38 protein-coding genes and 2 pseudogenes (1 of these 40 running past the window's edge) are annotated in these 57671 nt (G+C 63.9%); 18 read left to right on the top strand and 22 right to left on the bottom strand.

Annotated elements, in window-relative coordinates; genetic code table 11:
* Window positions 1-592, bottom strand: partial view of a nitrilase family protein gene (locus J2805_RS18700; protein ID WP_309978913.1) — the 5' portion only. 305 nt of this gene lie to the left of the window's left edge; only the first 592 of its 897 coding nucleotides appear in the window; its start codon is at window positions 590-592; its stop codon lies beyond the left edge, outside the window.
* A complete protein-coding gene (locus tag J2805_RS18695; protein WP_309978911.1) occupies window positions 589-1683 on the bottom strand; it encodes an asparaginase in 1095 nt (364 codons plus the stop codon). The genes J2805_RS18700 and J2805_RS18695 overlap by 4 nt, the downstream gene beginning before the upstream one ends.
* A gap of 74 nt (window positions 1684-1757) precedes the next feature.
* Here J2805_RS18695 and J2805_RS18690 point away from each other — a divergent pair, with 74 nt between their 5' ends.
* Window positions 1758-2858 carry a LacI family DNA-binding transcriptional regulator gene (locus J2805_RS18690; protein WP_309978909.1) on the top strand — a complete coding sequence of 367 codons (1101 nt, stop codon included), beginning with the start codon at window positions 1758-1760 and terminating at the stop codon, window positions 2856-2858.
* A gap of 148 nt (window positions 2859-3006) precedes the next feature.
* Here J2805_RS18690 and J2805_RS18685 read toward each other — a convergent pair whose 3' ends face one another.
* Complete coding sequence (locus J2805_RS18685) at window positions 3007-3504, bottom strand: recombinase family protein (RefSeq protein ID WP_309978907.1); 498 nt, start codon at window positions 3502-3504, stop codon at window positions 3007-3009.
* Window positions 3505-3911: 407 nt separating this feature from the next.
* On the opposite strand from J2805_RS18685, the gene J2805_RS18680 reads away from it, so the two are divergent.
* Window positions 3912-4115, top strand: a complete 204-nt coding sequence (locus tag J2805_RS18680; RefSeq protein WP_309978904.1) for a hypothetical protein — start codon at window positions 3912-3914, stop codon at window positions 4113-4115.
* A gap of 111 nt (window positions 4116-4226) precedes the next feature.
* Here J2805_RS18680 and J2805_RS18675 read toward each other — a convergent pair whose 3' ends face one another.
* Window positions 4227-5183, bottom strand: coding sequence for a hypothetical protein (locus tag J2805_RS18675; RefSeq protein ID WP_309978902.1), 957 nt, complete (start codon window positions 5181-5183; stop codon window positions 4227-4229).
* A gap of 898 nt (window positions 5184-6081) precedes the next feature.
* Between J2805_RS18675 and J2805_RS18670 the strand changes: the two genes are divergently transcribed.
* The 5 genes from J2805_RS18670 (at window position 6082) to J2805_RS18650 (ending at window position 8096) form a co-directional block, all read left to right on the top strand.
* Window positions 6082-6363 carry a glutaredoxin family protein gene (locus J2805_RS18670; protein WP_309978900.1) on the top strand — a complete coding sequence of 94 codons (282 nt, stop codon included), beginning with the start codon at window positions 6082-6084 and terminating at the stop codon, window positions 6361-6363.
* A 338-nt stretch (window positions 6364-6701) separates the two neighbouring features.
* Window positions 6702-7253 carry a single-stranded DNA-binding protein gene (locus tag J2805_RS18665; RefSeq protein ID WP_309978898.1) on the top strand — a complete coding sequence of 184 codons (552 nt, stop codon included), beginning with the start codon at window positions 6702-6704 and terminating at the stop codon, window positions 7251-7253.
* Window positions 7254-7351: 98 nt separating this feature from the next.
* Window positions 7352-7543 carry a hypothetical protein gene (locus tag J2805_RS18660; RefSeq protein ID WP_309978896.1) on the top strand — a complete coding sequence of 64 codons (192 nt, stop codon included), beginning with the start codon at window positions 7352-7354 and terminating at the stop codon, window positions 7541-7543.
* On the top strand, window positions 7533-7796 hold the full coding sequence (locus J2805_RS18655; protein WP_309978894.1) for a ParB family protein: 264 nt from the start codon (window positions 7533-7535) through the stop codon (window positions 7794-7796). Before J2805_RS18660 ends, J2805_RS18655 begins: the two co-directional genes overlap by 11 nt.
* A 9-nt stretch (window positions 7797-7805) precedes the next feature.
* Window positions 7806-8096 carry a helix-turn-helix domain-containing protein gene (locus tag J2805_RS18650; RefSeq protein WP_309978892.1) on the top strand — a complete coding sequence of 97 codons (291 nt, stop codon included), beginning with the start codon at window positions 7806-7808 and terminating at the stop codon, window positions 8094-8096.
* Between the two features lie 248 nt (window positions 8097-8344).
* Here the strand turns inward: J2805_RS18650 and J2805_RS18645 are convergent, their stop codons facing one another.
* On the bottom strand, window positions 8345-9349 hold the full coding sequence (locus tag J2805_RS18645; protein WP_309978890.1) for a basic helix-loop-helix domain-containing protein: 1005 nt from the start codon (window positions 9347-9349) through the stop codon (window positions 8345-8347).
* A gap of 388 nt (window positions 9350-9737) precedes the next feature.
* Here J2805_RS18645 and J2805_RS18640 point away from each other — a divergent pair, with 388 nt between their 5' ends.
* Complete coding sequence (locus J2805_RS18640) at window positions 9738-13979, top strand: HEAT repeat domain-containing protein (protein WP_309978888.1); 4242 nt, start codon at window positions 9738-9740, stop codon at window positions 13977-13979.
* A complete protein-coding gene (locus J2805_RS18635; protein ID WP_309978887.1) occupies window positions 13976-14434 on the top strand; it encodes a hypothetical protein in 459 nt (152 codons plus the stop codon). The genes J2805_RS18640 and J2805_RS18635 overlap by 4 nt, the downstream gene beginning before the upstream one ends.
* A 629-nt stretch (window positions 14435-15063) precedes the next feature.
* On the opposite strand, the gene J2805_RS18630 is transcribed toward J2805_RS18635, so the two are convergent.
* Window positions 15064-15333 carry a hypothetical protein gene (locus tag J2805_RS18630; protein WP_396134432.1) on the bottom strand — a complete coding sequence of 90 codons (270 nt, stop codon included), beginning with the start codon at window positions 15331-15333 and terminating at the stop codon, window positions 15064-15066.
* Here J2805_RS18630 and mobC point away from each other — a divergent pair.
* Together mobC and J2805_RS18620 are read left to right on the top strand one after the other, a co-directional pair.
* Window positions 15311-15382 (top strand): plasmid mobilization relaxosome protein MobC, encoded by a 72-nt coding sequence (gene mobC / locus J2805_RS23965; protein ID WP_396134429.1) that lies wholly within the window; start codon window positions 15311-15313, stop codon window positions 15380-15382. The genes J2805_RS18630 and mobC overlap by 23 nt on opposite strands.
* Window positions 15383-15594: 212 nt before the next feature.
* A complete protein-coding gene (locus tag J2805_RS18620; RefSeq protein WP_309978883.1) occupies window positions 15595-15855 on the top strand; it encodes a hypothetical protein in 261 nt (86 codons plus the stop codon).
* Window positions 15856-15928: 73 nt separating this feature from the next.
* Here J2805_RS18620 and J2805_RS18615 read toward each other — a convergent pair whose 3' ends face one another.
* On the bottom strand, window positions 15929-16339 hold the full coding sequence (locus tag J2805_RS18615; protein ID WP_309978881.1) for a hypothetical protein: 411 nt from the start codon (window positions 16337-16339) through the stop codon (window positions 15929-15931).
* 496 nt (window positions 16340-16835) lie between these two features.
* Between J2805_RS18615 and mobF the strand changes: the two genes are divergently transcribed.
* Window positions 16836-21440 (top strand): MobF family relaxase, encoded by a 4605-nt coding sequence (gene mobF / locus J2805_RS18610; protein ID WP_309978879.1) that lies wholly within the window; start codon window positions 16836-16838, stop codon window positions 21438-21440.
* A gap of 73 nt (window positions 21441-21513) precedes the next feature.
* Here mobF and J2805_RS18605 read toward each other — a convergent pair whose 3' ends face one another.
* The 3 genes from J2805_RS18605 to J2805_RS18595 form a co-directional block, all read right to left on the bottom strand.
* The gene (locus J2805_RS18605; RefSeq protein WP_309978878.1) at window positions 21514-22182 is read right to left on the bottom strand and encodes a DUF4190 domain-containing protein; all 669 of its coding nucleotides are present in this window, start codon (window positions 22180-22182) and stop codon (window positions 21514-21516) included.
* 361 nt (window positions 22183-22543) lie between these two features.
* On the bottom strand, window positions 22544-22870 hold the full coding sequence (locus J2805_RS18600) for a hypothetical protein (protein WP_309978876.1): 327 nt from the start codon (window positions 22868-22870) through the stop codon (window positions 22544-22546).
* Between the two features lie 221 nt (window positions 22871-23091).
* Window positions 23092-23457: a hypothetical protein gene (locus J2805_RS18595; RefSeq protein ID WP_309978874.1), complete on the bottom strand. Its 366-nt coding sequence runs from the start codon at window positions 23455-23457 to the stop codon at window positions 23092-23094.
* 278 nt (window positions 23458-23735) lie between these two features.
* Between J2805_RS18595 and J2805_RS18590 the strand changes: the two genes are divergently transcribed.
* From J2805_RS18590 to J2805_RS18580, 3 genes are all read left to right on the top strand, one after another.
* Window positions 23736-24395, top strand: a complete 660-nt coding sequence (locus J2805_RS18590; protein ID WP_309978873.1) for a LuxR C-terminal-related transcriptional regulator — start codon at window positions 23736-23738, stop codon at window positions 24393-24395.
* Between the two features lie 265 nt (window positions 24396-24660).
* Window positions 24661-25710 (top strand): sensor histidine kinase, encoded by a 1050-nt coding sequence (locus tag J2805_RS18585; RefSeq protein WP_309978871.1) that lies wholly within the window; start codon window positions 24661-24663, stop codon window positions 25708-25710.
* Entirely contained in the window at window positions 25703-26713 is a 1011-nt protein-coding gene (locus J2805_RS18580; protein ID WP_309978870.1) for a hypothetical protein, read from the top strand. The genes J2805_RS18585 and J2805_RS18580 overlap by 8 nt, the downstream gene beginning before the upstream one ends.
* A 382-nt stretch (window positions 26714-27095) precedes the next feature.
* On the opposite strand, the gene J2805_RS18575 is transcribed toward J2805_RS18580, so the two are convergent.
* The 10 genes and pseudogenes from J2805_RS18575 to J2805_RS18530 form a co-directional block, all read right to left on the bottom strand.
* Complete coding sequence (locus J2805_RS18575; RefSeq protein WP_309978869.1) at window positions 27096-27809, bottom strand: hypothetical protein; 714 nt, start codon at window positions 27807-27809, stop codon at window positions 27096-27098.
* Between the two features lie 449 nt (window positions 27810-28258).
* Window positions 28259-37531: a Tc toxin subunit A-related protein gene (locus tag J2805_RS18570; RefSeq protein ID WP_309978867.1), complete on the bottom strand. Its 9273-nt coding sequence runs from the start codon at window positions 37529-37531 to the stop codon at window positions 28259-28261.
* A gap of 57 nt (window positions 37532-37588) precedes the next feature.
* Entirely contained in the window at window positions 37589-44935 is a 7347-nt protein-coding gene (locus J2805_RS18565) for a SpvB/TcaC N-terminal domain-containing protein (protein ID WP_309978865.1), read from the bottom strand.
* A gap of 804 nt (window positions 44936-45739) precedes the next feature.
* Window positions 45740-45931: a GNAT family N-acetyltransferase gene (locus J2805_RS18560; RefSeq protein ID WP_309978864.1), complete on the bottom strand. Its 192-nt coding sequence runs from the start codon at window positions 45929-45931 to the stop codon at window positions 45740-45742.
* 92 nt (window positions 45932-46023) lie between these two features.
* Window positions 46024-46446: a GNAT family N-acetyltransferase gene (locus J2805_RS18555; RefSeq protein WP_309978862.1), complete on the bottom strand. Its 423-nt coding sequence runs from the start codon at window positions 46444-46446 to the stop codon at window positions 46024-46026.
* A gap of 358 nt (window positions 46447-46804) precedes the next feature.
* Window positions 46805-47569 (bottom strand): SLOG cluster 4 domain-containing protein, encoded by a 765-nt coding sequence (locus tag J2805_RS18550; RefSeq protein WP_309978861.1) that lies wholly within the window; start codon window positions 47567-47569, stop codon window positions 46805-46807.
* A 571-nt stretch (window positions 47570-48140) separates the two neighbouring features.
* Window positions 48141-48623 (bottom strand): annotated as a pseudogene (locus J2805_RS18545) (recombinase family protein); the annotation flags it as partial.
* Window positions 48616-48960, bottom strand: coding sequence for a hypothetical protein (locus J2805_RS18540; protein ID WP_309978859.1), 345 nt, complete (start codon window positions 48958-48960; stop codon window positions 48616-48618). The pseudogene J2805_RS18545 and the gene J2805_RS18540, both read right to left, overlap by 8 nt.
* Window positions 48961-49171: 211 nt before the next feature.
* Entirely contained in the window at window positions 49172-50335 is a 1164-nt protein-coding gene (locus J2805_RS18535) for a Fic family protein (RefSeq protein ID WP_309978858.1), read from the bottom strand.
* A gap of 320 nt (window positions 50336-50655) precedes the next feature.
* Window positions 50656-50838: pseudogene (locus J2805_RS18530) on the bottom strand (recombinase family protein); the annotation flags it as partial.
* Window positions 50839-51157: 319 nt separating this feature from the next.
* Here J2805_RS18530 and J2805_RS23960 point away from each other — a divergent pair.
* Window positions 51158-51451 (top strand): helix-turn-helix domain-containing protein, encoded by a 294-nt coding sequence (locus J2805_RS23960; RefSeq protein WP_396134427.1) that lies wholly within the window; start codon window positions 51158-51160, stop codon window positions 51449-51451.
* Complete coding sequence (locus J2805_RS18525; protein ID WP_309978856.1) at window positions 51451-52125, top strand: hypothetical protein; 675 nt, start codon at window positions 51451-51453, stop codon at window positions 52123-52125. The genes J2805_RS23960 and J2805_RS18525 overlap by 1 nt, the downstream gene beginning before the upstream one ends.
* Here J2805_RS18525 and J2805_RS18520 read toward each other — a convergent pair.
* Both J2805_RS18520 and J2805_RS18515 read right to left on the bottom strand, forming a co-directional pair.
* Complete coding sequence (locus J2805_RS18520; protein ID WP_309978855.1) at window positions 52100-53260, bottom strand: hypothetical protein; 1161 nt, start codon at window positions 53258-53260, stop codon at window positions 52100-52102. The two genes, J2805_RS18525 and J2805_RS18520, sit on opposite strands and share 26 nt — an antisense overlap.
* Complete coding sequence (locus J2805_RS18515; protein WP_309978854.1) at window positions 53257-54300, bottom strand: ImmA/IrrE family metallo-endopeptidase; 1044 nt, start codon at window positions 54298-54300, stop codon at window positions 53257-53259. Before J2805_RS18515 ends, J2805_RS18520 begins: the two co-directional genes overlap by 4 nt.
* A 313-nt stretch (window positions 54301-54613) precedes the next feature.
* Between J2805_RS18515 and J2805_RS18510 the strand changes: the two genes are divergently transcribed.
* Window positions 54614-57121, top strand: a complete 2508-nt coding sequence (locus J2805_RS18510) for a helicase C-terminal domain-containing protein (RefSeq protein WP_309978852.1) — start codon at window positions 54614-54616, stop codon at window positions 57119-57121.
* Window positions 57122-57671 lie beyond the last annotated feature (550 nt).

Raw genomic sequence — 57671 nt, 5'->3', positions numbered from 1 at the left:
TGCAGTTTCCGGCGGCGTCGAAGAGCGGCGGCGGCGTCCATACCCAGTTGTTGACGCTGCAGATGATGTCGGCCCCCTGCGCGGCCAAGATGCGGGGAACCTCGGGGAACCAGATGTCCCAGCACACCAGAAGTCCGATGCGGCCGATCTTTGTTTCAAAGACGGGGTATCCGGAGTCGCCCGCAGTGAAGATCAGCTTTTCCCTGTCCCAAAGGTGGGTTTTACGGTATTTACCGATGAATCCATCGGGCCCGATCAGTACGGCTGTGTCGTAGAGGTAGACGCCGTCGAGTTCAGCGAGGCCTGCCACGATGTACAGGTTCCGCTCGCTAGCCAGGGAGGCCCACGTCGTCGTGGACTCTCCTTCCGGGACGCTTTCTGCGTGAGCGTAGGCCTCTTCCCTCGTTTCGAAGGAGTAGCCGGTGTTGGCGAGTTCAGGCAGCACGATCAGGTTTGCTCCGGCGTCTGCAGCTTCGCCGATGAGGCGGAGGGTTTCGGCCAGGTTGGCCTTCTTGTTTTCAATGCCGACCTGAGGGTCGAACTGTACTGCGGCCGCCCGGATGGGGCTCATGGGGAGGGGACGGGTGTTCATGAGAGTTCCTTAGCTGGGTAGGGAGATGCGGATTGATTTGCTTCCGCCCGATGTGGATCGGGCCGGAAGGAGTTGAAAATCTGGTCTTTGTTTGCCCCGCAGGCCAGCAGGGAAGCCAGCTGGATACGGGCTTGGCTGGGGCGAAGATAGCCGGCGGAGATAGCGCCGGCCGCCATAAGGTCATGCCCGCCGCCGCCGCCGCCGTAGACGGGGCGGACGGGACCGGCATTGACCCTCGTGGAAAGGATCACGTGGATACCGTCCGTGACATGTCTTGCCACTGCGGCAACGATTTCGGGATTGGCGTTTCCCATGCCTGTTGCTTCCAGGACGAGGCCGCGTGCCCCCGCCGCCGCATAGGCATCGAGGGCCGTGGCGCTGACGTCCGGGTAGAGCGTCACAATGTCCACCTGGATGTCGGTGAAATCAGCGATCGGGAATCCGAGAGGGGCACTACGGACGGGGCGTGAGTGGAGCACGAGTTCCCCGCGTTCCAAGTGACCAAGTGGGCCGAAGTCAGGATCGCTGAAGGCTGCAAGGGCGGTGGTATGAGTTTTTCTCGCCCCGCGGGCCGAATGAACGACCCCGTCGAACATGATGAGAACTCCCAGCTCAGCGGCAGCCGGCGAGGCGGCCAAGGCGATGGCGTCGCCCAGATTGCTTGGGCCGTCGCTACCCGGCGTATCGGCACTGCGTTGAGCACCCGTAAACACCACCGGGCTGGGGTCGGAGTGGAATAGCTCAATGAGGAAGGCTGTTTCCTCCAGCGTGTCTGTGCCATGTGCCACCACAACCCCCTGGATTTGCGGCTCCAACAGGGCTTCGTTCACTGCCCACCTAACCTGGTCCATCCTGCTCAGAGTCATGGCGTAACTGTTCACGGAGAACAGATCCCTGACTTCGGCGGTGACACCGGCTGGGATGGTCACCGAAGCCAGTAGATCGGCCCCTGGAACAGCGGCTACTTGTGCACCGAAGGCGTCTGCACGGCTCGCAATTGTGCCTCCCGTGGTGATGACTGCGATCTTTTTCAAAACTGCCCTAACGATTGGCCCTAACGTTTTCTCAAGTGTGAGCGTAATGTGGATCACATGTCAAGAGGGAGTGCAGAAAGGCTGAATGTGTCCCTGTCCGCCGCGCGTGAAGGCCCGATAAGGTGGCTAACATGACCCTGAGAGATCAACCCCTGCCCCATGCCGACGACTCCGGCCGTCCAACGCTGCGCACTATCGCGGAAATCGCGGGCGTCCATGTCACGACGGTCTCGCGGGTACTCTCACCGTCAAAAACTCCGGGCGTAAGGGCCGCATCCGAAGCAACGTCTTCAAGGATCCGAGAGGTCGCCCGGGAAGTTGGCTATGCCCCGAATCCCCATGCCACGGGGCTGCGCACAAGCCGCAGCAGCCTCATCGGCGTCCTTGTACCTCGACTCACCGACTTGGTTCTGGCCACGATCTACCAGGGCATCGAGGAAGCGGCACGGGAGCACGGCTACAACGTCTTCGTCGCCAACAGCGGAGACGATCCCGTTGAGCGCATCGATCGTGCAGAGATGCTGATTGCCCGACGGGTTGACGGACTCATTCTGGGAGACAGCCCAATGACCGACACGCTGGCGGAGTCTTTGGTCGACCGCAAAATTCCGTTCGTCCTCGTCAGCCGCCGCTCAGGCATTCACCCGTCGGTGACCTGCGACGATTTCCTGGGAGGCCAGCTGGCGGCCCGCCACCTGCTGTCCCTTGGGCATACCAGTCCAGCAGTGATCGCCGGTGAATCCTATGCCAGCACCGGCCTCGATCGGACTGCAGGCTTCCTTCAAACTTACGCCGACGCCGGATTTCCCCTCCAAGAAGACCGGGTGTTGATTTCAGGCTTCGATGTAGAGGCAGGCCACCAGGCCGCCACGAAGCTATTACAGCTCCGACCGAGGCCCACAGCACTCTTCGCCGTCAACGACTTTGCGGCAATAGGTGCCTTCAGCGCCCTACGCGAAGAAGGGCTGCAAGCCGGCGAGGACGTGGCAATCATAGGATTCAACGATGTCTCCATCGCCGGATCCCTCCCCATACCCCTCACCACGGTTCGATCGCCAATGAGTGAAATGGGAAAGCAAGCCCTGGAGCTGATTCTTGCCCGCATTGACGGTCGAGAAATCAGCTCACGCACTCTGGAGCCGCAGCTTATTGTCAGAGAGTCCACCGTGCCGCAAATATCCAGGCACCCATCGATTCTCACTAATCGGTCGTCCACGACACCGCTGGCATGAGGCCGCGATCTGAATCGCACCCGCCCGTCCGGTATCCGGAAGCCGCGGCTCTCGCGGGGCGTTGCAATCCGTCAAGGCAAAGCCGAGGGCGGCAGCTTCTACTGCGACTCTATTCCGAGGACCAGACACGGGGCGGCTAGTGTCAGTTTCAGAAGTCGTCTGCACCAAAGGCCGAGCTATGGGGCTGCATCTGCTTTAGGGGTCGTGGCCGGTACCCAGCGGTACAGTATGGGCACCGATACCCCGAGGCTGGCGGCAACTTCCTTGGGCGGCGCTCCATGGTTGAGGAGCTCCGTGCTGAGCGGAACTTGGCCTCAGTCATTACACGTTTACGTCCGCCGGCCCGGCTCTGTTCGCGGGCTGCCTGTACGCCTGCCTGGGTGCGTTCGACCATGAGTTCGCGTTCCATCTGCGCCAGGGAGGCCATCACGTTGAAGAAGAAGCGTCCGGAGGCGGTGGTGGTGTCGATCGAGTCGGTGAGACTGACAAAACCAATGCAGCGCTTGTTCAGGCCTCCGGCGAAATCCAGGAGGTCCTTCACGCTACGGCCTAGACGGTCCAACTTCCACACAATGAGAGTGTCTCCCTCAAGGAGTGCTTCCAGCGCTTTGGTAAGACCGGGGCGGCCGGCCTTGGTGCCGCTCATTGTGTCTTCAAAGATGCGATCGCATCCTGCACCTTTTTTAGGGCAGCCACTGCAGATCAAGGTTCTGGTCGCGCGTGGACACTCTGGCATAGCCGATACGGTGTGCAGCCATAGGGTTTTCTCTTCTCAAAACTCGATTCGGACCCCTACCTCGACTCTGCAGTTTTGAGAACTATTTATGAGAACCACGGCCTGTGGCCGGCGTTGTCGTCACGACGGCGGTCTTCCGCCGAGGGACGTCACCTTGCGGCACCCCGTTGCACGAACAACAATTCTCAAATGCACCTCTTCTCGAAATCCTTCGTTTCCAAGAATGGATTCAGATGTCACAGCAGATGGTCCTGTGAAACGACCGCCGCGGTAAGGCCGCCGCAACCGGGGCATCCGATCGTGCCGGTCTAGCGTTCATGGTCACGATCAGCAACGATGTGGGCTGTGCCGACGAGGTTCGCACCACGCTGATCGACCGTGTAAAGCTCGAGAACGACATCGAGGACACAGCGACACCGAGGATATCCGTGGCCGTCATCGCGGGCGCGGACCATGGCGCGCACCCTCGCGAGGTAATCCGGCAAACTCCAAGGCGCCCGGCGGTCCCCGCAGACCGGTAGCGGTTGCAGAGCGCGGACGGTCAAAGGAGGACCAAGCCGTTAACCTGTATGTGGTCGGAATGGGTCGCGCCGAACGGTTTGGCTCGGGTCGATACTAATCGGTAGATCGAACTACCAAATGTCGTCCTCGAGCTCCTCGTTGGCAGGCAGACTAGAGGTGGGGCCATCGGGGCCAATGTGAAGTTCAATCCGTTCGCGGAGTTCTGCAGCATCCTCTTTTGGATCCCAATGGACGAGGCGAATGCGTGGATCTTTGCTGTGTGTCTCTTGCCACGTCACGTTCTCCAGGGGATTGAGCGCCACCACCACGAGGAAGTCTGCTTTCAAATCCCCCATGTGGTCAGTTACTCGGTCTAGATCCGTTTTGGTTTCCATGCCGAGATCTTCAGCCTTACGAGTGGTCGCGTTTACGACGACCCAGTGACGATGGATGCGTACCAAGGCATGAGCCTTGCATCGTGATTTCCACAGATACTGTTCAGCCGGCTCGACGACGATGTCCTCCGTCTTCCAAGCCGTGCGCAGCGCCACCAATGTTTCGAGGAGATAGACGTAGGCCCGGAAGTGGGCCTTTAGCTTGGGGTCTCCGGAGATCCAAGAAGCTTCCGCGAAGGTATGTACTTCTCTCAGCTGAGCTCTTAGCTCCCCAAGTGTTGCCTTGGAGAGAGGGATCGCAGTACCGCGGATGTAGGTATGTCTGATTCCGTCAACAGCCCCACGTTGAAACTCACCACCAGCTGTTGCCTCTAGAGCCCGAAGGAGGGAGGTCGCCAATCCGTTATGGAGCCGTTCCTGCTTGGGATCCTTTGGGACGATTCGGTCGGTAACCCACTCAAACTGTTCCCACCACGCCTCTGCTGCCTCCTTAATGCGGTTAGCCTGTGCTTCTTCCTTCGTATGATTCAAGCCCCTGGCGAAGGACCTGGCTGCAATGATCGCTGCTAGTAGGGCCGCAGTACCGGCGGCTGCGGGGCTTGTGATGAAGCGCTGCAAGAAAGCTTCCCACTCAGCTCCTGTTTTCCAACCCACGACAGATCGGTAAACCTCTTCACCATAGGAAAATGCCACGCAAACGATCCCCGCCAGGAAGGCGAGCCAGACGATAACGCGAACGGTAGATCGTGCACCGCTTGGGACCTTCCTCCACCCGGACCGGGCTAAGAGAAGCGGAGAGAGGGGTACATCGAGCCACCTGATCCGATCAGGTGGCTCGACAATTGGACCGAGCGCGGTTGATCCCGTTTCAGTAGGCAAAGTCGATGTAAGCGACTGAGCTCGAGGAGAAGCTGCGGGAGGCTCGTCACTATCGTCAGTAGGGCTAGACGCACTCATTCGAGAAGTATATGAGGGGGCTGCCCCGGATTCTGTGAGTCTGGGGGTTTAGCGTTGTCAGGCGGCATGCCAGGCATTCGGGTAAGCTGCATCGTCGCCAGCGGCTCATCTGCCTCGCTCACGACCACGAGTGAGTCGTTGAAGGGGTCCGTAACGATTGCAGTCGGGTCGTCCTCCGGGCCGCCGGTCTGCACTAGTCGGACCTCGGAGCCTTTGAGGATCGCCGCCACCACGTCCGCTTTGTGTGTTGTGTACGCGCCCCAATCTTTGGTACGGGCCGCTGCTTCGCGGGCTTGACGCTCAGATAGCGCTCCCTTGCTTTGACGTGTCGTTGGTGCTGGAAAAGTTGGCTATTGCGCCGATATGGCTAGGGTTCAGGGCGCAATGGGCTCCGCTTTCGAACACAGAACACCCCGTGCAGAGGACTTCTGACATTCGGTGCAGACGACTTCTGAAACTGACAGCCAACGCCACTCTGCTGACGGGCAGGCCACGAATTAGGCACAAATATTTAACGAAAACCCCTAGAATTAGCGGCTGAACGCCTATTCATTCAGTTGAATGATTGGTAGAATGGAGGTAGCAAGTCAGCCAGACGAACGAAACTAATCGAGATACGAAACCAGGTGCTGAAATGACTTCCACCACCGAGTACACGGTCTACACCAAGCCGGACTGCCCCCAGTGCGATAAGACCAAGGCGTACTTCGACTCCAAGGGCATCAGCTACACCGCCGTGGACATCACCGAAGTGCCGGTCGCGCTGGAATACATCACCGAAGAGCTCGGCTACTCCCAGGCGCCCGTGGTGCAGAACAATGCCGATGACCAGGACCACTGGTCCGGCCTCCGCCGCGACAAACTCGTCCAGGCCGTCATGAACCACACCCCCACCCGAATTGAGGCAGCATCATGACCGCTACCGCCATCCTTACCCGGCACGACGTGCCCCGCCCGGTTCGGCCAGGATCCCGAGCTCCGGGCCATCGCCTACATCCTGCACCGGCTTGAGAACCCTGCCGAAGGACCGGAAGCCCGCTTCTACGCAGCCTCGTCCCTTCTGTCGGGGGACACCCCCGAGGAGGGGGAGTACTTCATGGAAAACCGTGTACTGCTCAAGGAGATCCACACCGACCAGCTGTCCCAGCGGCTTGAGGCACTCGAATACCTCGAAGACTGACAGCGCCCACGGGCCCCACCGCACGCAACGCTTTGCCGCACCGAACGAAACCAGTAGAGAAGGAACGAACCCCAATGTCAGGCGAAACCAGCGTCACCGTAATCGGCAACCTCACCAATGATCCCGAACTGCGTTTCACCCCGGGCGGTTCCGCGGTAGCGAACTTCACCATCGCCTCCACGCCCAGGACGTTCGATCGTCAGAAGAATGAATGGGTGGACGGCGAAACCCTGTTCCTGCCCGCCAGCGTCTGGCGGGACGCCGCGGAGCACGTCGCGGAATCCCTCACCAAGGGCATGCGCGTCATTGCCTCCGGGTTGCTGAAGTCCCGGACATACGAGACGAAGGCGGGGGAGAAGCGGACCGTGATCGAACTCGAAGTCGAAGAGATCGGCATGTCCATGCGATTCCAGAACGTGGCGGTCAGCCGCGCCCCCAAAGTCCGCCAGGAGAACAGCACGGACAACAGCAGGGACGACAGCAGGGACGACGGGGATGACACCTACCGGCCCATTAGTGAACCGGCCCCGCAGTTCGCCGAAGATGACCCGTGGTTCGGGAAAGAGGCCAACCCGAAGGGGCGGATCAACCGACCCGGGCCCAACGGCGAACCGGCATACTGGTGAGCTGTCTCGCCCAGCGGACGCGCTGACGCTGGCAGATGAGTGGGACGATCCATTGACGCCCCGTACCGGGTATTCCCTTCAATGTAAAGGCTGAGACTATGACTGAAGTCAGCGACCCTGACGCCCTGGCCGAATCCGAGATCGACGAGGCCGTTGCTTTCGCCGACGCCGCACAGTACCTCGCCGGCGGCCGCGCCGATGAACGTTCCCGTGAACTGGCCCGCGAGGTACTGCGGGGAGGCCTGACACACCGGCAAGCTGTGGAGGAATACCTTGCGGATGCCATCTAGAAAGATCGCGGCCTTCACTCCCTACTTCACCGAGGACGAGGCCGGACAGGTCCGCGCAGCGTTCCTTGCCGCCGGCCACTTGGAAGGCGACGCGAGCGTGTCGGACTTCATCGTCCGCGCCACCCTGCACGAAGTGAAACGCCTGCAGCGCAAACACAACCAGGGCAGAAAATGGGACCCCGCCCCGCCGGGTTCACTACGGCGCGGGCAACGCACCATGGACGAACTGCAACACCGGAAGGAGGGCGATTGAGAATTGAGAATGCCGAAATGGACAGAGGACATGAACAAGATGCCGGCGGCCGACACGACACCGGCGATCCCCAGGATGCTGACTCTGGAACAGGTCCAGGAGATCCTGAACGTTAAGGCCTCGCTCGTGTACTCGCTGGTCCGCAGTGGCGAGTTGCCTGCCGGGCAATTTGGTGGACGCGGCATCTGGCGCGTACGGGAGAGTGATTTGACGGCGTACATCGATGCAGCCTTCGCAAGGACCGCTGAGCGCATTGCCTCGGGTCAGATCCCGGAAGACGACGTCGCCGCGGAAGACTGACCAGCAGCTGCATAAAATCACGAAGGCCAGCACCCCGAAAAGGTGCCGGCCTTCGCTGCGTCCAGGTGTCCGGAACTCCCTGTTGTCCATGGCTGAAGCCACGGCGCAGTTGGTGAGCTCCGGGCGCCAAGGTGCACTGTCGATTGTGTGCAGCCGGTCAGCCGGGCCCAGCCGGTCCTGCTGCGTCTAACGTCGCCGTAAGTTCCTTGTCTTCACTGGGCTGGGAGAAGGAAAACGAGCTCAAGAGGTCAGGCGCACCCGGGAAGGGATTCGACTGCGTCCCGTGTTAGTGAAATGAGGGTGTCGGCCGTGGCGCTGTCTATGCCCTTGTTCCGCTGCGCTTCAACCTGCTTGATGAACAGGTCAAACTCTTTGGTGGCCTTCTGGAGGCTGGCTGGGGTAAGGGTATTCAAATACCCGCTCGCCTTGTCCAGGGTGTTGGCTAGTGGAGTCCTCACACCTGGGCTGAGCGTCAGTCCGCTGAGGTAGTCACGCAGAGCATCGACAGGGGCCTGGACGTTGTAGGGGCTGAGCTGGAACGGCACGGACTCTGGTGGGAACAGGAAGACACGCCCGCTGAGGACCAGGTTGAACTGAATGTAATCCGCCGCGTCGGCAAAGGCCACCGATGTCGGCAGGCTGGCGTCACTGAACATGGTTCCGTCATTGTCGACCAGGAGAAAGCGAAAACTCTCAACGTCCCGCCCGAACAGTTGCTTGCCGGCGATGGAATCGCCATAGGCAAACACGTTGTAGGAATCCTCGAGCAACGTGTTTGAGGAGTTGTTAAAAACATCGATTCCTGTGCCAGACCCGGACGTTGCCGTGCATTGATCGCCGACTTCAATGATCAGCCTTTCCAGCGGCACGTAACTGGCATGAACTTCCGATTCGGCCACAGGGGCAAGAGTGGGGCTGAAGCGGTAGATGATGCTCACCGGGGTGTCCGGACTACCGCCAACGACGGTGGTGTCGACTGTGGTGGTGAGCTGGAAGGCGATCAGCGGCGGATCGGCTACCGGTGCCGGCACGGCTTGCGCTGGAACGCTGAGCCCAGCGAAGGCCAGGACGGTGGTGAGCGCGAAAATCGATGCTGCGGATGCGTGTCTGCGGGCCATGATTTGTCTCCGATGGATGAGAAGCTCGAATCGGGATTGTGCACAACCAGTAACGGGAGACCTGTGCGGTGAAAAACGGGCAATTGCCCTGACCGCGGCGGAGCCGCTCAGCTTCAAAGGCCGGACGTCCGGCATGTCAGCACAGACTATTGAGAGACCGGCGCCCGAACAAGAGCAGGAGAGGGACTGAGCTGGGTTACTCAGTCCCAGCGCTTCAAAGTCAATGACCGGCACAGCCACCGCTCGTCCAGGTCGGCGCTAGACCACTGGTGCAAGCAGAGTCCGCGCGTGGTGTCTATCAGAGCTCGCGGGATGTCGTTGACGTTTGGTGCGCGGAAGAGCAGACTGTGGGCTTATTGCATTGAAGCCAGGGAGAGCCTCGATGATACGCAGACTTCAGGGTTCGCGCCCAGGTTGTATTCATGAGCAAGGTAGCTTAAGCAGTCCTTCTTCTCCAGGCTCCTGCCATGGAACGAGTGCCGGCGTTCGCTACTCAGCATCGCTGCCCATCTAGGAATTCACGTTGGCGCTCGAAGATGATCTGGAACTGCTGTCCGCGAATAGTTACGCGGACCGTGAGGCAGCGGCGTCGCGGCTGGCCGGGCATGAGCTTGGGGTCGATACCCTCATCGACCTCGCCCGAGGGAACTACCCTGTGACCTCCGACCATCGATATATCGCGGGTCTCCGGAACGAAACCGCCCTCAATGCGCTGGGTCGGGCAGCAAACGCCTTCCCGCACCGGCGAGTTGAAATTGCTGGCGTCCTTGAGACGTTACTCCGGGACCCCGACCGCGAGACCGCGCAGGCCTCAGCTGCGACGTCGCTCGTTCAAGTCGACCCGGAGCGAGCGGCCACCGTACTAAGCGAGCTTGCTGAAGCAAGCGGCGACGAGGGCGCCCTAGGCGTGGCAGCAGGACTTCAGTTGCTGATAACAGAACAGCCGAACTCATGGCACGCTCTGCGTAGTCCTCTCACGAAGTTACTCCACAGCGTGGATCCGCCTACAAGAAACACAGCAGCCGAAACCCTGGCGCAGCTCGATGATGAGAGTGCATTTCAGGCCTTGCTCGATGCTGTAGAGGGTTCTCGTGATCCGGACTTTTGGATTTTGAGCAGGCTGGCCAAATCGCCGCGCGCCAATGCGCGGAGGAACAAGGTGAATCAAGTTCTGAATCGCATCGTCGACTCAAATACTCCCAGCAGCGCAGATGCGGCTGCCTTGATGACTGAGTCGCGTGAGGGCCGCGAGCTTCTCCGCGCAAGGCTAGAAGTGCCTGGAGTTGACCGAAACGTAGTCCGTGCCCTCGCGAGTTCCAAGGACGTCGCATCGGTCCCGCTCCTTCTGAAGAAGCTTGATACGAGCGACGTCGAAGACCGAAGGACTTTGGTTTACGCGCTTGGGCAGCTAGGTGAACCGTCAGCAGTGAAACCCCTCTCAACGCTTTTGAGCGAGTCCGAGCTCGGCCGTGCCGTCGCGTATGCCCTTGGGGAGATTGGTGACGCGGCTGCCGTCGGACCGCTCTCCGAACATCTGAGCGAACCCCAACTCGCCGATGCCGTCGCGGGTGCCCTTCGCCGTCTTGGTCAGGCGGGAGTCGAAGTCCTTGCAGACAGGTTCGAAGACAGTGACCGTTTTGTCCGACGTGCCGTCTTAGGTGCGCTTCTCGAAGACAGAAGGCTAGTAGTTCGTGTGTTGACCACGGCTCGCTCGAACGGAACGGTCGAGCAAAAGAGCCGGCTGGCATCCGTTCTCGGGTTCCTAGATGTACCGTCTGCGAGGACTACTTTGGTTGCGCTGCTGCACGACGAAGCTGCAGAGGTACGCCTTGCCGCTGTCGACGCGTTCGCGGCGATGACGCCGGCGCCGCCTCGTGCACTTACTGAGTTGCTGCAGGATCCGGTTCCCGCCATTCGCTTGAGCGCAGTTCGCGCGGTCGCGGTGAATGCGAGAACGGGTTTCCGCCAGATGGTCGCGCTCTTGTCCGATCCCGAAGTCGAAGTACGTCTCGCTGCTGTTCAGCGGCTTGCCGAAGTGAGTCGCCCCTCAACCCTCCCCGCACTTCGGACACGGCTGACGGATCCAGACGGTCGAGTTCGTGCGGCGGTGGTGCGTTCGCTAGCGATAGGTCCGGGAGCACTACCGGAGTTGGTCCCGTTCCTGGATGATCGCGATCCAAGGATCGTGATAGCCGCGGCGCAGGCCGCCGCTCTGACCGGTACGGAGGGGGCAGCTTGGCTTATGCACTTCATCGACGATCCAAGGATGGACATACGAAAAGCCATCGCCTCGGCGATGGAGTTTATCGATGAAGAGTATCTGGGCACGGCAATACGGCTGCTTGATGACCCCTTAGTTTCCGTGCGAGGTACGACTGCCGCCGCCCTGGCTCGGCGCGTTTCGGCGGGCTCTACTCTTAGGAAGTTTTTACCGCCGGTTCGGACCCACAGCGCGTCTGCGTTGGACGAACGCCGCCCTGGGCAGTCATTACCGCCGGTTTGGGCCGACATCGCGTCTGCGTTGGGCAAACGACTCCAGGATGCCGACTACGGAGAAGCGGGCCCGATTGCAAGCGCACTCGCAGCAATTACCGACCAAGAACTCGGGCCGGCGGTCGCATCGATGTTATTGTCTGGCCTGCAGGCGGATGACGCGAATATCGTGCAGCAGACATGCTCTGCGATTCAGGCCGCCATCCAGTCAATTGACATCGCCGCCGGCCCTTTCCCCGGGTGGTTCTTTGTTACGACTGAGGGTTACACGCTGACGCTCTCGCCACAGTCGCGCGAGGTGTTGGGCGCGCTATCTTCCGCGCGGGAGCGAGGGGAGCTCGCCGCCCGAGCCGCTCTGTCCACTATCGCGTCCGCCCTCGATGGGAAGCGGCGTGGCGGCTTTCGAGACGAGTACGTCTCTTACGGCCTCCGGCCATCAACCGAAGAGGACGATGCGCTAATCGAGGGGCTTCAAGCTGCTGTCGACGAAAAAGCCAAGCAGCCGCGGTATCTCGACGCGACGTTCCGCGATGAGAATGGGCCACTTCCTCCTCATTCGGCGTTGCGCGAAGGGAATGGCTACACCCTCGAGATTGCGATTCGCGGTGCCCGCAGTGGTGTGCCGGTGCAGGGCGAAGTAAGATCGGTGCTCCCGCTCCCGCACGATGTCGACAAGGCTGAAATTCTGGTCGTGGTCGAGCCTGGGGCCGGTCTTGTGGTCGAGACGAACATTGCCAGTCTCACTCTCCCGGATGCTGGCGACTCTACCCGGAACGCGATATTCGCCGTCACTGCTGCCAATCCGACGATCGATCGTCATGCGCGTGCTGAGCTAAGAGTCCGGCTCTACTACCGGTTGTGCCTGCTCGAGTCCGCCATTATCCGGGCTGAAGTCGTCTCGCGTTTCCGGCCGACCGTGCGGTCGCAGTGGGACATCGACGATCCGATCGAGCTCGAGCACGATCGGCTTGAGCGCGGCTACGAATCACTTAAAACCGAGGTTCAGCGAGCTCTGCACGTTGACGTCACCGCTCGCGACTTCGGATACTCTCTCCAGTTCACCTGGACGTCCAGCAGTGGCCATACCGTTTCGATGCCTGCAAGTCTCCCCGCAACTTTGGCTGAGTTGAACATCTACCTCGCGGACATCCGGCGCGCGCTACTGAAGGTAACAATGGGCAGCTCGTACGCGACAAAAATCGAAGGAACCGATAGCGTCTTCCTAGATTCGATCCGTACTCTGGCGAAGGCCGGACGGGACCTCCACACCGTGCTGTTCTGCGGCGACCCCGACTCTTCGCTGTCGAAGGTCGGAACTGCTCTTGGGGAGTCTCCGCTATCCAGCGGGTCGATAGTTCAGGTTTCGGTCGCCCCAAACGCCTCGGACTTCGTTCTTCCGTGGGCGATGATTTATGACGCGGATGTCCCGGATCTGCCGTATGAGATTCCAGACACCAGCGGCTTCTGGGGCATGCGCTACTGCATAGAGCAGCGACTGCCGACGAGTGCCCGCCTGATGTCCCAACGCCATGGCGTGCCCACCATTCCCGCACGGATGTCCTACATGGTCTGGAGTCAATTTCGGAACGCGGAGGCCCACTCCAAAATGGTTACTTCCCTTTCCGAACGAAGCCGAGGTCGTCTCGATGTCTTTGGGCCAATCACCGCCGCATCCCAGGCCATCTCGGCCCTGAAGGACGCTCCAGCAAGTGACTTGTACTACTTCTTCACGCACGCACACGCGCGCGAGCCGGTCGGTAAAGACCCGGCACTAGAGGGCGCCCTCGAAGCGGCCGGCCCGGATGCAGAGAAACTAAGAGTCATCTACGATCGCCTTCTTGGAGAACAGGGCCAGGAGTCGTGGATCCAGCTCACACACGGTCAGCTCCGACTGCGCAATCTTGAGCGCGAACAAATTCGCTTCGACAATGCGCCCCTCGTGTTCGTGAACGCCTGCGAGTCCGCGCGCTTAACCCCTGCACTAAACCGAGAGAGCTTTGCGACCTTCTTTGTCACTCGCGGTGCAGCTGCTTTTCTCGGCACCGAGTGCACCATGACCATTGTTTTTGCGCACGCTTTCGCGCGGTCTGTGCTGCAACGCCTTGTCAACGGCGCCTCGGTAGGAACGGCTCTGTTTGCGGCGCGAAAGGAGTTCATGCGGCGGCGCAATCCTCTAGGACTTGCCTACAGTTTGTACGGCGACGCCGGCAAGACGTTGATGTCCCCCGAGAACAAGAGAGTGAACAACAAGACGAAGGAGATTTCACCATGAGCACCTTAAGCGACCAAGCCGAACCTGCTGTCGCAGCGCTATTGGAGTCCGACGAGGAACAACTCTATGAACAGCTCGGCCTTATCACGAAAGCAATAGAGACTGACCCGATCGTGGCGGGTAGCTTCGGACCGAAGGTCACCTATGATGGCGAGGCTATGGGACCGCTCGATGCTCTCCGTGATCTCGGCGTACGCATCTGGAAACGGTGGGAGAAGGAGGCGTATGGCTTGGTATGCGGTGACGGCGAATTAGATAAGAAGGATCGCGAGTCGATTCTCACGGCTTTCGGTTTCGGCGGTGTCGCAGTCGCATCCTACATGGCGGCGACTCTCGTCACTGGCTTCGGAATCGCGCCAGCCATCGCCGCTGTCGTTGTCGCAATCGTCATCAAACGGTTCCTCCGTCCAACCGCGGACGAGTTTTGCGCAGTGTGGAAGGAAAATCTCTCCTAGCAAACGGATCCGGTCGACTGCGCCGGGGATGTGTCGCTGGTACGCAGTAGGAACTTGGAACTGAACCATCGGCGGAAGCCAAGCCGGCGTTAACGGCACGACTGGGTCGCGTACTGGACACGGCCTCCGCGACGACCCCGGAAGGGATCGCCAGCGGACAGCTCCCAGACGGTGACACCCCACAGGAGGACTGAACCCGTTAGCTGAAACAGATGAAGGTCGGCACCCAACAGGGTGCCGACCTTCACTTCGCCGGGCACCTGCCGCCCGGGGTCAGGTGTCAGCGGTGAAGAGCCAGCCGCTCCCTGAGCTGCCAAGCGAAACACCTACAGTCAATGGGAAAGCTGTCCGTACCGGGGCCCGCACCTTTCAGAGGCTGTGCACGGCCACCGCTCACCCAGGGCGGCGTGGGCTAGGTGGTGACGTGGTGGCTGTGCGCAGGTGTTCCGCCGGGTCCCGTCGTCCACGTGTGGGCGGGAAAGACCGTAAGGACTTAGCTTTTGCCGTGCCCAGGCGGGCGAGGGGCAACGTCTACTCTCCAAGCGGGGAAGACGGTGCTCCGTCGTGGGTACCGCGGGTCGCAGACTTCCGCCTGCGAGTGGCAGCGCCCGACTCGAGGCCAAGCTTCTTCAACTCTTCGGGGCCCACCCGTCCTTGGTGGCGCGCACGTAGGCGCGCTTGTCCTCGCGTTCCGCTTCGGCCAATTGCTCGCGAAGCAGGTTCGGGACCGTGACCCTCTGGCGCTCAGCCCTGGCGACGAGCGCGGCTTCCTCCTCCACAGTGACCCAGCTGATTTCGTCGGCACTGTCGGAGCATTCTGATTCACCTACGGAACGCCGCGCCATCGCTGCGGAACTGATATCCCTGCGCAACCTGTTGGCCCGTTCTTCGAACAACATCAACCAGCTCGCGCGTCAAGTGAACGCCACGAGCGAGTTCCCCCGCTGAAGCGCGCGAAGCGCTGAAGCACATACGTTCTGTGGCCATGCGAATCGACGACGCCATTGACGGGTTGATGTAGGGATCATTCCGAACATCACCCGCGGTTCACTCTGAACGCCGGCGGACGCACGCAGGCTGTCCGTCCTCACCGGTTCGCGTTCCACCTGATTCACGGCGTTCCTATGGAATCCTTCGGCGCCTTGATCCACCGATGTGACGTGCCCATTTGCGTCCGCGCCACCACGGGTGCCGACACGCACCTGGATCCAGGAACGAACCGGGAGAACATGGCTGACCGCCTCGCCAAAGGACGGGATGCCAACGGTTCCTTGTTCCGCTGGCGCGGGCTCTCCCGCGCTCTCTTCGCTGACCGCTCCCGTCTCTTGCGGGATGAGGTCCGCGCTCACGGCTGGGGTCGTGAGGAACGCATCCGCGCCCTGATCACCGGGGCCGACCCGGAGGCACCCACTCTATTTTAGACAGCTTCCCCGCAGACGGGAATGGTCCCCGGCAATGTTGCCGGGGACCATTCTTGTGAGTGCCGGGTGGTGCTTAGGCGGCGTGCGCGGCATCGGGCTGATCTTCGCCCTGGTCATCGCCGGCACTTGCGGGCGTTGCCTCGCTGCGCCCGGCGCTGTGGAGGTCGAGCATCTTCTTTACTTCCGTGCCGGAGAGTCCCAGACGGGCAGCGACTGCGGACTTCGCTTCGCCGGCTGCCACCATGGCTGCCACCGTGCCGGCGGCGCCGCGCGTGGCCGCTTCGGCGTCCTCGTCTGCCTTCGCCAGGATCGCATCGGCCTTGGCTCGCGCCTCCGCACGCACCTGCTCGGCCTGCTCCTGCTGCTCGAAGAACTCGGCCGCGAGGTCGATCAGTTTCTCGTGGCGCGCGGTGAGCTCCTGGGCCTTGGCCCGTGCCTTCTCACGAGCGGCCAACTGCTGCGCGGACTTCCGTGGTGCTGCCATCTCTTTGGGTCCCTCCCCTTGGGTTTTTCCGTAGGCCGGACCTAACGGCTAGCGCCGGGTCAGGCCCACATCCGGTGTGGCCGCTGGTCGTTCCTCACTCTCGCGCGAACCGTGTCCAGCGGTGTGTTCACTCCCGGACAAACCTACAGGATCGGACCTCGCGATGCTCGGGCTGGCCGTGGAGTGTTTCCCCACACCTGGACAGCTCCGAGAGGGACACGTGTCTCTCCGCTGCCCACCTGTGGATAAGCCATTCCGTGGCGGTTCCACACAATCGAACGCACGGTGGATAACGGAAAAGCGTGTTACCCACCGCCCATTCTCATGTGCAGAACCGCATCAAAGACTTGATGGCCTGATCCCGCACTCTTTCGCTTCGTTTCATCGAGCTCGCTCGTCCCTCCCGTCACCGACGCCACAAATCCGAAAATCGCAATATCTGTCACACCTCATGCATCATCGACGAGTGAGGTCCCTTGGCGGGTAGGCTGGGGCGATGATGACCGTGCACAAGCTCAGTGCCGGCGACGGATACACGTACTACACACGTGAAGTCGCCAGCGGTGACGAGCTGCGCACGAAGGACCGTTCCCTCGGGGATTACTACACCGTGGACGGGAACCCCCCGGGTCAATGGGGCGGCGGCGGAGCTGCACTCCTGGGCGTGACCGGCGAGGTCACCGAGGCCCAGATGGCCGCCCTGTTCGGTGAAGGTCTGCACCCGGACGCTGCCGCGAAACTTGCAGCTGACCCGTCCGCGAAGGTCGCCCTGGGACAGCGTTACCGCAAGCCAACACAGAAGGATGATGAGCTTCAGAAGCGCATCAACACCGCCACCGGTGACTACCGGCGGATGAACCACAAGGAGCCCGACGCGGACACGCGGCGCGTCATCCGCACCAAGGAAGGCGCCCAGTACTTCCGCGAACTCAACGGCCGGAACCCCGCCGACAAGGAAGAGCTGGGCAGGTTCATCACCGCCCAGACCAAACCGGCCTCCCAGACCGTCGCAGGCTATGACCTGGTGTTCGCACCGGCCAAGTCCGTCTCGCTGCTGTGGGCTGTGGGGGGCGATGAGGCGCGCCAGCAGATCGAGGCAGCGCACCACGAAGCCATCGAAGAGACGATGGAATTCCTCGAAAAGGAAGCCACGTTCACCCGTCGCGGCCGCAACGGTGTCCGCCAGGAGGACGTCAAAGGCGGACTCGTCTACACCACATTCCGGCACTACGACTCACGCACCGGGGACCCGCAGCTGCACGACCACGTCGTTGTCTCCAACAAGGTCATGGGCGCTGACGGCAAGTGGTCCAGCCTCGACGGACGCCTGCTCTACCAGTTCAACGTCGCCGCGTCCGAGCACTACAACCGGACCGTCATGGAGAAAGTCTGCACCCGCCTGGGCGTCGGTGTCACCGAACGGAAAGTGTCCGGGGACCGGCCCGTGATCGAGATCGCCGGGGTGGACGTCGCCGCCATCGAAGCCGGTTCCTCGCGTTCCGGGGACATCAAGCCCGTACTGGACAACCTGGTGCAGCAGTTCACCGAGGACCACGGTTACGGCCCCGACACGAAGCAGATGATCGCCCTCGCCCAGCGTGCCACCCTGGATACCCGGCCCGAGAAGAAAGCCGCCCGCAGGCTCTCCGATCTGGTGACTGAATGGACCGAAGAGTTCTCCCAGGTCCCCGGCATGGTCGTCGGTCCCGCAGCGATCGAGAAGGCACAGGCCCACCGCCACGACGCCCGTGACGCCGCCGAACGGGACGGCAATCCGCTCGTCACCCACGCCGATGAAGTGGACCCGGCCGTCGAGGCTGCCGGTGTCATCCACACACTCGAGCGCAGCCGCGGCGTCTGGGGGGAACACCACATCGACGCCGAAACCCGCCGCAGGCTGGGATCGAAGTTCGGTGAGCTGCCCATCCCCAAAGACCTGATTGAACAGGTCAAGGCCCGCGCCATTGACGAGTTCTCCCTGCGCATCACCGCCGCCAACCCGGCCTCTGAGATTGAGGCGCTGCGCCTGAAGAACGGTGCCAGCCGGTACGGCAAAGTCCACTCCACCCTCTACACCTCTTCCGGTGTCCTCCACAGCGAAGACCGGTTACTGACCGCCGCCCAGCGCAGCGTCATCCCCGCCGCGACACAGGAGTCCTTTGACTTCGCAGCAGGGGCACAGGACAAGACCTTCGATGCCGGCCAGCTGCGCATGGCCCGGGAGTTCGCGTGCAGCGACAAACTCCTGGTGGTCGGCGTCGGCCCCGCCGGTGCCGGTAAGACCACCGCGTTGAAGCTCGCCGCTGACACGGTCCGGCACGCCGGCGGGAACGTCATAGGCCTGGCCCCCACCGCCGCCGCAGCGGCAGTCATGGGCAAGGAACTCGGGGCCAACGCCACCACCATTGACTCCTTTGTCCTCGGCCACCAGATGCAGAATCCGAACCGCGTCACCCCCCTGCCAGGGGACGTGATCTTCCTTGATGAGGCCGGCATGGTCGGCACACAGCTGTTCGCGGCCGCCGTCACGATCGCTGAACAGCACGGCGCTGTCGTCCGCGCACTGGGCGATGACAACCAGCTTTCCGCTGTCGGTTCCGGTGGCGCCCTGAGGTACCTGAAGAACACCGTCGGGGCCGTGCACCTGGAGGACCTGCACCGTTTCCGGAACGAAGACGGGACCCCCAACGACGCCGAAGCCGCCGCAACGCTGGCGCTGCGCGAACCACCGGCCGTTGGCGAAGATGACCCGTGGGAGTTCTACCGGGCCAACCGCCGCGTGGTCGGCGGGGACGCCGAAACGATGACCTCCCACGTCTACACCGCATGGGAGAAGGACACCGCGGCCGGTAAGCACTCGGTGATGATGGCGTTCGATAACGCCACCGTCACCGAACTCAACGCCCGCGCCCAGGCCTATCGGCTCGGCACCGGCGCCCTGGCCGACGGCCCGGCCGCAGCGTTGCGTGACGGACTCACCGCACGGGCCGGGGACGTCATTGTCACCAGGCAAAACAACCGCCGCCTGAGCGTGAACCGCGGCAAAGACTTCGTGAAAAACAACGACGTGTGGACCGTCATCGAAGTCCACGCCGACGGGTCCATGACTGCCAAACATGACGGTCACGCCGGAACGATCACCCTGCCCGCGCAGTACGTGCGGGAGCACACGATGCTGGGATATGCCGCCACCATCCACCGCACCCAGGGACTGACCTGCGACACCACACACGCCCTGATCGGCTCGGGTCTCTCCCGCTCCCTGGCCTACGTCGCCGCGTCCCGCGGGCGGGAGTCCAACCACCTCTACGGGGTCGTCCAGGACGGCGAAACCCTCGCCGACGTGCTGCGCACCGTCGCCGGGAACCACGACGGGAACCTCACCGCCCACGAACAGATCGACGCCGCCCGGGCAGCAGCCCGTGCGCTCCCGGACATGGTCAACGTCTACAAAGACATTGACGACCAGGCCAACGAACTGCGCATGGCCAACACCGCCCGAAACATCCTGGGCGAAGGGCCAGCGCAGCCGTTCATCGCCTCCGACGCATGGGGTGCAATCGCCGCACACCTGCGGAAAGCCGAGAACGAAGGGTTCAACGTCGCCAACCTCCTGACCGACGCCGCACGGGACCCGTTCGAGGAATCCCAGGACGTCGGAGCAGTGCTGGCCTGGCGGGTAGAGGACAAGCTGGACTACTGGCGCACCCGCGCCGAGGCACCCGTGCGCCGGCCACTGGAAGCGGTCAGCGACGAAGCACTAACACGCCTCCAGCGCCGGGCCGTCAGTGAACTGATGCGCGCCCGGGCCAACGCCGGACAGAACCCCGCCACCGCCGCGCCAAGTGCTAAGGACCTCGCCCGAGAGTGGCGGAAGGAAACCAAGGAGACGCCCTGGCAGTCCCGGCTCCACGGCCACGTCACGGACGATGACCTGGAGGTACGGATTGCCCGCGTCAAAGTGCAGCTGCGCACTGATGCCACGATCAACGATGCTCCGGCGGCCGCCAAGGCCCGCTGGCTTGCCGGGTCCCTGGAGAAGGAGAAAGCGTTGCGTGAGCTGATGCCTGAGCCGGTCCGTGCTGATGAAGCCTACGAACGCGGAGCGGTCACCAACTACAGCCGCGACGAGAACGCACCCCGGGTACGTGCTGCTGATCAGATCCTCCGCCGGATCGAAGCGGAACAGATGCTTCGCCGGCGCCTGCCCGAGCCCGCGGCACAGGCCCCGGCCCCGGATGGTCTGCCGGCATGGATGGCACCGGCTGATGTCATCACCCACCCGGACACCCCGGCCCTGTGGCGCACGGAGCTCGAAGGACGCCGCGAGGTCATGGCCCAGGAGGTCAACCGTCTCGGCTCCCAGCTGGCCGCCGCGCCGCCGGCATGGGCCGAAGCTCTCGGGCCTGTGCCGTCCGACACCGTCAAGCAGCAGCAATGGCGGGACCTTGCCGTGGAGGTCAAAACCTTCCGCGACACCTACCGGATCCCGGAGACGGAGACGGCGGTACTGCCCGCCGAGTACACCGGAAAGGGAACCAGTGTCGAGCTGGCCGCCCGTGTCACGGCCATGCACAAGTACTCTGCACAGACCGCCAAGGAGCCCCTGTCGGCCGCCGACGCGGCACTCATGGCCGACGCCGCCGACGTCGGGGCAACGGTGGCCACCGAACCTACCCCGGCAGAGCAGGTCGTGGACCGGCTGCGGGAGGAACGCTCACAGGACGTGACCCTGACACCGGAGCAGGAACGCACCGAACGTGTCGCTGCCATGGTCCGCCGGGTCCGGGAGAACCGCGAAGCCCGTCAGGGTGCGCCCGCCCCCGAGCAGACTCCGCAGGCTGTCAGGGAGGCGTTCAAGGACATCGCCGCACGCAGGCAAGCCGAGGAAACTACGGCCGAGCAAGCCCAGGAGTCCTTGAAAGAGCGTCTGGCAAGAGCGCGTCAGGAACGCGAAGCAGCCCGCACCGCTGCACCAAACGCCGGGGACGAGATCCTGGCGGCACAGGAAGAAAAGGCCGCGGAGGAAGCCAAGCGACGGGCAGAACGCCGAGGCCCCAGCGCCGCACCCGACCAGCGCAGGCGGGGCCCGAGTCTCTGACCGGGACACAGTCGCGAGGTAGCGGGGGCGGGCCGCGGACCGCCAAGGCATTCGTACGGGACCTAATGCGGCATTAAAGCCTCGATGCGGCCGTGGCAACGATGATGATGTAGAGCGCGATGAGCCCAGCCCAGGCGTATCCCAGCACCAGGCCGGCAATGGCCATCCCGCGGCCCGACTCGCCTGTACGCCGGATGTGGACGAGTGCAATGTGCCCTAACGGGATCGCGGCAAGGCCGCAGATCAGGCCAAAGACCAACGCAAGGATCGCAAGCGTGTTAGTCCCACTGGTACGTCGCGGCCCTTGTTTGATGTCAGGATTCTCAACGGTCACATACAGCGGCTTGCCATCCTCGGTTGTCCTCACCTGTTTGAGCACCTCACCCGTTCCATGGGCCGCTTCTCGTTGGGGAAGTGGCGCAGGGCGCGACCGCGCCCATCTTCCACTCAGTGAATGGATTCCCTCAGCGGCTACGATGCAGGCCGCGGCCATGACGGTCACGAGTACCAACCTCCCGACCGAGTCCATGATGAGATCGGGGACAGAGGGGCCGCCCGACGTGAATAACCCCGTTTCAGGGTCTATGCCACCGCCGCTGGAGCCTGAATAGAAGAACCCGTACCACGGCATGTCGAGGGCAGCAGCGAAGGTAACGACTGCGACAAGAGCGGTCGGAATCATTGCCAGCCATGTCAGCCCATCCAGTCTGCGCCACAAAATCCAGGCGGCAGTGATGATCACGAGTGCAGCTGAGACAGCGAATTCCGGTGCCCTGTCGACTGTTAGGAAGGAAGCCGCTGGCAGTTGCAAAAAGCACTGCGGCAAGACCGACTATGGCAGCCGAGGTTTTGACCGGTGAATTTGTCCGGCCACGAACCGCGTCCTCTTCTAAGACTTTTGTCATGATTACCCCTATTGGTTTACCGGCTTGTCATCTGTTGCTACGTCCTATGGCGTCTTCCCCCATATGGGTTAAGGAGAAGAGACCACCCACCCGTTGGGTGGGTGGTCTCTTCCAATAAGATCCTTCAGCAGTTGTTGAACCTCACATGCGTATGGGCCGGAGTGGCAGGGGGCTGCGCGTTTCTCCGGTCTAGCTTCTTTAGTAGACGCAGTACCAGGTGTAGGCGTTACGGGAGTCTCGCAGCCCTGCGTATGCCCAGTACCGACCCGTGGTGAAACGGCACGCGGCATTCATGTCGATTCCGTAGGACAAGGGGATGCCGAAGTAGGTGCACCTCCAGCTGTACGCGTTGCTCGGGTTCACGGTTGTTCCGACTGCAGGTTTGAAGTTGAATTGGGATTTGCAGTAACCGTAGACGTCCACCCCGCTTGTGGCCGCTTGGGCCGGAGCTGCAAGGCCGATGAGGCAAGTACCGGTCAGAACTGCAGCGGTGCCAAGGGCTGCCAGTTTACTTTTGATTTTCATTGTTTCTCCTAGGTCCGGGAGCGGTTTAGGTGGGAGTGATGCGCGAGGTAGCGGGTTGTAGCCAGCTGTTTCGCATTGACGGATGGGGAGTCCGGGGAGCTGCAGGGGATCGGTACACGGCCACCCCGCTTACTTAGGCGTACACAATGCGGGATTAGGGCCTGCGCCGGTGCTGTGCCGCGCTCAGGGCATGCAGCCCTTCACTGTAGTCGCGCCCTCGTTTAGCACTGGGTCCACCGTCCGCCTGTCGCAGCCCAGACGAACCAGGGCATTTTGCATCCGACGTTTGTGACCCAGTTGCCGACTTGACGGCCCCATGCTGTTTGGAAGAATCCCCAGGTGGGGCAGAACCCGATAGCGGCTGCGGCCACATAGATGACTTTGTAGCCAGCGCTAACGAGGCCGCCGCAGACCTTCGTTCCGTTGATGGTCGTAGGTACGACGGCCGGCGCGGTCTGAGGAGTGGCGATGGCGCTTATGCGCGTCGGTTCGGATGCGCTTGCTGGGCTCACGCTTCCGAGGAGCAATGTTGCTAGAACGGCGAGGACGGCGATAAACGCCTTGAGCTGTGGTGGGCTTTTGCTCATTTTGGGACTCCTTTTTGTCTGGGTGTTCAAGAAACGGACTGGGCTTCAAACATCGAACCGGGTGGACTTCGCCATGGCGACCCTTCCCTGGAGCAGGTGCAATCAGAATAAAGTCGTGCTCTGCGCGTCCGGCGTCGGTTTCGTGTAATTGAAAAGCATTTGTCACCCACATGGGGGACAAACAGCGGTTTGGCTCCTGAATTCGCGAGTCCGTGCCTGCACGTTGGGATACTTGGCGGAACGACGTTGGGTCGTATCGCGTATGAAAGGGATTCTTAATGCGAAGGGTAATTAGAGTTGGCGTTGTTGATGACCATGAAATGCTGCGGGTGGGGTTCGCGGCGGCCGCCTACCTCGATGCCAAGACTGCGCTTGTCCCAGTCGTGGTGGTCCGTGCAAGTGACACGGTGGAAGATCTCTTGGCCGGCGGGGAAAAGATGTTCGACGTTGTCGCCCTCGACATGTCCCTTGCGGACGGAACCCGACCGGGAGAGAACGTTCGAAGAATCCTTGACGCCGGGTACAAGGTTTTGGTGTACAGCCAGGCCGACAAGGCCGCCGATCTCCGGGAAGCGCTGGCGGCCGGCGCCTCGGGTGTTTCACGGAAGTCGGAGGAATATGAACGGACTCTCGATTTCCTTCGCAAAGTTGCCGACGGGGAAATAATCGATAACCAGCAGATGGCAGCCGCTATTGACGGAGATGCCGCGTTTTTTGCAGTCGCTGACCTGAGTGACCAGGAACGCGAGGCGCTTCGATGGTACGCAACCGGTAAAACCAGAGCACAAGTCGCAGTCAAAATGAACGTCAAGGACAGCAGCGTAAAGACTTACATCAGACGTGTCCGTGAGAAATACGAAGCAGTGGGCCGAGAGGCGAGAAACAAGACGGAACTGCGGCGACGGGCAGTGGAGGACGGTTTTGTTGATCCGGACTGAAATTGCCTAGATATCGACAAGTCGTCACCAGGTAATGCCTGCCCCATCCGCCGTGAAAAATGGCCCCGAAGATTCATCCCTTGCCTCGGAGAGGATAACGGTGAGAAGAAAAAGCGTCACTGAGCCGCACGCCATATCCCGAACCAACATTGAACGCCTTCTAACTCGCTCCGTGTCCATATTTTCTCTTGTCTTATATGCCCTTGCCCTCCCGGACCTTGTTACCCAAATACCCGCTGGTAGCCCCGGGTGGGACGCTGCTTTTATGGTGGGCATTCCGGCCACTATTATTTGGACGGCACTAGTGCGTCATCCAGGGCGGCAGATGCGGGCGGCCGCGGGGATCTCGGCAGCCCTTATACTTATAAGTTTTCTCTTGTGGCACGTAGGACTGATCGGCCACGGCGGCCAAGTGGCGTCCCGCCCCTGGTCCTGGGGGATTGCCGGGATCGGCATTGCTCTGGCTTGCATCGCCTCCGAGGCTTGGATTTCGGCTATTTACGGAGCCGTGTTCTCAACTCTTGTCTGCCTGGTTCCGCTTACAACTGCAGGCAACGCCCGTGCCTGGTACGAGTCAGGACAGGATGCCTTGCTGACAGCCGCGATGGCGGTGGTAATTATTAGTCCCATCTCCGCTCTTCGCAGCGCTGCTGATGCTGCGGATCGCGCCGCCGCGGCCGCCATACTGAAAACTGCTGGAGCTGCACAGGCGGAAGCACTGCGCATCGAGCGGACTCGCTTGGACGGACTCACACATGACACCGTGATGGCCACTCTGACAATTGCGGCCAGGGCACGCTCAACGGAAATGATGTACGCCGCGGCACAGGCGGCCAGGGATTCCCTTAAACAGCTGGATTCTCTTCGCGTGGGGGATGAGCAATCTGCAATAAGCACAGCCGAGTTGGTCGGTCGCCTCAAAGGGGCCACGGCGGGCTACAGCACCAGGATCACTTGTACGGATACCACCAATGGGATGCCGCTGGCGCTTCCTCTCCTGCCCAGCCGGGCACTGATACAAGCTACGGCCGAAGCTGTCAGAAACAGCGCACGCCACGCCTACGGCGGCGGTAGCCAAGTCGAGGTCACCCTCGGTCGCGACCCCCACACAGGCGCCGCTCAGGCTGTCATTGAAATCACCGATGAAGGTCCCGGATTCGACATTGATAAAGTTCCCGCCCAACGACTAGGCCTTAGGGTATCCATCTTGAACAGAATGCGCGATGCCCATGGTACGGCGACGGTAACGTCAAAACCCGGAACGGGCACACGAGTGCAACTGACTTGGAAGGAAAACCCCTCCGAGCATGAATGACGCGATAAGCCGCCCGCTCATCCTGGCCATGGGACTCGCATTCCCGGCGGCACACATCCTACTTGGCATAGCCAATCTCCACCGGGTCGTTGCCATTTGGCCGACCATCGCGGCTATGGGAATCTGTCTGGCCCTAATGGTCCTCACGACGTGGCCGGCGAAGGACAGGGGCATGCCACGCCGACACGCAGTCCTAGCAGTGACTGGTGTCTTACTTATGGATCTCCTTGTCCAGATCACCCTACCCACCGCCGTCCACCCCGGCTATGCAGCTTGGCACTGCGGCGCTATTCAGATGCTGATGGTTACCGTCGCTATCCGAAAACAACTCGAGGCAGCCTGGGTTGGAATCTGCCTTTTTGCAATCATCGACCTCAGCGGATCCATGATGCACGGCCTCACGCTGGTCGACGGATTGGCCATGGTCCTGACACCGATCTTGTGGGTCGCTATTTCCCACGCAGTAAGCAAAGTCTTCACTCGCTGCGACGTTCAGATCAGAGCCAATGAAGCCCACGAGAGAGCATCTGCTGCGCGGCTGGCGAAAGAACACGCTAGCTGGATCTCACACAACGAGTGGGTGACGGAGCTGGAGCGTAAAGCCAAACCGCTGCTGACCAAGATTGCAACCGACGCAATGGAAGACCCGGATAGGACGAGTTGCTTGTTATTGCAAGACGAGCTGAGGGATCAGGTCAGAGGGAGAGCTCTGGCTACGGCAACAGTTTTGAGATCCGCCCGCGCTGCCCGTGCCAGGGGAGTAGTCGTGGAAATTTGCGATGACCGTGAGACAGACCTTCCTCCGGCCGTACTCCTGGAAGCAGCCACGCAACTTATCAGCGTCCTGGACAGAGCCGCCGGCGGATTCATCACCGCCAGGGCCCTCCCAGCCGGAAATGAAGTTGCCGTTACTATCCTTGCTTCCGATGACTCACTTCCCGATCAAGAGTTTTACGTCGAGATACGCGAGACTCTTGATCTTTTGTACCCAAGCAACCGATGAACACCAGCCGCCAGTGCGCTTCACGAATCCAACAGCCCATGCCGCTCGGCCAGGTCCTGCAGGGCCGGTTCCGGGTCCCGGGCTTGAAAGTGCCCCGCACCCAGGGCTCCATGGTCCTTGGACTCTTAGGAACTGATTGTCAACGGCCCGGCCGCGAGGGGAACTATTCGGAAGCGTCTTGGCCGGAGGAATCATTGTGAATATGGCGTCTGGAGCGACAGAGTCGCTTCGGCGTCAGTGCTGCGGCGACACCGGCAACGAAGCACAGCCGGGCAAAGAGACGCAGCCACTCTCACCCTGTTGCAGGTCCAAGCCAGAAGTATTCCGCGATGTTTGCATTGATGCCGCCGATCAGTGGGAGAAGCCGTGCTCAGTTCCAGGTCTAAGGCAATCTGGTCAGATCTTGGTGAGGCACTCGAGCGGTCGCCGGATGCATGTACGTGAGGTAAAACTCTTTCCGATCCAAGTGATAGGCAGTAAAAGCAGCCATAACCGTCGCAGCCATTGATTGCCGCGCGGATTCGCCGGCTCTTACATATTGGATCAGGTACTTCACGATGAATTCGGCCACGCCGTTCAGCTCGCCCAACGCATCCTGAAGCTCGAGCGGAACGGTGTTGTGGGCCGTCTCGGGCTTCACAGACTTGACCACGAACTCGCGGTGCCGATTTGCCACGGATTCCAGTAGGTACGTCCATTGTCGGAATGCCTCTATTACAGCTTCATCTGGCATGGCAAGGTCCAGACGCAGACGTTGGAACCCTGTGGTCACTTCCAACAGGGTCTTCGTAATCGCCTCCGATGGGTTGCCCCGGTGGTCAATCCTCGAGTCGCCGCGTAGCAGCCTATTTAGTGCGTCTATGACTTGGGCTGCCGCTTCGTGTTCACGGGTCCTTGCATTTTCGCGACGCTGTTCCGCGAGCTGGCAATTTAGACCTTCTCCTTGGACTCTGATCTGCTCACTGAGGCCTACAGCTTGGGCGGTAATCTGCCGTTGGATGCCTGCGTTCTGCGTCTTAACCGTGACCCATAGGACCAACAACGCTGCCGCTGCTCCAATCAGCGCACTGACCAGACCATCCAAGAGGGTGTGCATCCAGCTCGAATTGCCATCGGACGTCAAGAATCCCAAACAGCCCTTTATCCAGCGGATTAGGTCTGTAAGCCAGGTCAAGAGGTGCATTGGCTCGGCGGCGGGGGAGGAGTGGGTAGCGGCGACGGCCAGGGAGTCATTATCGGATTCTATTGGTACAACTTGTGATTTCGAGCGACCGAAAGCTGAATGGATATAGTGTCCAAAAGTGCCCGAGCGATCCCAGGAAGGCTCTGGCAGGTTGCCCCCTCCAGAGCATTACGAGACACGTCTGTCAGGTTGGGATTTGAGAGTTCCTTGAGCCATTGTCAGAAAATTCGAATCGGATCTCATTCTGACAGACCTTCGGCAGCCGACCTGACGTCAGATTGGGGTGTACTGCAACCCGGTCGGCACGTTGGCTTTCATTTCTCCCGGTCCAGTGAGGCTAGAGGAAAGAGGGCAATAGTGCCTCATATGGTCAGCGTGTAGTGGACGAGCAGGGTGAGGTCTTGCAGCTTAGCCGGGTTGGCTGCAACGGTGACGGTGTCGCCGAAGTCGAAGGCGCCGCCCGTGGCGAGACAGATGCGCCGCATCTGGGGGTCGCGCTTGAGCGTCAGCGTGCCTCCGTCGATGGTGAGCTGGTAAGACGCGGGGCTGCTCTCGACGGTCGCGACCCAGGTGACCTGGGCGACCGCAGGAGAGTGGGAGCGCACCCCGAAGGGCAGATACTCGGTTCCGATCCGCAGCTCGGTAGAGCCGGTGGCGGTGAGCTGCCACCAGGCCTCGGGGAACTGCTCGCGGACGTTGATCCCGGCGTACCACCCCGAGCGCTGGGCGCTGAGCAGCATTTCGTTGGAAATTTCCAGCAGCGCGTCCTCCGTCATCGCGCGCAAGGTCGAGCCGCCGTCTTGGGCCGTATAGCGCACGTGCAGCACGAGGTCGGTGATGGTGCTGCGGTCGACCTGCTCGAAGATGGCGGGGAGCTCGACCTGCCAGGTGCTGATCGCCCCCGCTCCCTCGAACGGCAGGTATCGCTCGTCGTGGAAACTGAGCTCGAAGAGCCCGCTGTCTGAGGCGGCCGAGCTGGTGGCGATCGAGGCCACCGCCCCGACGTTATAGGCGAAGCGCTCGTCGCTGCCGAGCACCTCGGCGTACTTGTCCTTGGGGGTGGCGGCGCCCTGCCGCTCGGCCGTGCTTTTGCGGTACTTGTTGGAGATCAGCGACAGCGTGGCAGACACCGTGGTGTAGGGCCCGGCACTGCATGCCAGGGTAACAGCGACGGTCTTGATCCGGCGCATGTAGTGGCCCGGGTAATCCAGATCGAACGCCGTCTCGGGGATCGAGATGGTGGCCTTCCCGGTGGCCTTGAACTGCAGCAGAGCGCCCGGGTCGAGCTGGGCCAGTGAGATGTGCTTGGTCAGCTCGTACTCGCGCTTGTTGTCGGACAGATAGGCGGCCGTCATCCGGGCGATGTCGTGCTCTAGGCCATGGTGGGCCATCAGGCCCTTCTTCTGAGAGTCCCAGTAGCCGAACCTGATGAACGTCTTGTCGCTGGCGAGCTCGTATCCGTAGCAGCGCTCGGCCTGCTTCGCGACGTCGAAGGCGAGCCGGTACGCCTGGTGATACACGTTGTTGATCTGGGCCGCCTGCCACTCGTAGAGCTCTTGGTTGGTAAATTTGCCCAGCATCGCCTCGAGATCCGCAGCGGCATTGCGTGCCTGCTTGTCGTGGGCGGCCAGATCCTGATCCAAGGTCACCAGGTGGAGCTCGACGTTGGCGATCTGGCTGTCTAGGTGTGCCAGCTCCAGCTTCGCCTGACCGGCATGGAAGGTCCACTCGTCCATGCGCCGCTGATAGCCCGCCTGCGTGGCCGCCATCGACGCGCCCTTGTCGGCGGCTCGGGCGATCGAGGACAGGGTCGCCGCCGCCATCTCCGCCCCGCTGCCGATCGACTGGCCACCCGTCGTCGCGCTGACCTCCGCCGATCCGCCGAAGCCCGCCGATCCGGCCAGGAAGTTGGGGATCAGCTTGAGCCCGCCGGAGAGCACGTAGCCAAGGGCGACTGCTGCCTCACCCGTGAGCGAGACGTAGTTGAGTAACGAGGCCAGGTGCTCCTCGGTGTTCATGTACTCCTGACCGGCGTAGAAGTCGTGCCGCGCCTGCACGACGTCCCTGCTGAGACGTAGCGCCCGCAGCGACCCCTCCGCCTCGGCCCGGGTCGCCACCTTCACCTCGCGCATCGCTGCCAGGAGGCTGATCTCGTGGTCGGCCCGAAGGTGGGCCAAGGCCTCGGCATCGCGGCGTTCCAGCACGCTGAGCAGCTCGGTACCCAGCGAGCCGACCTGGCCGGTCAGCTCCGCCGCCTTCCGGACCAGCACGTCGAACCGGTACTGGGGCAGCGGTGCCCCGAGCCCGGCCATGAACGAGGAGATGCTCAGCCCGCCCACGACCGCACGCGCCAGAGCGCCGGGATCGAGGGGAGGCGAGAAGAGCGCCAGCGGCATCTCGGTGCCATCGATGTTGCGGCAGTGGCGGATCTTGAAGAGCCGGTCGGCCACCAGGTCCCAGTACTCCAGCATCCGGCTGTTGGGCGGGATGCAGAAATAGAGCGCGGTCAGTGACGCGGGAGGAGGCGGCAGCTCGGCGCCGCCCTGGGGCAGCACGCTCACTTCGGGGATCAGCGCCTCCAGGTCGAGCAGGGCGTTCCCGAACAGGTCGACGTCCGGCTCGAGCTCGTTGAACGTCTTGGGAGGCACCGGTACGGCGGGCGGCACGATCTGCGGCTTCTCGCCGAGCAACTTGTCGGCCAGCACGTAGAGCTGGGTCGCCTGAGTGACGGACTCGCGCGTGAACTGCCGGAACAGGTGGTCGCCCCACTCGACCAAGTTTCGCACGTAGGCCAGCACCGTAGCGATCTGGAAGGCGACCGGCCGTGAGCGCGCCACCACGTGCGGGCGGAACGGCTTGTCGCGCCATTCGGAGACCGCGAAGGCGAGCTCGGTGATGGTCGCCCCGGCCGGGTCGGCGGCGATGGCGTTCAGGATCGAGTCGATCCGCTGGTCGAGGTACTCCTGCGGCGAGGTGAGGAAGAACGGCTTGGTGGCCCAGTACTTGTTCGGGGACGGAGCGTCCTGGCCGCCAACCGGGTCGAAGATGTAGTGCAGCCAGCGGCGTGCCTCCTCGAACTGCTGGTCGCGGGTGAGCCGGGTGGCGATGGCGAGCGGGAGGTGGAAGAAGAGCTCCCAGTTATAGCCGGAGTACGCCCCTTCCAGCGAGAAGTCGACGTCCTCGCGCGGATAGGGTGTGACGACTTGGCCGGTCGGCTTGTAGTGGGAGGCGAAGTCGAACCCGGTGTCGGTGAGCTGCAGGTCGCGGTCAAGCAGGCCGGGGATCCCCGACTCGTTCAACCGGGTCCGGAACGCGCACACCAGTGGGTGGTAGAAGTTGCGGAAGGCCAGCCCGTAGTGCAGCATGCGGTAGACCTCGATCTCGGCGCGGATCCGGACGTACTCGGGGTCGGCGAGCAGCTCGCCGACGAGATCCTGCAGCGGCTGGGCCGGGTCCGCGGCGTACTTGTGGAGGTACTTCGTCAGCAGCGCGATGACGTCGTCCAGGAGCTGGTGCACGTCGGAGAACGTCTTGCGTACCCGCTCCGTGGCGCCCGCGCCGGCGAGCTGCTCGTCGCCCTTGATCCGCGGCCGCTCGTAGAAGCCGGGAACGACGACGTAGGCCCGGTCGTAGTCGCCGTAGAAGTACGGCATCAGCGTGCCCAGCGGCACGATGAGCCGCCGCCGGAAGTCGTACTTGTAGGCGGAGGTCTGCAACCCGAACCATGCCTGGGCGAAGAAGAGCACCCAGTCCACCAGCGACATCTGCATCGGGTAGGTGATCTTGAACTGCCCCGGTGTGGCGTCGAGGATCCGCGACTCGACGGCCCCCAGCAGCTGCAGGATGGACAGGTCGTCGGTCTTGTCCTGCGCGAGCTCGACGAAGCGGCCCGCCGCAAGCTCGGTGTCGACGAACCGCGGGGAGGTCAGGGCGCTGAACCCACCTGCTGTGGTCGGCTCGGGATAGCCCTTGCATCCGGTCAGGGTGAACGAGCCGACGGTCCCGCCCGGGCCGATACACGTGATCGCCTGGCCGGTCCCGAGGCTCCAGACGAAGAAGTTGAACTCCGTCAGCGCGGGGAGGTCTTGGGTGTAGCTGGTGTCTATGAAGCCCTGCGAGACCCGCTTGGGCCGCCACTGGCCGTTGGCCCGCTCACTGACGGCGAGCTGGATCTTCCACTTCTTCTCCGGCTTGTCGTTGGCCTTCCCGCCGCTCAGGCTGGCCGGGTCGGGGATGGCCGGGGGAGCCTTGCTGGTGTTGGGCTCCTCGGTGAAGACCGGCCAGGCGAGGGTGAGCCGGCTGTTGCGGTCGAACGCGAGCAGATGCTCGCCGGTGATGTCGATGGGCACGCGCTTCCAGGGCGTCCAGTAGCGCTCCTGCTGGAACTCCCGGTGGAGGTAGACCGCCGGATCGCCTCCCTTGGTCTTGGCGAAGACGTGGTGTGTCTTGGTGCGGGCCTCGTAGTAGGTGGTCAGCACGTCAAGGTGCGCGATGTCGCCAAGCGATTCGAGGTATTCGCCCATCACATCCTCGATCGCCACCTCGGTGAGCGGGTTCTGCTGCAGTGTCTGCTCGGCCTTGACATAGAGCTCGGACTTGTCATCGCGCAGGTCCGGCTCCAGCCAATTCTCCGGCCAGAGGAAGATCTTGCGGTTAGCCTCCCAGACCCGGAAGTTGGCCATCCACTCCCACCGCTTCCAGCCGTCGTCGTGCTTGACGGTGGCGACGCTCTCGGGCTCCAGCCCCATCAGGCAGCGGATCGCGAAGAGCTGGAGCGTGGCGTGGGCCTGCACGATCCGCGACGTGTCCATGCACGCGGCCGTCTCGACGTCGATGAGGAAGTAGTCGTACAGCTCGTTGGTGCTATTGATCGACGGAGTCGTGGCGAGCAGGTAGGCGACCAGTGCGTCGCGCTTGCGCTCGCGCAGGCCGTCCTGGACCTGGCCCAGCACTCCCAGCCACTCGGCGTCGGTGTAGCGTGCCTTGACCGCCGTGCGCAGGGCCGTGGCGTCGGCTGGCGTCACCGCCGGCGCGGCCAGCCTGATCGCCAGGCCGACGTCGACGCCGAGCTGTCGCAGCATGGACGCGGCGGTGACGAGACGGGTCAGGGTCACCGGGTCGCGGTATGGATCCAGGCTAACCGCGGAGAACCCGAGGTGGGCGTCCAGCTCTACGCACATCGCCGGATCAAGCCCGGTCAGCGCGGCCACGAAGGCCAGGAAGCGGCTCGCCGTCGTCGCCGGGTCGAGCACCAGCTCGAACAGGCCCGTTAGTGAGTACGGCGCAGTCCCCGGCGCTCCGGTCACGTCGGGGAACGCCGCCAGCAGCCCGAAGAAGCCGTGCAGCCGACCCCAGGCGTCGAGGCCGGCCGGTGCCTGGCCGGCCTGGTAGGGAAGGACGTCCCACTCCAGCCAGCCGAGGGCGGGTGCGTGGTCGAGCACCCAGGCGAGCACGTCGTCGCTCGGCTCATAGCCGGAGAAGGCAGCCGTGATCTTGGTCAGCAGACGGGCGGTGCTTTCCTTGCTTGCGGTCGCGGCCGCTGTGCCCGACTCGTCGAGCAGCACGTCGCGGATGAGAGGTGTGCCAGCCCCGCCCTGCCCGAGCCGGGTGTGGTCGACCAGCACGCGCGCCGTCTCCTCGGCGACCCCGGTCAGCGCCGCGACCGCGAACGCCAGCGCGCTGCCGTGGGCCAGGTCCAGCAGGTGTCCGGAGACACCGGCGCCGAGCTCCTCGATCACGTCGTTGCGGGCCGCGTCATTGCCGGCGGGTGCGGCGGCGCGGGCGGCCAGGGCGGCCTTGAGATCGCTGGTGTCGAAGTAGGACGCCAGGACCGCATCAACGAAGGCATCCTCCGAGAGGACGGCGTCCGTCCACTCGTCGGCCACGAGCGTCGCCAGCGTCGACTGGTCGGCGACCGGCAGGCCGGGCAGCAGCGCCACGTGAGCCGCGATGGCCGTGGCGTTCTCCATTGGGGCCGCCTGGTCGTCGTACGGCGAGCGCGTGGCCACGCGGGCCTCGGCCAGGGTCGCATCCAGGTCGGTCACGAACGAAGTCACCGAGTCCGGCGCTGGCTCCAGGGCGGCGAGGTCGTCGGCCGCGTGGTGGAGGAGGTAGCGCAACCGGGACGGACGGATCCCCGATCCCGCCACCGCGCCGACCCGGGTCGTGAATGAGTCGAGGTCAGCGAGACCGGCGACCGGGTCCAGGCCCGTCAGAGCCATCAGGTCGACGAGCTCCGCGCCACGCAGCCGGAGCGCCTGGGCCAACCGCCACAGTCCGTGGACACGACTCAGCGAGGCCGTGGTCAGCGGCGGGTCACCCCCCTGTTCGGCGAACAGCGCGGCTACATCGGCGACGCCCGCCCCCAGCGCCCGGGCGATGTACTCGGCGTGACCGGCCAGGCGCGCGCCGGTGCCCGGCACGGCCGCCTCGGCCGTCTCACTGGCCAGCACCGCCTCGGGCAGGAACTCTGCGGCCACGACGCCGACAGACGTCTCGGCGAGGAAGACAAGGCGGTAGGTCTGGCCGCCGGAGTCCAGCGGGCCGAAGACGTCGAGCAGCCGGTCGGTGGTAAGCCGGAGCCGCTCCTCCACGGAGCGCGCCACGGCCAGCCTCGCCAACAGGAGGTCGTCGAGACTGCCCGCACCCAGCAGCGGGTGGCGCACCGCGCGGTCGAGGGTGGCCGCGGTTAGCCCGGTGGCGCGCCTCAGCCGCTCGAAGCGGTGGATCCGGTCCAGCGCCGCGTCGTCGAGGTTGGCGATCTCCTTCGCGCTCAGGTCGTTGGTGGAGTCGAGATGGCGCACGAATAGGTTCTGCCCGCCGTCGACCCACGCGAGGTCGATCAGCTCTAGCAGCGACGCGTAGGTGATCCCGCTGCGCTTGACGAACGCGTCGACATTGTCCAGCGCGGTGGCGGCCGCCGGAGTGTCCCACACCGTGTCCTGGCCGGCGGGATCAGGTGTGACGACCAGGGCGTGCTCGGCACTGCTGAGCCCGAAGCGGTCCGCCGCGGCCTCGGCAGCCGACGGGGCGCCGCCGGACTCCAGCAGCGCCATGAGGTCGGCCCGGCGCAGGTCGAGCAGGTCGAAGTAACCCGTCGTCTCCGCATGACCGAGGTCGAACGGCAGTCCGAACGCCGAGCTCGCCCCGGCCAGCATGGCGTACGCGGCCTGGTTGACGTACTCCGGCGCGGCGGCCACCTCGGCGGCCGTCCCGTAGGTCTGACGCAGCCGGCGCACCCGCCAGCCGCCGCCGTCGGGGGTGAGCTTGGCGACCGCGGTGGCGTCGCGCACGACGAAGTCGCCCGACAGGTCGGGGCCGGAGACCGCGGCAGCGTCGGTGAACGCCCAGCCCTGCGCTTGGAGCACGGCCACGAGGGCGGTGTCGACGATGCCGGCGGCGACGGCGCCGTTGTAAGCGACGCCGGGGTTGGGAGCGACGGCCTCCTCGAGCAGCTCGCACACCAGGTCGATGTAGGGCAGGGCGGTGTTGGTGTTGGGGCAGCTCAGGTCGAGGTCGCCCAGGTCCGCCCGGCGGGCGAAGAGCACGTCCTTGGCCTGCTTCAGCGTGACGGCGGGCGAGGTGGTGGTGTCGAGGACCAGCCGGCGCTTGAGAAACTGCAGAACGTCGACGAGGTACGCCGACGCGCCGTGCGCCGAACGGCACTCCTCGCAGGAGCCGAAGTCGCCCGTACCGAAGAGGGTCCGCATGTTCGGGAAGTCCTCCGCTACGGCCTGCAGCGCGGCGGAGGTCGACGCGAGCGCGCCCAGCGTGGTCGCGCCTTTCGCGGTGAGGATCTGGCCAGCCAGCAGCATCGCGGCCGTGTGCTGCCCTTCGGCCTTGTGGTAGGCGAGCGTCGCCTCGGCGTCGTCGAACTCGCCGGACTCCAAGGCAAGCGTGACGAACCGGCTCTGGCCGAGCCCGACGACGTCGGCCGACGAGGCGATGCCGCGGGAGATGAGCGTCGCGGCCTGCCGGTAGCGGGGCGCGATCTTGAAGACCCGCTGGGTCGTCATCATCGAGCTGCGCAGTTCCGCCTCCGCAGCGAGCTCCTTGGGTCGCGGCGGAGACTTGCGCCGGCTGCGGGTGCGGCGCCTTTGGGCGCGCTCCTTGAGCAGTCGGACCACGTTGCCCGTGGCGAGGTCGAACTCCGGCTCCTCCTCCAGCACGGCCGCCACGTCGTGGGCCCGGGGGAGCGAAGCGGCCTCGTCGCGTCGCAGCCGGCCCGCGAATGCGGCCGTCGGGAACCGCTTCTCCATCAACCGCGTCAAGGTCGCGGCCTGACGAGTCGCTCGCTTGGCCGCCGCCCGGCCGGCTCCCCTGTCGGCGTCGATGACACCCGCCCAGTCCTCCTCGCCGAGTGTGGCGAGCCGCCTAAGGTCGGAGGGGTGCTTGATGCCGTGCGTCTCGCTCAGCCGGTAGATGGCCTGCTGGTCGTCGCCGAGCAGATCGGCCAGCGACAGCGTCGTCTTCACTGAAGCGGCATGTTCCGCGAGCAGAGTACCCGCGGCCTGCAGCCGGTCGACGACGCCGCCCAGGTCGCCCAGCGGGTCCTCGCGCAGGAGCCGCAGCACCTCGTCGCGCGCCTCGGAGCCGACGAAGTGCTGGATCTGCCGGAACGCCACCTCGAGCCGCTCGGTGCGCTGATAGGACTCGGCCTCGTCGGAGTAGCGCTTCAGCACGGCCTCGAGCTCGTCGAGTTGCTTCACGGTGGCGCGCGGTACCAGGAATCCCTTGACCGCCTCGAGGACCGCCTCCCGGCGCTCCTTGGCGGGAACGAGCGCGGTAGACAGCAGGATGTCCCTACTGCTCGTCGCGACGCCGATCGCCAGCAGGGGCGCCGAGCTCGCCCACCGCCGTGCGGTGACCAGCAGGTCGGTGGCCAAGACGGCGTACCAGCATTCGACAGGCCCGCCGTACTCTCGGGCGATACGCTCGGCCACCGCCAGGTGCTCGATCGCGTCCTGCGGGAGCCCGGTCTCACGGACCAGGAACGTGACGTCGCGATGCTCGTCGTCCTCCTTCAGGTCCGACCAGGCCAGCTGCGACAGTGCGGGGCCGGCGACGCGGCGAACCAACTCGATCTCTGTCTCCGGCGGCGCAGTCGCGGTCGCGACGAAGACCGGGATCGAGACCAGCGCGGGTGCGTTGAAGACGACCTCCTCCAGGGGAGGGTCGGTGAGCTGGGTACGCCCAGAGTAGGCGCGCACGAACACGTCCGCGCTGCCGACCGCATCTGATGTCTTTGCCGCGCTGTAGTCGATCCGGTAGTAGCCGTCCGCGTCGGACTTAGCGCTGCCCAGCGGCCGCTCGCCGCGGATATCCCGGTCGAAGGCGCGCAACGTCACCGCCTCCAGCGGGCGGCCGTCGGGGCCGACGACCCTACCGACGACGAAGCGCCGGTCGCGGGTCTCTTCGGCGAGAAGGTCCTGGACTCGCTCGTCGGCGACGCCTGTCGCTGGAAGGTCGCTGGAGCGCTGCAGCTCCAGCAGCGCGCGCCTGGTCCCGGCGGCGATCATGTTCGCCACGAGCTCCTCGTCGGGCACGGATAGTCCCAGGGCGAGTAGGCCCGCATGGAGGCGCGACACCTGCTCACCGTGGGCCCCGGGACCGAGCACCGCGATCTCGTCCGTCATTGCGAACCTCCCTTGTCCGAGTTGCCTGTGTCGCTTGTGTTGTTGGTGTTGTCTTGGTCAGAAGCCGAGAGTGTCGATCAAAAACCACGCGATCTTGTTCTCGTTCTTGTAGGCCGGCTTGTCGGGGGAGTCGGGAATGACCGACGAGATCAGCCGGTCGTTCGACCCCATCTGCATCGACGCCAGGCTCGAGGGCGACAGGTCCTGGCCGACTATCGCCTTCGAGAGCTTCGCAAGACCCTCGTCTGCGAGCCCGCTCACCGTGTAGGCGCCCGACCCAACGGCACCGACGGGGCCGCAGTACGCCGCGATACCCGCGCTCAGGTCGCCCGCCGCCACCAGGCGGTCGCTATTGTTTTTCGCCGTTGTCAGGTCGGCCGCCGCCACTCCCACGGCGAGCGGCTTGGCGACCTTGCCCACTAGGCGCACCACGGGGGCGGCCGCTTTGACGAACGGTGCGGCCGCCTTCACCACGGGCGCCGCGGCCTTCAAGACCTTGCCTCCCGCAGAGACCGCCTTGGTCAGGACACCGGCGTTCTTGGCCACCGGCGTTCCGCCCTTGACGACCGGAACCACCGACTTCAGGGCGCCGCCGCCCGTCTGCAGCGCCTTCGCGGCGCCCGCCTCGAGTTTCGCGGTCGCCGCAGCGTCGTCGACGGCGTTGACGAACTTGCCGGTGTTGGAGCTCACCTTGGGCAACCCGGCGGGCTTGACGGCCGCGGCGGGCGGCGGCGCCGGCGGCGGCGGTGCCGGGGCGGGGGCCACGGGCTTGACGGCCACCGCCGGCGTGGACGCTGCGGGGGGCGGCGACGCCGGCGCTTTGGGGGCGTCGAAGTTGAAGCTGAGCTGCTGGGGCACCTTGACAGGCGCCTTCGGCACGACGGGCGCCGAAGGCGCCTTGGGCATGACGGGGGCGGTGGGCGTGGCCGGCGGCTTGGCCAGCTTCACCACATTGCCCTGAGCGTCGACGACCTTGGGGATCTTGGGCTGGTTCACCCTGGTCCCCTTGGTCGCCCCGGGATACAGTCCGGTCTTGGGGTCGCGCTTGGGGATGCCCTTCTTCACCGCCTCCGCAACAAGCTTCTTGTCGAGCGCGGACTGCTTGAGGTTGGACTTGGCACTCTGGCCCACGATGGTGCTTTCTTCACCCTGCTGGAGCAGCGCGAACGGCTTCTCGGCCTCGTGGCCGAGTTGGTACCCGGCCGGACCGCCCCACAGCTGCTTCTGTTTGGCGAAGTACCGGTAGACCGGCTCGGTGAAGCCGCGCCCCGCCGCCGTTGCCTTGCGCGCGAGCCCCAGCAGCTTGCTTTCGAGGAACCACATCTGCTCCATTTCTCCGCCCTGGAGCCCGTCGGGGTCGAGCAGCCGGACGGGGTTGTCGTTGACGTAGGTGTAGCGGTTCGCGCCGTCGACGAGCCCGGCAGGGTCGGGGCTGGTCCAGCGGCCCAGCCAGGCGGCGTAGTGCCGGACGCCCATGCGGTAGAGGCCGGTTGCCTCGTCGCGCTCCTTCCCGGTGTAGCGGTAGCGCTTCAGGCTGACGGACGCAGCGCCCAGCCATACCGCCGTAGTGCCGTAAGGGTGGTACTCCTCGTAGGTCAGGACCGCGCCGACCGCATCGGTCTCGACCACCGACGAGCCGAGGTGGTCACCGTGGTCGTAGCGCACCACCGGGTCGGCGGGCATCGCGCCGGGGGCGGCAGTGTCTAAGGCGACCCGCTCGATGGTGGCCGTACGACGCCCGGCGTCCCTGACGTGAGCGGTGGTGCGCTCGAAGACCAGGATGTCGTTGACAAACCGGCGGAAGATCTCAAAGTCGCCCAGGTAGAGACGCTCCTCCCGGAAGGCCGAGCGGCGCTGCCAGATCGTGCGGACGCGGTTTCCCCTCGCGTCGCAGTGGTAGACGAGGTGTCCGCCGCCGCCCAGGTCAACCTCGCGCAGCGTCCCCGCGTGGTCCCACACCAGTTCCGTTAGATGGGGCATCGCCGACATCCGTCCGGCCGCGTCGTAGGCGAACGCGGCCGAGTAGGGGCCGGCAGCCGGGTCCCCCGGAAGTGAGTGGCTGCGCAGCCGGTTGCTGGCCGGGTCGTAGTCATAGCGGCGGGTGTAGGAACCCGCGCCGGCGCTGTGGGCGAGCCGGGTGAGGTTGCCGAGTTCGTCGTAGTCGAAGGTCTGCGTGTAGGGCCGGACCGCGGCAGTGTCGTTCGGGTGTGGCACCGGACGCAGCTGCGGGTCGCGCCGGTCGGGCTGGACACCCAGGCTCGCGTGCTCCCGTCCGGTCGCCGAGACGAGCCGGTAGAGCGGGTCGTAGGCGAATCTGCGGGTGCCGTCGGTGACGCTGCCAGCGTAGAAGATTGCCGACGCGCTGTGATCGTCGACTTGGACCACGTTGCCGACGGGGTCGTAGGTGTAGTGCAGGTCCTGCATGGTTCCCGAGGGTCCGGTGGTGACGACATCGGTCATGCGGTGGGATTTGCTGTCATCGTAGCGGAAGCGGGTGACCACGCCGTTGCCGTATCCCGCTCGGGTGCGTCGCTGCCGCGCGTCGTGCTCGACACCGTCGAGCACGACGAAGCCAGGCGCCCCCGCCGGCGTGGCATGCACCCGGGCGAGCAGGCCGCCGGCGTCGTAGGAGAGCCGAAGTGTCGTGCCGTCCGGCATCACCTGCACGATCGGGCGGCCGGTGGCGTCGAAGGTGGAGCCTGCGAGGAGCTCCTCGCCGGACAGCGACGGTGCCGCGGCAGCATCCAGGGCCGGCCATGCGAGCCCGTCGAGCGCCGACCAGTCTGCCGGCCCCGTCGTGGCGAGCATGATCCGGGCGCCCGCGACGAGGTTGCCGGCCAGGTCGTGTGCGTCCACGCGCGAGAGCCCGGCCTCGTCATACCTGCGCGCGGCCTTCCCGACCAGGAAGCTGGCGACGGCCTGTGGGTGGACCTCACCGTAGACGGTGAGCTCGGCCAGCCGCTCGACCTCCGTGCCCGCGTCGGTGACGAACAGGTGCGTCCGCCGCCGGAGCCAGTCGTAGCGGCAGCGGATCCGGTCGCCCGCCGCCCCCCATTGCCGTACAGGCTGCCCGTCGGAGGCGACCAGCACGCGCTGGGAGCCCGCGTCGATGCTGTCGGAGGCAATGACTCGCCCCATCGCGTCGTACACCGAGGTCGCGGTCACCCGTCCGAGCGCGTCGTCGACGCGGAGGACGCGGCCCTCCAGGTCCAGGTACTGGACGGTCTCCAGCAGACCACCAGGCCCGGTGCCGAGGTCGGCGCGGGTGCGGACCAGACGTCCGAGCGGGTCGGCGACGCTGACACTTGGCGTGCCCGCGTGGGCCAGCGCGAGGGCGGCGGCACGGGACTCGGCCGCCGGCGTGCCGGGTTGCTGCCTGGCCGCGAGCCAGTCGCTTGACGCGACGGCGTCGTTGCGGTCGAAGTGGGACTCGTGCCACGGTCCAATCTCCCACCGCTCCAGGGTTCCGTCGGCGTAGTCGATCCGCGCCACGCGGCCGAGCGGGTCGTACTGGCGTCGATCGGTGAGCAGGTGCTTGGCGACGGCGTCGGCATCCTCGAAACCCGGTGACGCCGAGTAGTAGGGCTCGTACTGCTCGACGGGCCGGTCCTGCTGGTCGAACACCGTCCGGCCCGAGCTCACCCACCGTAGCGCTGGCCCCGTGTCGACGAGGACGCTCCCGCCGGCCCCGTCCTCGACCAGCGCCAAGCCCGGTTCGGCGAGGGTCTTGGTCATCGCGACCCGGCCGGTCCCGTCGGTGAACAGGCGCTGCCGTCGCCAGGAGGCGCCTGGGTCTCCCGCGGTCACCCGGGTGTCGGTCTGCGACCAGGCCGGTCCCACACCGGCCCGCCAGTCGTCGGTGCCGTAGGTGTGCACGATCCCGGGCAGCCCGCCAGGGTCGCCGGTGCCGTCGGCGGCGGTCAGCCAGTGGGCGACGACGCGCCCCAGCGGGTCGAACCGGACCCTGCTGACGGTTTCGTGGGGATCGGTCAGCCGGTCCGGGGCGAGCATCCGATAGTCGTTACCGACGTCCACGGTGTTAAGGTGCAAGGGCGCGGTCGCGGCCGCCTGGGTGCGGACCACGAGCAGGGAATGGGCGTCGTAGGACACCGAGGCGTCGTTGCCGAGGAAGGACCAGGCGACGGGCTGGTACATGACCGCAGGATCGTAGGTCGTGACGCCGCTGTTGGCGTACCAGCTCGTCCCGCCAGCCTCGTAGCCGGCCGAGATCAGCTCGGCGCCGCTGACGTCGGTGCCGTAGACGGCGGCCACCAGACCCTGCGTTAGCGCGAGCCGGCGGGTGCGGCGGACCAGCGCACGACTGCCGACCTGGCCGGCGGGGAGCGGGGCCGTCAGTGCGTCGTTCCAGTACTCCAACCGGGTCTCACCGGTCAGCCGACGTGTGGCGCCCGGCAGCCCGGTCGCCTCGATCGGCCGGACGGCGGCGGCCGCCAGGGCCGCGTTCAGTCCGGAGACCTCGAAGCGGCCCGCCGCGGGGACGGTCAGGCCCGCAACGTCGTACTCGCTCTGGCTGAGGACGGTGCCGATCCGGTAGACCGTCGCGGTGTCGACGCTGGCCACCTCGGTGGTGGCGTGGCTCAGCAGTGTATGTGCCTGCTCGGGATGGGCGGGAGTCCGGCGCGCGTAGGCGACGCGAGCGTTCGCCAGCACGTTGCCGTGCTTGTCGGTATGCAAGGTGAGATCGTGGGTCACCCTTGGGTCGTCGGCCACGCGCTCGTAGGCGTAGTCGAGTCTTTCCAGCGGCTCCACGCGGAACGCCGCCGGCCGGTCGCCGCGGGAGGACTGGGTGCGTACGGCCCGGTGCCGTTCCTCGTACACCATGAATGGGACGTCGGATGCACCGTCGTCGCCGAGCACCTCGGTGCGCACCGTGCGGCCGACGAGCGCCCGCCACGCGTCGGCGTACTCACGACCGCCCTGGGCGCCCTCGATCAGGGCGGGAGCGACGTGGACTGCCGCGGGGTCGCCCGCCCAGGCCCCCGTGATCGGTCGATCCCCCGATCCGATGTTGAACCAATGCCGAGTCAGGCTCGCTCCCGGTTTGCCGACGTCGACCCGGCCGAACCCGCGGAACGACCGGTCCTGCGGGTCGAACCAGCCGTCGCGGTAGGAGTACGTCGTGACGTGGCTGGTGCCGGCCACGTCGTCGGACTCCGTGAGGCTCGTCGCGACCGTCACGGGACCCGCAAGCCGCGTGGCCCACGGTCGACCGTCCAGCCGTGCACGTGTCGCGAACCGGCTCGAGGAGGAGTACCTGACCTCCCAGCGCCGGCCGAGGTTGTTGCGCAGGGCGCACACATGGCGTCGGCCACCGTGGTCCGCGCTCAGGTCGACGAAGCGGGTCGGCACGCCCGGCCGGGCCGAGCTCCACACCAGGCACGGGCTGCCCTTGCCGAGCAGGTCCACGACCTGGACGTCGTCGAGCCCCGGCGTCACGGTTGGCAGCGGGCCGAGCCGTCTGGGCGCTGAGAAGCCGTTGCCCGACAGGTTCGTCCACGCCATCACCCCGTCGGGCCCCAGGTAGACGAGGTCCGCGGTGCCCAGACCGTCGAGGTCGACCAGCCTCACCCTGTCGGGATCGAAGGACTCTGTGTCGCCGAGCCACGGCGCACCCGCCATCGTGATCGGGGCCCCGAATCGTCCCCGTCCGAGACCGGGCCAGTACTCCACCTTTCCGCTGCGCACGCGCACGAGGTCGGTCAGCCCGTCGCCGGTCATGTCGGCCCGGAGCCACTGGCGTTCGGAGTCCGCAGACGGGACGGGCGGCCCGCCCACGGCGGTGCGCCCCTGGGTGTCGTAGCCGCGACTGCCGCGGCCACGGCGCCAGCGCACCCCGTCGGGTGCCCACCCGACGAGGTCGGCGAGCCCGTCACCGTCCATATCCAGCCGCTCGGCGGCGTCCAAGTCACCGACGGCCCGTTCGTCGTACGCGCGCCACGGCGCCCAGGATCCGTCCTGCTCCCGCGCGGTCGTCCCGCAGCGTCCGGCACGCTCATCGACCGCGTGGAGGCGGCCGCTGCCGTCTACGTCCGACAGTAGCGGCGGCACGCCGTCGCGTGACGCCAAGGGCACCTCCACCGGCCGGGGCGGAAGGAGGACGCCGTCGCCGGCGGGACGCTGGTAGGACCAGCCGCCGGAGCCGGTCCACAGCACGCCCGGCAGTCCATCGTCGTCGAGGTCGACCCATCGAGGCGCGGCGCCATCGCGAACGGCGGCCATCTCGACGGTGTGGGGGACCGGGTCCGCCTCACCCGCGCCGTAGTCGAGCTCGACCGGAGGAAGGGCGACGGAGGCGTACGCCACCCCGGTCCACTCGTAGCCAACCTGCGTGATCGAGGTCAGCGACGTCCAGTCGGGTGTTTCGTCGTGGCCCAGCTCGATCGTGCGGACCAGGCGGGGCGAGGGCCCTGGTCCGAGCTCGGGGAAGTCGTGGAAGATCATGACCCGGCGCAACAGCCGCCAGACCCTGACCTCGAAGCCGGCCCGATGCTCGGAGTACGGGTCGTCCCGCTCTGGCCACGGCCGCGCCTCGGCGGCCGCCTCGTCGTGCTCCCCGTAGTCCAGCAGTACCATCAGATGCGTCGAACCGGCGTCATCGGGCGTCGCGTTGGCGTAGCGGATCCGCTTGAGATAGCGGCCCGGCTGCGCGGGCGCGCCCGGCGCTAACCGATGCGCCTCGGTGATCGACGGGGTGACCTGGTCGGTGTCCTCGCTCTTGTATTCGTAGGCCGCCACGTTGCCCCGGTCGTCTCGAACCTCGTCGACGAGCCACTCCCAGACCCGCTGCCCGCTCGCAGGGTCGCGGACGCGGGAGTCGTCGCTCGCGCCGTACCGCGTCACGACGTTGTCCTTCGACCATGACCGCCAGTATGACGCGTCCCCGGGCGCGTCGATCCGTTCGACCCGCTGGCCTTCGTCGACGCGGGTGCGGAAGCGCCGGATGCGCACCGGTGTGCCGTCGATGCTCCCCGGCTTGTCGTACTCTTCGAGCGCGCCTCCCGTGCCTGTGACCAGGAGCGGAACGAGTTCGTGGCCGTTGAGGGTGAAGGTGTCTGCATCGGTATAGGTCGGGACGCCGTCCTGCAGCGAGCGCGCGATGCGCGGCACGCCCAGGCTCCAACCCCCGCCGTACGGCGAGCGCCCCCCGCCGCCGCTGTGCACCAGGCTCAGGTCGGCGCGCGAGGCGCCCCGTCCGGCGCTGACGGCCAAGGGCACGGTGACCGTGCACGAACCGGTGAAGGGGTCGACCTCGACCGACTCTCCGAGCCCGGATAATCCTAGGCCGCCACGCGGGAGCTGGGGCACCGGCAGGGGCGAGAGGCTGTCAAGGGAGGGGTCGGTCTCGTCGGGATCGACGTCTGTGGATGCTACATCATTGGTCAAGGTTCTCCCCGCTCAGCGGCTCTGTCTTCATATCTTGGTGATGAGCCGAGTGTCGGTCAATACCTCCGACGGGGATTGCCCTTTCATGGAAGCAACAATGGCCGATCGCCCGCAACCTGAACCTCGGTCGGGCGGTCAAAGCGTTGCGGTGTCACAACGACGACCGGGCTGCTGCCCCTCCAGTGCAGCCCGCCTTGTAGGTAGGACTCCTGATCGCAGCCGTAGCCGTGTCGAAGCCGACGACCTCGAAGCGGCTGTTTAGCGCGTCCAGGTCTCCCGTCGCCGTGTCGAGGCCTTTCGGGTGGGGGTTGTAGCGGTCCGCGGCGTGCAGTCAAATGACGATGCCAACTCCCGCAACGGTTCGGGGCACCCCCAACATCGCGCTGGAACCGGAGGACGCCCACGCCAAGCTGTAGGTATGGCGAGTCCTCGCAGGCCGGGTGGAGGGGGTTCCAGACGGAGGCAGAAATGTGTTCCTGGCCGGTTTCTCAGACGGTCAGGGGCCTAGACGGCGTCACCGAAGGCCGCGGCGAGCTCCTTCTGGTAGGCAATGTGGATCCATAAGACCCGGCTCTTGCTAACCGGGGCGCACTTCTCCTCGGTGACCTGTCGGCGATTCTCTGGAAGGACAGCCCCTCGGTCTTGAGGGCGTGGACCTCCTCGGCCGTGACCTCCAAGGGGACGGTGGCTGGCGTCGCGGGCTCCGGCCGACGCCTTGGTCGCGCCGGTCCGATGGACGAACATGGCCACGAGGTGGGAGCAGGTCGAGTCAGCGGGGTTCTCCGCGTGATTGGCGAGCGAGGTTCAGGCAGGGGAGCTGTGCTCGCCGTGCAGCCACCCGATGACGGATCCATTCTCGGCCGCGACGTGCGTGCCCGGCCCGGTCGGGGCCCCGTCCTGCCGGTAGCCCCGGGCGTGCTCCGGGTGCCCGTTCCACGTCTGAAGCAGGTCCGTGAGCTGGGCAGCGTCGAAGGCGGTGGCGGTGCGGATCTCCATGCCGTGATCGTATCGTCAGCCCGCGCTGTCCCTGGCCATGGGCCAGTGCTCCATGCTGATGCGTCGGTTAGCCGGCCATCGCAGCGTGAAGCCTAAACGCTCCTAGAAGCGCCAAAGCCGTTCCAGGTCCGCGTTGGCATCCGGGTGGACGTAGGCCATGATGTTGCCTTCCTCCTCGCTCTCCTCCAGGAAGGCTTCCACGAGGTCCGTGCAACACCGTCGTCCTGGTGGGCGACGTCGACGTACATCGCGAGCAGCACGGAGCACCTCCAGTTTGGCCGGTCCGCGTAGTCCCCCATCTCGTTCGCGTTTTCGTTGGCGTGGCTGCCGGTGAGCCACCCGACGATGGTGCCGTCGCGCTCGGCAACGTGGGTGCCTGGGCCGTTCGGTCCCCGGCGGTTGGCGTAGCGCTCGGATTCAAACTCGTGCCTATCCCAGTGCTTGAGCAGTTCTGCGAGCTGGGGTGCGTCGTGGTGGGTGGCGAGGCGGATCTTCACGCCACTGATCCTACTCACAGGACCGGGCCACTGTGGGGTGTTTGGGCCTTGGGGCAAGGTGGGCTAGACGCGCCGGCGCAGCCGGGGGTCGGTAGAGCTGGCAGATGTCCTCGCCACGCTGTAGGGCTACCGTCCGAGTGACGGAGCCTTAGTGGAGCGAAGCACCTGAGCAGCAATCGCGCCAGCTGAATGCCTAGTGGCGGCAGAAACCATTTGGAGAACGCCCAGTTCTCTCATGAACGGGAGTTCCCTTAGCCGCTGCTGCTCCCGTTGTTTAAACGCCGAGTTCATCTGAGCATGTTAGATCCAGTACGTGGAGCATTCGAGAATAGGACACCCTAGGCCTAGCCAGGTGACAGCAGATGTCGCGATGGAATCAGTCACGACCAGCCGCCGTCAGCCAAGCTGAATAGATGCGTTCGATATCCGCATGGCCTGCGACATCGTGTGGAAAGAAGCCGGGGAAGGCACCCATGGGAGGAAGCCTCGCCAGTATCCAGTCCAAAACTTCTTCCTCAGAAGCATTTGCTGAGAAGTAGGCATACGGGCTCACGACATCGCTGAGCCCGTTCTTGACGGCTGTCGCTCCCACCTGATGTCGTTCCAACTTGTGCGCGCCGGTCATTTTGAAGGTTTTGATTGTCGCCTTGACCAAGTTGGCCAACGCCGCTGGCCGGTTTCCATCCAGATCGCAGTCCTTCTTCCACCCATCACCCACCAAGGCTATGGGCCGTCGAAGCAGAAGGCAGGAGGCAAGTTCGGACTTGGTTCCATCACCACCCTCTAGACAGATAGCGCCGTCCGTCATGCAGGCTTCCAGATAGTTGCGATGATGGTTCAGTGTGCTTGCGATGGCGAACCCACCGTCTCCCCGCGTCCACGTCGCCGCAGCTATTTTTTCTTCTATTCTGCCGACGCCCACCCAAGATTCTGTGCCGGGTCTGATAGCACCTTGAATGGCTCGGTTCTTCACAGGTGCCTTGGCGGGGCCTGTTCCCCCTGTGAGAATAATCCAATTACGAGATGCGATGGCCCGCCCAAACCGTTCAGCTCGCTGGAGCGTTGGTTCTGTGTTGCCTGTGCTTCCCCCAAACACAGCTACGATTGGGCGAGCTCGTGACAATTTCAAATTCTCGTTCATATTGTCCTCATTTCGGACTTGGCATCGTCACCAATCACGTAGGGCGAGACAGAAACAACTGCTTTGGTGTCACAAAGAAGTCCCAACGCTGCAGGCCGCTGTCCGGACCGTGCACGTGGATCGCATACGTTGAGGAGATGTTTGGGTTCCAGGACCAAACCCGAGCCACCCAACAAACGAAAAGACCCCGGGAGTAAACCGTGGACCTTTTCTGAAACTAAAAGCTTATTGTGATGCCGCAAATTTCTGTTCCCACATGATTCGCAACCTTGGATACAACAAACCTTAAGTCCTCTAAGCATTTTAGGGTAGACCGGTGCGGGGCTCGGCGGCAAGGCTCCGTACAGCGGGAACAAAGTTGAGCCGGCGAACCCATGGGCGTCTGCTCGTGCGGCACTAACGTCGGCTGGCGTCCACAAAAGCGGTTCTTCGCAGATGAGCGTGATTAGGGCCTGAGGCTGGCGCCGCGACGTTGGATGGTGCTCCCGCAACTTAACGCCGATAACCGATATTCCGTCAAGCCACGGCCGCGCGGACTATTGCACATCGACGGCTCAGGCAGGGGAGCGGTTCACTCCAGCTTGGCGTGGCGCAGGTACTGGTAAACAGTCTCCCTGCTGATCCCGTAGTCACGGGCAATAACAGCTTTCGGAACACCTTTACCGGCGCGCTGGACCAGCTCGGCCGCGCCCGTTCCGGCGTGAGGGTCTTTTTCCGCCCTTTGTAGGCGCCGCGTCGTTTGGCCAGGGCGATGCCTTCCCTCTGCCGTTCCCTGATGCGGGAGCGCTCGAATTCGGCGAAGGCCCCCATGACGGAGAGCATGAGGTTGGCCATGGGGGAGTCCTCGCCGGTGAAGACCAAGGTTTTCTTTGACGAACTCCACCCGCACTCCTTTGCGGGTGAGGCCCTGGACAAGAGCACGCAAGTCATCGAGGTTCCGGGCGAGCCGATCCATGCTGTGAACCACGACGGTGTCCCCGTCCCGGGCGAACCGCAACAGCTCGGTCGGTTCCGGCCTGGACGTGTCCCGGCCGGACGCCTTGTCCTTAAACACTGGTTAGTTGACCCAGCCAACGCTTCGCCGCGCCCTTCCGGCGGGCCGGCCGCATCGCCCTTGCATCAGTTCTTCCAGTGCACCAAATGGACGCATCGTGCTCTATCGGAGCGATCTCCCGTCGCCGCAGACTCACCAAGAACGCCGTCACACCGACATCGACGGTGTCGATGATGGGCGCCTCGCCGTCACGCTCGATGTCGGCGTTCCGGTAGAGCTGGCCACAGGAGGGGCAAAGCGTGTGGACGTCGTCGTCGTCGGGGCCATGCCGCCGGACCTGCGGGGACTTCAGCTTCCTCGATATGGACCGGGAAGCCAGCGAGTTGGCAGCGATCATGCCCTCGTCTCCGGCTGAGTTGCCGCAGACACAGGTCTGGCTGGCTACGTCTTTATTGATGACTTCTGCTGCTCGGCCATGATTCTCCGCAAATGGATCGAAAATTCGCAGGTGTTCCTGTCCAACCTAATGCGTACGGAGCCAGTTTTTTGCGTTCACGGCCAAGGGGGTCGGTGGTCCGACCCCTTGGGCAGCCGCTTCTGTCTCTGCGTCACTTTGCTGCCGCGGGCGCATTCTCGGCGAGCCGCTTGTTGAGCCGGTCGACCTCATCCAAGACTTCCGTTGCAGCCCAGGCCCGGTGGCGCTGGGATGTCCCGACCAAGCTGATGACTCCGGCCTCGGTGAGCCGTTCCAGGGCGCCGTACACGGACTTCTCAGCAACGCCGGCAGCGTAGGCGGCGCTGTGGGCCTCAAACACGGGCCGCTCGAGCAGCCAGGGGATGATCTTCTCGTCGGCAGACCCCTTTCGGGGTTTCGCCATCTCCACCCACTGTGCAGGCAGGGCATCCAAGGCTGATACGGATTCACGTGCCGCATCCGAAGCGTGGAGAGCCGATTGAGCCAGGTACAGGACGAAAGGGTCAACATCGCCGGTCCGGTAGTTGTTGACCAGGCTGAAGTACATGTCGACGTTGGCGACCATCGCCGAGGCAATGGGTGTGACGGTGTTCTTGGTGAGTCCGCGGCGACGGGAGATCGCTCCGATTAGAGCACGCCCGATGCGTCCATTGCCGTCTGTGAAGGGGTGAATGGACTCAAACTGGGCGTGAGCGATGGCGGCCTGAGCCATGATCGGGATGTCCTTGCGGTTGCAGAAGACCATCAGGTCCGCCATCAGGTCCGGAACGAGCTCCGGCGGGGGTGGGACGTGTATAGCTCCGCGAGGCGAGTAATCGCTGCCACCGATCCAGTTCTGAACATCCCGCACCTTCCCGGCGTGCGGGCCGTCGACCGGATCGTCCTTCATAAGGGTGTGGTGAGCCGCGAGCAGGTCCTTCAGCAGGATCTCGCCGGTGTGGCCCGCGGCGTTGATCATCGCCTGCACCGCGTCAGCAGCAGCAACCATGGATCGCGCGTTGTCACTGGCTTTCAGCCCGACCATGGCGCGTGCATAGTCCTCGCGGTTGGCATTGACGTGCTCGATCTTGGAAGACGATACTGCTTCACTGCGCAGCAGGAAGCCGCTGATTGCGGCCATACGGGAGCTCGCTGTGACATCCAGGGAGGCAACCGCTACGGCTGCCTCTTCAAGGGCAACTATGGTTTCGCGGCTGGGGGAGTACCAGAGGTCGGAGATCTGGGGCGGCAGGGAGACGACCACTTCCGTGAATTCGCGGTCCTCACGGGGTGGGCGGCCCGAGGATTTCCATGGCATGGTCTTGCTTCCATGCGCTGGCCAGGAATCGGTCATCGGTTCTCCTAAGTCTGAATAAGAGCGAGCTTATTCCTATTTTCGGGCCAAAGTACGAATAACGGCGTCATTGGTCATGGTTTGTGACGATCCAGTGGGGAGCAGCGCCGGCGGCCACCGCGAGACGCTCCGGCGCTTCTCGTCGTCGTCACGGTGGTGCTTGTGCTCGCTGTGGTGATGATGGTCGCTGCGGCGGCGGTGAGGGTCCCGGTGGTAAAGACCTAAGTCATCTGCAGGTAGAGGCCGCGGCTAAAGAGGAAGACCATGATCGCGGGGAAGCAAGGCAGGGCTTTTGGAACACCGCCGCCGGCGCGTTGGACGAGTTCGGCGGCACGTTCCGGTGTGAGGGTCTTTTTGCGCCCTTTGTAGGCCCCTGCGCTGTTTCTCGAGGGCGATGCCTTCCGCTGGCGTTCTCTGATGAGGGAGCGTTCGAATTCGGCGAAGGCGCCCATGACGGAGGCCTGCAAAACGCCGAATTAGTCACGGAACGGGAGTTCTCGCAGCTACTTCTACTCCCGTTGTTTTAACGCCGATAATGAAGATTCTGTAAAGCGCTGGCGCCTCAGGAATGCTGTTTATCTTTGGTGGCCTTTCCTTTTACGTCCCCCCGCCGGAACCGCGCCGCCCCTCCGCCGAGGCCTTTCCCTGAGGCGAGGGCCGCGTCGACATCGTTCCGCTCAAATCATCCTAGATTCCGGATTCCGGGATCTAGGATAGAATCAGGGTGTGAGTGTTATCGTTGGTGGCGAGCTTGGATGGTCCAAGGCCCTGTTCGGGAATCAGCACATGCTTCGGATAGGGGCATGGATAGCTGATGCTGGGGGTGAATTCACCTGTCAGTCAGTGTCCGAAGGGACGGGGATCGCGGCGAGCACGGTGCACCGGACCCTTCGGCAGCTGGTGACGGTGGAATTGCTGGCGAGGATTCCACGGTCACGGGGGAGTAGAACCCAGAGCTATGAGCGCCAAGCTCACGGATTTTGGGACGCGGTAAGGGTACTGTTCGAACAGGCCGGACCTGCAGAGCCGCCAAGCGTCAGGGGCAAAACCTCGAACGTGGACCGGAAAGGAGGAGCGTGATGCGCGGACGAACGCAATGCCAAGATCTTGTCATCACCGAGGGTGAAGACCTTCGGGTGGCGCCCCTTCGCGTCCGGGGGGTGGATGCGGTCCTGGAGTTCGAAATCAACCGAACGGAACTGGCCCGACGTGGACCCGAAAATCATGGCGTGGCTTCGCTTGACACCTACAACGTCCTCAAGGAAATACCTATTGGCGCGGCACAGCCGGAGACGGCCTTCTCCTCATACGAGTGGCGCTTGTTGCGGCGTGCGCGCTGGGCGGTAAGCTTCGAGATCGCATCGAACGGTGGAGCCACCGTAACCCGGCATGCCCGCCCTCCGATCTCCGTAAAGCGTGCCAATATTTTCGGATCTTCGTGGATGGCCGCACTCAAGCGGGCCAGCCGGTTTGCGCCGTATTGCGAACGCAGGATTGTGCTGCCCCGAATACCCGACGACGAGATGCACCTGGCGCTGGAGGCGTCCTATCTGGGAGTGGGTGTGGCAGTCCAGACCGGGGCGGGCGGACAGGCTGGATCCCTGGAAGACATTGTGCCCGCGGCTCCCTTCCTCGCGATGAAGCTCACTGGCGCGGCATGGAAATTCGCCGAAACGGTCTACGACCAGTCACACCTTGGCATGACGGTCGTTCCGCCCCGGCGTAGTCCTAGTGGTCCTGCACCCCGAGTTTGATCCACTGCTTGACCGCGGCTGGCGGGTCAACCGTAGTTGCCGTATACCCGGCAAGGTGTTCCCTGGCTGTCTCGGCTGATTCCAGCTTTTCCCTCCACCACTGCTTCAACTGGTCCCGGCCGACCTCCCGGACCTCACTGGCCAAGGATGTCAGCGTGGCAAGGTTGTGCAGGTGCCCTGTGAGCCGGTCCTCTGACGATCCGGAAAACCTATCGACAGGCTTCCCGCCGCATATTGTGCAGTCGCAGGTAAGGGACGGGACGTTGGCGAACCAGTTTTCCTGCATGTAGCTGCTGCGGGCGTACCGGAGCAGGGTCGGCAGCAGAATGTTTGGTGTGGTGTCAGCCGGGTTGATGGCTGTGGATTTCTTGCTAGGGTCCTTGCCGCGCCTGAGGCTGGGGAGCTGGCCGATAACCGAAGCGAGTGCACCGAAGGTCAGAGCGTCAAAGCCTCCGATGTCTGCCCGCCACGCGATGGCGTCGGGGACGCTGCTGAAGAATTTCCGGTACCCTTCGGGGACGCCGCGGTGGCTCAGGGGATCGCTGCTTCCGTCACAGAGAGTGAGCGCGACGGGGTGGATGCTCTTCTTCGCGATGGTGATGAGCTGGTTGATGTGGTCTGGCTGGCACCATTTGTAGTGGACGGGCAGCAGGAGAACGATGTCGTCGCCCACTACCTCGTTCGCGAGTTCAACTGCCTTTTTGGCAGGGCGTGAATCACCGATATCGATGAACCCTGTCGGGGTCAGGGCGATGTTCGTGCCGCATTGCCGCTGGCCCTGCAGGACGTCATCGAGGGTTTCCTCGATGATGCCGCCTTGGTCCAGGTGAAAGGGCTGGGTGGCGGTGGCGGTGTAGGTCGTTGCTGACTTGGGTTCGATGGCGAGAACAAGGTCCGGGCGGTAGTGGCGGATCGCCTTCGCGTCCGCGTACGCATTGGACCCGGCAAGAACCAGACCGCCCAGTTCCTTGTTGATGTGGTTGGCGGTGGCGAAGGCATCGGACGTGGTCAGGGACAGAACCCTGGAATCCAACGCCTGTACCGCTCGGGTGCGGACGCCGGTTGTCTGGTTCCGGGCGATGGAGGCTCTGCCGGGTCTCGTCCTGTCCGGGAAGGTGGGCGTGTTCGAAGTCATGCTGCCTCGATTCGGTAGGTGCTTTCAAAGCGGGAGGGGTTCATTGACGCGGCCAGTGCTATGTCCTTGATGCGTTCGCCCTGATTCAGCCTGCGCTCGATCGCGCGGTGGATCAAAGCTGGGGCTTCGGCCGGGATCTGGACGGGCTCGGACTTCCTGTAGCCGGCCTTCGAAAACTCGATGTTCATTTGTTTGTACTTGGATTCGGAGATTTGTCCGAGGTCTCGGGCCCGGCGCAGGAGGGCAGCCATTGAGACACCCCATTTGGTTTTCAGTTTGGCCAATCGAGGGATGCTGACGTCGCTTAGTTCTGTCCGGATTGACGAGGCAGGCATCAGGAATTCGCTGGCGAACCGGTCTGCCTCCGTCTCCTGGTTTTCGGTAGGTATCTCGTGCATGACTGCGTGCCCGAGTTCATGGGCTAGCGTGAACCTTTGGCGGTCGGCCGGGGCGTGGTCGCTGAGGATGACAAGTGGCCATTGCTTCGCCGGCCAGCTGACGAGGGCATCGATGCGTGTTGACCCAAGGTCCATTCGAAGGACGGCCACACCACGGTCTTCCAAGACTCCTACGAGGTTCTCCAGCGGTCCGTCCTCAAGCTGAAGCTCTTCGCGAAGATCCCGTGCGACGTCTTCGGGGGTGATGTATCCGTCTTCGGGGAGCGGGGTGCGGTGCAGGCGGGCCGGCGGCCTGTCGTTCCCGAAGATAGCGGCGATCTGCATATGAGCTAGATCCAGTTGCGCGCGGATTTGGTTTGCCCTGGACACGGGCAGTGTTGCCCTCTTCCGGTGAAAGATATGCGAGGGGGTACCCAGGTCACCTCGGGTGAGTTGCAGTCCTTCGACCGGCACATCAAGCGCTTTGGCCAAAAGCTGCATGCGCTCCTGGTCCAAGGTGACCATGCCGCTTTCGACCTTGGACAGTAAAGCTTGGGAAAGCCCTGTTTGGGCGGATACCTCTTTTTGGGTCAGGCCGCGCGCAACCCTGACCGTGCCAATGATCGGGGTAAGGCTGTCGTCCCCGGCGGGTTCTGCGCTCATGGTTACAGTATGAAAGTGATGGAGCTCTATGTCAACAAAAATATGCAGAAATATTCCTGCTGATCCCTAGGCGGCTAATAAAGCAGTTGAGCGGCGCGATTATTTCTGGCTGAACTCCTGGGCCGGGGCGGACTTGCAGGGTGACGGGGTATGTGGCGGGTACTTACCGGCCCTACAACGGCTGCACGGAAGTTGTTGCTCGCGGTTCCGCGGCTCACCGGGCCTCTTCCGATCCGCCGGAGGTTGTCGTCGCCCTTCCCGCAGCCAGTAGTGTTATCCATCATCACGTTCGCGACACATTGGGGGCACAGGCATGGCGTTCGACTTCGGGAAACTCGCAATGAGCGGGGAGCTGTCGTCCATTACCGATCCGGAGGCTTTGTTTGACGCTCTACCAAACAAAGATGAGGGCTACGGCTACCTGCGGTCAGTGCAAAGCGACGTGCTGCAGGCGTGGCGGGATCGTCGGGACAGCCGGGACCTCGTCATAAAGACAAACACCGGCGGTGGCAAAACAATCGTCGGGCTGCTGATACTCCAATGCTCCCTGAATGAGGGCCGCGGACCAGCCATGTACATCACGGCCGACGCCCACCTCGCCGCCCAGGTAAGGGCCGAAGCCGATGCGCTCGGACTGGAAGTAACGGATTCGCCGGACGATGAGAGCTTCCTCTTCTCCCAAGCGATCCTTGTCGTCTCCGTCGGCGTCCTCATCAATGGGAAGACCCGCTTCGGCCTCGAAGGAAGCACGACCTCACGGCAACCCATCAGTGTGGGCAGCGTGGTAATCGACGATGCGCACGCGGCAGTCATGGAACTGGAAGGCAAATCAAGCCTCCGTATCCCTTCAACCCATGAAGCCTACGAAGAGGTCATGAACCTCTTCATCGAGGACCTTGAAGCGCAAAGCAGCACAACGCTGATGGACATTGCGTCCGGAGTTCACTCGGCGGTTCTGCGGATACCGTTCTGGTCCTGGCGGAAAAAGCGAAGTCAGGTCCTCGAAGCGCTGCACCCACACAGAAAGGAGAAAGTCTTCGAGTGGGTGTGGCCGCTGCTGTCAGACCAGCTTGAACTGTGCCAGGCGGCCGTGACCTCGGCCGGGCTGGAAATCATGCCCCAATGCCCTCCCATCCAAAAATTCCCGAGCTTTTCCGAGGCCCAGCGGCGCGTGTACCTGACGGCTACCCTGGCCGAGGACAGCGTCCTGGTAACCCATTTCGACGCTGATCCGGCCAGCGTTGCTGACCCCCTCGTGCCTGCGTCGGCGACCGACCTCGGCGACCGCCTCATCCTCGCCCCCATGTCGCTCAACCCTCGCATTAATCACGAGCAGGTCCGGGAGATGGCGGCCGGGCTCGCCGAACAACACAACGTTGTTGTCCTCGTGCCCAGCCATGCCCAAGCGCAGGAGTGGGGCTCTGAAGCGAAGGCCACCGTCAGCACCATGGAGGAGATCGGCGAGCAGGTACAACGGCTCAACGAAGGCCACGTTGGGCTGGTAGTCATCGTAAACCGGTATGACGGAATAGACCTGCCCGGTGATGCCTGCCGTGTCCTCATCATCGATGGCATCCCGGAGGCTTACACAGGCATTGAACGCCGTGAAGCAGCTGCCTTGCGCAAGAGCAGGGCCATGACCTCCCGCCAGGTACAGCGCGTCGAGCAGGGCATGGGCCGCGGAGTCCGCAGCCGCGACGACCGCTGCGCAGTCGTCATTCTGGGCGCTGGCCTGACCCGCCTCCTCGCAAATGCTGACGCCGCAAGCCAACTTTCCCCGGCCACCCGGGCGCAACTGAGCATGTCGCGTACCGTCGCAGCAGGCATGAAGGATGCCTACGTGCAGGACATCGCTTCCGTCATCGAACAGGTTGTTTCCGGCGACCAGAAATTCCGCGAGGCCTCCCGCGGCGCCCTCAAAGGCGTTGCCTATGGCGCAGCAACCGTCGACCCGGCCGCAACCCACCTTAGAAGCGCCTACAACGCAGCGGTACGCGGTGACGCCCGCGCCGCCGCCGCTCACGCACAAGAAGCTGTTACCGCCGCCCACGCTACCGGCGACGCACGCTACGGCGGCTGGCTCTCCGAAACCTTGGCCGGCTACACCGATGCATTCGACCCTGTCAAAGCACAGGCTGAATTGTCTGATGGACGAAACCACAACATGGCTACTCTGCGGCCAATAGCCGGCGCGGCGTATGAACCGATGGAGGCCGCCACGGCCCAGGCCGACGCATGCCGGGACTACCTCCGCGAAAACTTTGCCAATGGGGCCGAACTGATCCTGGGCGGCCAGGCGATCCTCGACCAATTGACGTGGAACCCCAATCGCACCATAGAGGCTGAGGCAGCACTGGCCGACCTGGCAGCGCTCTTAGGTATCCGGGGCCAGCAGCCGGAGGAAGAACAAGGTGTGGGCCCCGACGTTCTCTGGGCCCTCGGCAACCACACATACGCCGTGCTCGAGGCCAAAACCGGCTCTCAAGGTGATTTCATCTTCAAGAAGGACATCAACCAGCTGGCCGGCTCCGTGAACTGGTGTGAGAGCAACTACGGTACGGACGCCCGCATCATTCCTGTCATGGTTCACCGCAAAACAACCGTCGAGCGAACCGGCACCCCGCCAGTCGGCACGAGGATCGTGAACGCGAATGGTCTGAGGGCATTTAAAAGCGCCGTCGTGGCCTTCCTCCTCGCTCTCGGCGACGATTTCGGCGATGCCGCCAAGATTTCAACCTTGCTGGAGGAAAACGGGCTAACTGCCGGGCAGATCTTCGCTGCGGACTCGCCCTGCTCCGAAGGCGCCAGCACGCAACGGTGAACAAACGATAACCTTTCGAAGTTCCTCTGAAACTCCGAAGTCTTCGAAGTAACAGTCAAGTGCGCACCAATGAACGCGCGTGGCCCCGCAGTTGCAGGAATGGAACCGCTGGGCGAGCTAGCGCGTCACGGTCCTTGGAAAATGCAGAATAGGAGAGTGCAGCGGCTCTGGGCAGCCATCATCGGCAACCCTTACAGGAAACGATCTGCAACGTCCTCGTCGTAGATGGTGGTAGGTGGCGGGAAATCCTGTCTGCTGCGCTTGGGCTGGGCGCCAAGCCGAGGCTTCGGCTCACCTTTCGTAGGGGTACAGGCGTCAGCCGGGGCTTGCAGGAAGTCGAACCGACGGAGCGTTCCGGTACACTGAATGGAGCCCTTAGTTAACCTTCAAGTAATTTACTGGCACCCCTGCGTATCGAATGTCCGCGTATTCGTTGGTGGCTTCGTCTCTCGCGCGGCTATTCCCAAGTTCAAGACCGGCGGTTACCGTTGGGCCATGACGGGTAGCGGGCGACGTAACGCCTGGTTGCGGATGACAGACATGATGGGTC

Origin of the sequence: Arthrobacter oryzae, assembly GCF_031454875.1 — a bacterium.
Lineage (GTDB): Bacteria > Actinomycetota > Actinomycetes > Actinomycetales > Micrococcaceae > Arthrobacter > Arthrobacter oryzae_D.
The sequence above is the reverse complement of the archived record's forward strand: the minus strand, read 5'-3'. Positions and strand labels throughout refer to the sequence as shown.

Excerpts from the sequence above, each read along its gene's own strand:
- J2805_RS18645 (WP_309978890.1), bottom strand. The coding sequence starts at position 9,349 with ATGCCGGACGTCCGGCCTTTGAAGCTGAGCGGCTCCGCCGCGGTCAGG.
- J2805_RS18690 (WP_309978909.1), top strand. The coding sequence starts at position 1,758 with ATGACCCTGAGAGATCAACCCCTGCCCCATGCCGACGACTCCGGCCGT.
- J2805_RS18685 (WP_309978907.1), bottom strand. The coding sequence starts at position 3,504 with ATGAGCGGCACCAAGGCCGGCCGCCCCGGTCTTACCAAAGCGCTGGAA.
- J2805_RS18595 (WP_309978874.1), bottom strand. The coding sequence starts at position 23,457 with ATGAGCAAAAGCCCACCACAGCTCAAGGCGTTTATCGCCGTCCTCGCC.
- J2805_RS18585 (WP_309978871.1), top strand. The coding sequence starts at position 24,661 with ATGGTGGGCATTCCGGCCACTATTATTTGGACGGCACTAGTGCGTCAT.
- J2805_RS23960 (WP_396134427.1), top strand. The coding sequence starts at position 51,158 with ATGCTTCGGATAGGGGCATGGATAGCTGATGCTGGGGGTGAATTCACC.
- J2805_RS18580 (WP_309978870.1), top strand. The coding sequence starts at position 25,703 with ATGAATGACGCGATAAGCCGCCCGCTCATCCTGGCCATGGGACTCGCA.
- J2805_RS18575 (WP_309978869.1), bottom strand. The coding sequence starts at position 27,809 with ATGCACACCCTCTTGGATGGTCTGGTCAGTGCGCTGATTGGAGCAGCG.
- J2805_RS18515 (WP_309978854.1), bottom strand. The coding sequence starts at position 54,300 with ATGAGCGCAGAACCCGCCGGGGACGACAGCCTTACCCCGATCATTGGC.
- J2805_RS18560 (WP_309978864.1), bottom strand. The coding sequence starts at position 45,931 with ATGGAGATCCGCACCGCCACCGCCTTCGACGCTGCCCAGCTCACGGAC.
- J2805_RS18670 (WP_309978900.1), top strand. The coding sequence starts at position 6,082 with ATGACTTCCACCACCGAGTACACGGTCTACACCAAGCCGGACTGCCCC.
- J2805_RS18635 (WP_309978887.1), top strand. The coding sequence starts at position 13,976 with ATGAGCACCTTAAGCGACCAAGCCGAACCTGCTGTCGCAGCGCTATTG.
- J2805_RS18600 (WP_309978876.1), bottom strand. The coding sequence starts at position 22,870 with ATGAAAATCAAAAGTAAACTGGCAGCCCTTGGCACCGCTGCAGTTCTG.
- mobF (WP_309978879.1), top strand. The coding sequence starts at position 16,836 with ATGATGACCGTGCACAAGCTCAGTGCCGGCGACGGATACACGTACTAC.
- J2805_RS18630 (WP_396134432.1), bottom strand. The coding sequence starts at position 15,333 with ATGTTGTTCGAAGAACGGGCCAACAGGTTGCGCAGGGATATCAGTTCC.
- J2805_RS18550 (WP_309978861.1), bottom strand. The coding sequence starts at position 47,569 with ATGAACGAGAATTTGAAATTGTCACGAGCTCGCCCAATCGTAGCTGTG.
- J2805_RS18540 (WP_309978859.1), bottom strand. The coding sequence starts at position 48,960 with ATGATCGCTGCCAACTCGCTGGCTTCCCGGTCCATATCGAGGAAGCTG.
- J2805_RS18525 (WP_309978856.1), top strand. The coding sequence starts at position 51,451 with ATGCGCGGACGAACGCAATGCCAAGATCTTGTCATCACCGAGGGTGAA.
- J2805_RS18655 (WP_309978894.1), top strand. The coding sequence starts at position 7,533 with ATGCCATCTAGAAAGATCGCGGCCTTCACTCCCTACTTCACCGAGGAC.
- J2805_RS18660 (WP_309978896.1), top strand. The coding sequence starts at position 7,352 with ATGACTGAAGTCAGCGACCCTGACGCCCTGGCCGAATCCGAGATCGAC.
- J2805_RS18590 (WP_309978873.1), top strand. The coding sequence starts at position 23,736 with ATGCGAAGGGTAATTAGAGTTGGCGTTGTTGATGACCATGAAATGCTG.
- J2805_RS18615 (WP_309978881.1), bottom strand. The coding sequence starts at position 16,339 with ATGGCAGCACCACGGAAGTCCGCGCAGCAGTTGGCCGCTCGTGAGAAG.
- J2805_RS18510 (WP_309978852.1), top strand. The coding sequence starts at position 54,614 with ATGGCGTTCGACTTCGGGAAACTCGCAATGAGCGGGGAGCTGTCGTCC.
- J2805_RS18520 (WP_309978855.1), bottom strand. The coding sequence starts at position 53,260 with ATGACTTCGAACACGCCCACCTTCCCGGACAGGACGAGACCCGGCAGA.
- J2805_RS18665 (WP_309978898.1), top strand. The coding sequence starts at position 6,702 with ATGTCAGGCGAAACCAGCGTCACCGTAATCGGCAACCTCACCAATGAT.
- J2805_RS18680 (WP_309978904.1), top strand. The coding sequence starts at position 3,912 with ATGGTCACGATCAGCAACGATGTGGGCTGTGCCGACGAGGTTCGCACC.
- J2805_RS18535 (WP_309978858.1), bottom strand. The coding sequence starts at position 50,335 with ATGCCATGGAAATCCTCGGGCCGCCCACCCCGTGAGGACCGCGAATTC.
- J2805_RS18650 (WP_309978892.1), top strand. The coding sequence starts at position 7,806 with ATGCCGAAATGGACAGAGGACATGAACAAGATGCCGGCGGCCGACACG.
- J2805_RS18570 (WP_309978867.1), bottom strand. The coding sequence starts at position 37,531 with ATGACGGACGAGATCGCGGTGCTCGGTCCCGGGGCCCACGGTGAGCAG.